General features: G+C 68.1%; 46 protein-coding genes and 2 tRNA genes (1 of these 48 running past the window's edge). 31 read left to right on the top strand and 17 right to left on the bottom strand.

The features are described 5' to 3' along the window. From AC1DMS_RS30015 to AC1DMS_RS30095, 17 genes are all read left to right on the top strand, one after another. Positions 1 to 148 (top strand): EF-Tu C-terminal domain-related protein (locus AC1DMS_RS30015; RefSeq protein WP_478182086.1); only part of this gene is annotated, 148 nt, incomplete at its 5' end. A 19-nt stretch (positions 149 to 167) separates the two neighbouring features. Continuing rightward, positions 168 to 243 (top strand) — tRNA-Trp (locus tag AC1DMS_RS30020). 170 nt (positions 244 to 413) lie between these two features. Continuing rightward, positions 414 to 797 (top strand): preprotein translocase subunit SecE, encoded by a 384-nt coding sequence (secE, locus tag AC1DMS_RS30025; protein WP_012745745.1) that lies wholly within the window; start codon positions 414 to 416, stop codon positions 795 to 797. Then, positions 798 to 1,409, top strand: a complete 612-nt coding sequence (nusG, locus tag AC1DMS_RS30030; RefSeq protein WP_012745746.1) for a transcription termination/antitermination protein NusG — start codon at positions 798 to 800, stop codon at positions 1,407 to 1,409. Positions 1,410 to 1,545: 136 nt separating this feature from the next. After that, on the top strand, positions 1,546 to 1,977 hold the full coding sequence (gene rplK, locus AC1DMS_RS30035; RefSeq protein ID WP_012745747.1) for a 50S ribosomal protein L11: 432 nt from the start codon (positions 1,546 to 1,548) through the stop codon (positions 1,975 to 1,977). Next, positions 1,978 to 2,676, top strand: coding sequence for a 50S ribosomal protein L1 (rplA, locus tag AC1DMS_RS30040; RefSeq protein ID WP_012745748.1), 699 nt, complete (start codon positions 1,978 to 1,980; stop codon positions 2,674 to 2,676). Positions 2,677 to 2,922: 246 nt separating this feature from the next. Further along, entirely contained in the window at positions 2,923 to 3,456 is a 534-nt protein-coding gene (gene rplJ, locus AC1DMS_RS30045; RefSeq protein WP_012745749.1) for a 50S ribosomal protein L10, read from the top strand. A gap of 43 nt (positions 3,457 to 3,499) precedes the next feature. After that, positions 3,500 to 3,877, top strand: coding sequence for a 50S ribosomal protein L7/L12 (gene rplL / locus AC1DMS_RS30050; RefSeq protein WP_012745750.1), 378 nt, complete (start codon positions 3,500 to 3,502; stop codon positions 3,875 to 3,877). A gap of 254 nt (positions 3,878 to 4,131) precedes the next feature. After that, the gene (gene rpoB / locus AC1DMS_RS30055) at positions 4,132 to 8,256 is read left to right on the top strand and encodes a DNA-directed RNA polymerase subunit beta (protein WP_012745751.1); all 4,125 of its coding nucleotides are present in this window, start codon (positions 4,132 to 4,134) and stop codon (positions 8,254 to 8,256) included. Positions 8,257 to 8,277: 21 nt separating this feature from the next. Further along, complete coding sequence (rpoC, locus tag AC1DMS_RS30060) at positions 8,278 to 12,507, top strand: DNA-directed RNA polymerase subunit beta' (RefSeq protein WP_012745752.1); 4,230 nt, start codon at positions 8,278 to 8,280, stop codon at positions 12,505 to 12,507. Between the two features lie 102 nt (positions 12,508 to 12,609). After that, positions 12,610 to 13,218, top strand: coding sequence for a LemA family protein (locus tag AC1DMS_RS30065; RefSeq protein ID WP_012745753.1), 609 nt, complete (start codon positions 12,610 to 12,612; stop codon positions 13,216 to 13,218). A 141-nt stretch (positions 13,219 to 13,359) separates the two neighbouring features. Beyond that, the gene (rsmB, locus tag AC1DMS_RS30070) at positions 13,360 to 14,688 is read left to right on the top strand and encodes a 16S rRNA (cytosine(967)-C(5))-methyltransferase RsmB (RefSeq protein WP_436287231.1); all 1,329 of its coding nucleotides are present in this window, start codon (positions 13,360 to 13,362) and stop codon (positions 14,686 to 14,688) included. Continuing rightward, complete coding sequence (locus AC1DMS_RS30075) at positions 14,669 to 15,316, top strand: DUF4390 domain-containing protein (RefSeq protein WP_012745755.1); 648 nt, start codon at positions 14,669 to 14,671, stop codon at positions 15,314 to 15,316. Before rsmB ends, AC1DMS_RS30075 begins: the two co-directional genes overlap by 20 nt. Next, positions 15,313 to 17,643, top strand: a complete 2,331-nt coding sequence (locus AC1DMS_RS30080; RefSeq protein ID WP_278875505.1) for a sensor histidine kinase — start codon at positions 15,313 to 15,315, stop codon at positions 17,641 to 17,643. The genes AC1DMS_RS30075 and AC1DMS_RS30080 overlap by 4 nt, the downstream gene beginning before the upstream one ends. A gap of 91 nt (positions 17,644 to 17,734) precedes the next feature. After that, positions 17,735 to 18,436: a response regulator gene (locus AC1DMS_RS30085; RefSeq protein ID WP_012745757.1), complete on the top strand. Its 702-nt coding sequence runs from the start codon at positions 17,735 to 17,737 to the stop codon at positions 18,434 to 18,436. Between the two features lie 18 nt (positions 18,437 to 18,454). Continuing rightward, positions 18,455 to 18,530 (top strand) — tRNA-Phe (locus AC1DMS_RS30090). A gap of 235 nt (positions 18,531 to 18,765) precedes the next feature. After that, the gene (locus AC1DMS_RS30095; RefSeq protein WP_436287232.1) at positions 18,766 to 20,067 is read left to right on the top strand and encodes a methyl-accepting chemotaxis protein; all 1,302 of its coding nucleotides are present in this window, start codon (positions 18,766 to 18,768) and stop codon (positions 20,065 to 20,067) included. A gap of 39 nt (positions 20,068 to 20,106) precedes the next feature. Here the strand turns inward: AC1DMS_RS30095 and AC1DMS_RS30100 are convergent, their stop codons facing one another. Continuing rightward, positions 20,107 to 20,598, bottom strand: a complete 492-nt coding sequence (locus tag AC1DMS_RS30100) for an SRPBCC family protein (protein WP_436287233.1) — start codon at positions 20,596 to 20,598, stop codon at positions 20,107 to 20,109. Between the two features lie 210 nt (positions 20,599 to 20,808). On the opposite strand from AC1DMS_RS30100, the gene AC1DMS_RS30105 reads away from it, so the two are divergent. The 3 genes from AC1DMS_RS30105 (at position 20,809) to AC1DMS_RS30115 (ending at position 23,127) form a co-directional block, all read left to right on the top strand. Next, a complete protein-coding gene (locus AC1DMS_RS30105) occupies positions 20,809 to 21,531 on the top strand; it encodes a dienelactone hydrolase family protein (RefSeq protein WP_436287234.1) in 723 nt (240 codons plus the stop codon). Then, on the top strand, positions 21,528 to 21,911 hold the full coding sequence (locus tag AC1DMS_RS30110) for a DUF427 domain-containing protein (RefSeq protein ID WP_436287235.1): 384 nt from the start codon (positions 21,528 to 21,530) through the stop codon (positions 21,909 to 21,911). The genes AC1DMS_RS30105 and AC1DMS_RS30110 overlap by 4 nt, the downstream gene beginning before the upstream one ends. Positions 21,912 to 22,011: 100 nt before the next feature. Then, a complete protein-coding gene (locus tag AC1DMS_RS30115; RefSeq protein WP_436287236.1) occupies positions 22,012 to 23,127 on the top strand; it encodes a mechanosensitive ion channel family protein in 1,116 nt (371 codons plus the stop codon). Here AC1DMS_RS30115 and AC1DMS_RS30120 read toward each other — a convergent pair. Further along, the gene (locus AC1DMS_RS30120; RefSeq protein WP_436287237.1) at positions 23,112 to 24,500 is read right to left on the bottom strand and encodes a hypothetical protein; all 1,389 of its coding nucleotides are present in this window, start codon (positions 24,498 to 24,500) and stop codon (positions 23,112 to 23,114) included. The genes AC1DMS_RS30115 and AC1DMS_RS30120 overlap by 16 nt on opposite strands. A gap of 68 nt (positions 24,501 to 24,568) precedes the next feature. Between AC1DMS_RS30120 and AC1DMS_RS30125 the strand changes: the two genes are divergently transcribed. After that, on the top strand, positions 24,569 to 24,961 hold the full coding sequence (locus AC1DMS_RS30125) for a TraR/DksA family transcriptional regulator (protein ID WP_412510321.1): 393 nt from the start codon (positions 24,569 to 24,571) through the stop codon (positions 24,959 to 24,961). 25 nt (positions 24,962 to 24,986) lie between these two features. Here the strand turns inward: AC1DMS_RS30125 and AC1DMS_RS30130 are convergent, their stop codons facing one another. From AC1DMS_RS30130 to AC1DMS_RS30165, 8 genes are all read right to left on the bottom strand, one after another. After that, a complete protein-coding gene (locus AC1DMS_RS30130; protein WP_018903814.1) occupies positions 24,987 to 25,355 on the bottom strand; it encodes a hypothetical protein in 369 nt (122 codons plus the stop codon). 18 nt (positions 25,356 to 25,373) lie between these two features. Further along, entirely contained in the window at positions 25,374 to 25,979 is a 606-nt protein-coding gene (locus tag AC1DMS_RS30135; protein WP_012745849.1) for a cytochrome c oxidase subunit 3, read from the bottom strand. Further along, positions 25,976 to 27,964, bottom strand: a complete 1,989-nt coding sequence (gene ctaD, locus AC1DMS_RS30140; protein WP_436287238.1) for a cytochrome c oxidase subunit I — start codon at positions 27,962 to 27,964, stop codon at positions 25,976 to 25,978. Before ctaD ends, AC1DMS_RS30135 begins: the two co-directional genes overlap by 4 nt. Next, on the bottom strand, positions 27,964 to 28,935 hold the full coding sequence (gene coxB, locus AC1DMS_RS30145; RefSeq protein WP_436287239.1) for a cytochrome c oxidase subunit II: 972 nt from the start codon (positions 28,933 to 28,935) through the stop codon (positions 27,964 to 27,966). The genes ctaD and coxB overlap by 1 nt, the downstream gene beginning before the upstream one ends. Beyond that, a complete protein-coding gene (locus AC1DMS_RS30150; protein WP_436287240.1) occupies positions 28,932 to 29,501 on the bottom strand; it encodes a c-type cytochrome in 570 nt (189 codons plus the stop codon). The genes coxB and AC1DMS_RS30150 overlap by 4 nt, the downstream gene beginning before the upstream one ends. Further along, positions 29,498 to 30,346 (bottom strand): substrate-binding domain-containing protein, encoded by an 849-nt coding sequence (locus AC1DMS_RS30155; protein ID WP_436287241.1) that lies wholly within the window; start codon positions 30,344 to 30,346, stop codon positions 29,498 to 29,500. The genes AC1DMS_RS30150 and AC1DMS_RS30155 overlap by 4 nt, the downstream gene beginning before the upstream one ends. Continuing rightward, positions 30,324 to 32,147: a methanol/ethanol family PQQ-dependent dehydrogenase gene (locus AC1DMS_RS30160; protein WP_278878008.1), complete on the bottom strand. Its 1,824-nt coding sequence runs from the start codon at positions 32,145 to 32,147 to the stop codon at positions 30,324 to 30,326. Before AC1DMS_RS30160 ends, AC1DMS_RS30155 begins: the two co-directional genes overlap by 23 nt. 104 nt (positions 32,148 to 32,251) lie before the next feature. Further along, positions 32,252 to 33,205, bottom strand: coding sequence for a cytochrome c oxidase assembly protein (locus tag AC1DMS_RS30165; RefSeq protein WP_478182087.1), 954 nt, complete (start codon positions 33,203 to 33,205; stop codon positions 32,252 to 32,254). Positions 33,206 to 33,392: 187 nt separating this feature from the next. Here AC1DMS_RS30165 and AC1DMS_RS30170 point away from each other — a divergent pair, with 187 nt between their 5' ends. The 3 genes from AC1DMS_RS30170 (at position 33,393) to AC1DMS_RS30180 (ending at position 38,975) form a co-directional block, all read left to right on the top strand. After that, positions 33,393 to 34,472, top strand: a complete 1,080-nt coding sequence (locus tag AC1DMS_RS30170; protein ID WP_028254060.1) for a glycosyltransferase family 4 protein — start codon at positions 33,393 to 33,395, stop codon at positions 34,470 to 34,472. Between the two features lie 2 nt (positions 34,473 to 34,474). After that, positions 34,475 to 36,625 (top strand): amylo-alpha-1,6-glucosidase, encoded by a 2,151-nt coding sequence (locus AC1DMS_RS30175; RefSeq protein ID WP_478182085.1) that lies wholly within the window; start codon positions 34,475 to 34,477, stop codon positions 36,623 to 36,625. 205 nt (positions 36,626 to 36,830) lie between these two features. Further along, a complete protein-coding gene (locus tag AC1DMS_RS30180) occupies positions 36,831 to 38,975 on the top strand; it encodes a LamG-like jellyroll fold domain-containing protein (protein ID WP_436287243.1) in 2,145 nt (714 codons plus the stop codon). A 17-nt stretch (positions 38,976 to 38,992) separates the two neighbouring features. Here AC1DMS_RS30180 and AC1DMS_RS30185 read toward each other — a convergent pair whose 3' ends face one another. Beyond that, on the bottom strand, positions 38,993 to 40,099 hold the full coding sequence (locus tag AC1DMS_RS30185) for an SMP-30/gluconolactonase/LRE family protein (protein ID WP_436287244.1): 1,107 nt from the start codon (positions 40,097 to 40,099) through the stop codon (positions 38,993 to 38,995). A gap of 196 nt (positions 40,100 to 40,295) precedes the next feature. Here AC1DMS_RS30185 and AC1DMS_RS30190 point away from each other — a divergent pair, with 196 nt between their 5' ends. Then, entirely contained in the window at positions 40,296 to 40,730 is a 435-nt protein-coding gene (locus AC1DMS_RS30190) for a CBS domain-containing protein (RefSeq protein WP_278877315.1), read from the top strand. A gap of 23 nt (positions 40,731 to 40,753) precedes the next feature. On the opposite strand, the gene AC1DMS_RS30195 is transcribed toward AC1DMS_RS30190, so the two are convergent. The 4 genes from AC1DMS_RS30195 to AC1DMS_RS30210 all read right to left on the bottom strand — a co-directional run bounded on the left by AC1DMS_RS30195 (position 40,754) and on the right by AC1DMS_RS30210 (position 45,918). Further along, positions 40,754 to 40,972 (bottom strand): hypothetical protein, encoded by a 219-nt coding sequence (locus tag AC1DMS_RS30195; protein WP_278877313.1) that lies wholly within the window; start codon positions 40,970 to 40,972, stop codon positions 40,754 to 40,756. An 84-nt stretch (positions 40,973 to 41,056) separates the two neighbouring features. After that, the gene (locus AC1DMS_RS30200) at positions 41,057 to 43,267 is read right to left on the bottom strand and encodes a copper-transporting P-type ATPase (RefSeq protein WP_436287245.1); all 2,211 of its coding nucleotides are present in this window, start codon (positions 43,265 to 43,267) and stop codon (positions 41,057 to 41,059) included. A 120-nt stretch (positions 43,268 to 43,387) separates the two neighbouring features. Beyond that, positions 43,388 to 44,911: an amidase gene (locus AC1DMS_RS30205; protein ID WP_028254054.1), complete on the bottom strand. Its 1,524-nt coding sequence runs from the start codon at positions 44,909 to 44,911 to the stop codon at positions 43,388 to 43,390. 20 nt (positions 44,912 to 44,931) lie between these two features. After that, entirely contained in the window at positions 44,932 to 45,918 is a 987-nt protein-coding gene (locus AC1DMS_RS30210) for a Bug family tripartite tricarboxylate transporter substrate binding protein (RefSeq protein WP_028254053.1), read from the bottom strand. 147 nt (positions 45,919 to 46,065) lie between these two features. Between AC1DMS_RS30210 and AC1DMS_RS30215 the strand changes: the two genes are divergently transcribed. Both AC1DMS_RS30215 and AC1DMS_RS30220 read left to right on the top strand, forming a co-directional pair. Beyond that, positions 46,066 to 46,980, top strand: coding sequence for a LysR family transcriptional regulator (locus tag AC1DMS_RS30215; protein WP_018903799.1), 915 nt, complete (start codon positions 46,066 to 46,068; stop codon positions 46,978 to 46,980). Between the two features lie 103 nt (positions 46,981 to 47,083). Further along, on the top strand, positions 47,084 to 47,461 hold the full coding sequence (locus AC1DMS_RS30220; RefSeq protein WP_012745866.1) for an HU family DNA-binding protein: 378 nt from the start codon (positions 47,084 to 47,086) through the stop codon (positions 47,459 to 47,461). Positions 47,462 to 47,521: 60 nt separating this feature from the next. Here the strand turns inward: AC1DMS_RS30220 and AC1DMS_RS30225 are convergent, their stop codons facing one another. Further along, positions 47,522 to 48,430: a LysR family transcriptional regulator gene (locus AC1DMS_RS30225; protein WP_018903797.1), complete on the bottom strand. Its 909-nt coding sequence runs from the start codon at positions 48,428 to 48,430 to the stop codon at positions 47,522 to 47,524. A 152-nt stretch (positions 48,431 to 48,582) separates the two neighbouring features. On the opposite strand from AC1DMS_RS30225, the gene AC1DMS_RS30230 reads away from it, so the two are divergent. The 4 genes from AC1DMS_RS30230 to AC1DMS_RS30245 all read left to right on the top strand — a co-directional run bounded on the left by AC1DMS_RS30230 (position 48,583) and on the right by AC1DMS_RS30245 (position 57,158). Further along, complete coding sequence (locus AC1DMS_RS30230) at positions 48,583 to 49,683, top strand: TRAP transporter substrate-binding protein (RefSeq protein ID WP_436287246.1); 1,101 nt, start codon at positions 48,583 to 48,585, stop codon at positions 49,681 to 49,683. Beyond that, entirely contained in the window at positions 49,680 to 52,649 is a 2,970-nt protein-coding gene (locus AC1DMS_RS30235; RefSeq protein WP_412510332.1) for a bifunctional diguanylate cyclase/phosphodiesterase, read from the top strand. The genes AC1DMS_RS30230 and AC1DMS_RS30235 overlap by 4 nt, the downstream gene beginning before the upstream one ends. 29 nt (positions 52,650 to 52,678) lie before the next feature. Then, on the top strand, positions 52,679 to 55,084 hold the full coding sequence (locus AC1DMS_RS30240; protein ID WP_062363479.1) for a diguanylate cyclase domain-containing protein: 2,406 nt from the start codon (positions 52,679 to 52,681) through the stop codon (positions 55,082 to 55,084). A 148-nt stretch (positions 55,085 to 55,232) separates the two neighbouring features. Further along, entirely contained in the window at positions 55,233 to 57,158 is a 1,926-nt protein-coding gene (locus tag AC1DMS_RS30245; protein WP_018903793.1) for a PAS domain-containing hybrid sensor histidine kinase/response regulator, read from the top strand. 37 nt (positions 57,159 to 57,195) lie between these two features. Here the strand turns inward: AC1DMS_RS30245 and nadE are convergent, their stop codons facing one another. Beyond that, positions 57,196 to 57,350 carry the final stretch of an ammonia-dependent NAD(+) synthetase gene (gene nadE, locus AC1DMS_RS30250; protein WP_436287247.1) on the bottom strand. Its footprint extends 694 nt past the window's final position, so the window shows 155 of its 849 coding nt (coding positions 695-849); its start codon lies beyond the right edge, outside the window; its stop codon occupies positions 57,196 to 57,198.

Raw genomic sequence — 57,350 nt, forward strand, 5'->3', positions numbered from 1 at the left:
GGAGGAAATGGTCATGCCTGGCGACAACGTCAGCATCACCGTGAAGCTGATCAACCCGATCGCGATGGAAGAAGGCCTGCGCTTCGCCATCCGCGAAGGCGGCCGCACCGTGGGTTCGGGCGTCGTGGCAAAGATCCTCGACATCTAAGCCGAGCAAAGAGTACCGGAGGGGTATAGCTCAATTGGCAGAGCGTCGGTCTCCAAAACCGAAGGTTGTAGGTTCGATTCCTACTGCCCCTGCCACTTAGGTGGCACCTCCGAAAAACCCCGTCGCTGACCCGATGGGGGGGCTAAAAAAGTCCATCGTTGACCCGATGGGAGGCTAAAAAAGCCCATCGTGACCCGATGGGCTTCGGCGTCTCAAGAAGGCGCATTGAATTGAAGGCCGAAAGGCCGCAGGAAATCAGCCGAACATGGCCACTTCTCAAATCGAAACCGTGAGCACGGGTGCCGACAAGGCCAAATTGGCCGCGTCGGTGGTGCTGGCAGTGGGCGCCATCGTGGCGTTCTACCTGCTGGCGCGCCAGGGCTCGCTGGTGCAATGGGCTGCGCTGCTGGTCGGCCTGGCCGCGGCCGTGGGTGCCTTCGGCAGTTCGGAGAATGGCCGTCAGTTGTGGGCTTTCGGCCGCGACTCGTGGCGCGAGGTCAAGAAAGTCGTCTGGCCGACCCGCAAGGAAGCCATGCAGATGACGGCTTACGTGTTTGCCTTCGTGGCCGTCATGTCCGTTTTCCTCTGGCTCACCGACAAGACGCTCGAATGGGTGTTTTTCGACCTCATTCTGGGCTGGAGAAAATAAATGACCGACGACGTAGTTGAAACCACGCCGAGCAGCCCCGAGGAAGAAAACACCTCCGTGCTGGCTCCCGCCGCCAACCCCGATCTGCGTTGGTACGTGGTGCATGCCTATTCGGGCATGGAAAAGGCCGTCGAGCGCAACATCATCGAGCGCATCAACCGCGCCGGCATGCAGGACAAGTTCGGCCGCATCCTGGTGCCGACCGAGGAAGTGGTCGAGATCAAGAACGGCCAGAAGCGCACCACCGAGCGCCGCTTCTTCCCGGGCTACGTGCTGGTCGAAATGATCATGGACGACGAGAGCTGGCACCTGGTGAAGCACACCAACAAGGTGACGGGCTTCGTTGGCGGCGCCAAGAACCGTCCGGCCCCGATCTCGCAGAAAGAGGTCGAAGGCATCGTCAGCCAGATGCAGCAGGGCACCGAGAAGCCGCGCCACAAGGTCGAGTTCACCGTCGGCGAATTCGTGCGCGTCAAGGAAGGCCCGTTCACCGACTTCAACGGCACCGTCGAGGAAGTCAACTACGAAAAGAGCAAGGTCAGCGTGTCGGTCATGATCTTCGGCCGCGCGACACCCGTGGAGCTCGAGTTCAGCCAGGTCGAGAAGACCTGAGCCCCGCCGGTCCCCGGACCGGAACCATTCCCGGCTGCGCGTTGTCCGACTCGGCGCGCGGCCTTGATCGAAGAGTCGTTCAACCCCGGGGAGCCGCGGCGAAAGCCAAGGCGATATCACCCGCAAGGAGCAAAGCATGGCGAAAAAAATCGTCGGCTTCATCAAGCTGCAAGTGCCAGCTGGTAAGGCCAACCCGTCACCACCCATCGGTCCCGCACTGGGCCAGCGTGGTTTGAACATCATGGAGTTCTGCAAGGCGTTCAACGCGCAGACCCAGAGCGTCGAGCCTGGTCTGCCGCTGCCGGTGGTCATCACCGCGTTCGCTGACAAGAGCTTCACCTTCATCATCAAGACGCCGCCGGCGATCACCTTGATCAAGAAGGCCATCAAGCTGGACAAGGGCTCGGCCCGTCCGCACACCGACAAGGTCGGCAAGATCACGCGCGCACAGCTCGAAGAGATCGCCAAGACCAAGATGAAGGACCTGACTGCCGCCGACCTGGACGCAGCAGTTCGCACCATCGCCGGCTCTGCCCGTTCGATGGGCGTGAATGTGGAGGGCGTGTAAATGGCCAAGATCACCAAGAAGCAAAAAGCGCTCGCAGGCAAGGTCGACAGCAACAAGCTGTACCCGCTGGCTGACGCAATCGGCATCGTGAAGGAAGCCGCCACCGCCAAGTTCGACGAATCGATCGACGTGGCCGTGCAGCTGGGCATCGACGCGAAGAAGTCGGACCAGGTCGTGCGTGGCGCCGTCGTGCTGCCCAACGGCACCGGCAAGACCAAGCGCGTGGCTGTGTTCGCCCAGGGCGCCAAGGCTGAAGAAGCCAAGGCCGCCGGCGCCGACATCGTCGGCATGGACGACCTGGCTGCCATGGTCAAGGCTGGCGACATGCCTTTCGACGTCGTGATTGCCGCTCCTGACGCGATGCGCGTGGTCGGTACGCTCGGCCAGATCCTCGGCCCGCGCGGCCTGATGCCCAATCCCAAGGTTGGCACGGTGACCCCGGACGTCGCCACGGCCGTGAAGAACGCCAAGGCTGGCCAGGTCCAGTTCCGCGTCGACAAGGCCGGCATCGTGCACGGCACGATCGGCCGCCGCTCGTTCGACAACGACAAGCTGCAGGGCAACCTCGCCGCGCTGATCGACGCTCTGGTCAAGGCCAAGCCGGCGACCAGCAAGGGCGTGTACCTGCGCAAGGTGGCTGTGTCGTCGACCATGGGCCTGGGTGTCCGCGTGGACACGCAGACCATCGCGGCGAGCTAAAGAAAGATTTGCCCGATCCGCAAGGAGAGGGCAGATGTGGTGGGTCGCGGCAGCTCCGGTTGCTGCGAGCCATCCAAGACCGCTGGTGTGCAGGGCGCTGCACTTAATCGCCGGATCGATCCTTCCGGTATCCAGCGCAGATGGCGACCCCACTGCAAGGAATTTGATTTTTGTTCCTGACAGTTGGTCGCTGCATGAAGCGCGATCCGAGGCCCCGGCCGAAGGTCGCATTAAAAGGAGTAGACCTTGAGTCTGAATCGCAGTGAGAAAGAAGCGGTCATCAGTGATGTGACCAGCCTCGCCGCTAAAGCTCAAACGCTCGTGATGGCGGAATACCGTGGCATCACGGTGGCCGATATGACCAAACTGCGCAGCGAAGCTCGCAGCAAGGGTGTGACCCTCAGCGTGTTGAAGAACACGCTGGCACGCCGTGCTGTGGCTGGTAGCGCATTTGAGATCGTTGGCGACCAGATGACCGGCCCGCTGATCTATGGCTTTTCCGAAGACGCAGTGGCCGCCGCCAAGGTGGTGGCCGATTTCGCGAAGACCAACGACAAGTTGGTGATTCGCGGCGGCGCATTCGGTGGCAAGGCCCTGGACGTGAACGGCGTGAAGCAGCTGGCCAACATCCCTTCCAAGGAAGTGCTGCTGGCGCAATTGCTGGGCTTGATGCAGTCCCCGATCTCTCGTACCGCCCGCGTGCTCGCGGCGCTGGCCGAGAAGCGCGGTGGTGGCGAAGCTGCACCCGCCGATGCACCGGCAGAAGCGCAGGCTGCTTGAGCCTTGCGTTTGAAATATTCAACCCAATTGTTAGGAAACAAAAATGGCATTCGATAAAGACGCATTTCTGACCGCGCTCGACAGCATGACGGTCCTGGAACTCAACGACCTGGTGAAAGCCATCGAAGAGAAGTTCGGCGTGAGCGCCGCTGCAATGGCTGCCCCCGCCGGCGCTGGTGGTGGTGCTGCCGCTGCCGTGGCCGAAGAGCAGACCGAGTTCAACGTCATGCTGATGGATGCAGGCGCGAACAAGGTTTCGGCGATCAAGGCCGTGCGCGAAATCACCGGCCTGGGCCTCAAGGAAGCCAAGGACCTGGTGGAAGCCGCTCCCAAGGCTGTCAAGGAAGGCCTGTCGAAGGCTGACGCTGAAGCCGCCAAGAAGAAGCTGGAAGACGCCGGCGCCAAGGTGGAACTGAAGTAATTCAGACCCGCCAGAGGGCTGGAGGTGCCTGAAAAGGCCCTCCAGCCTTTGCCGCTTTCAGAGCGCACCCGAAAACCGGAAAAAAGACGGTTTTCGAGTGTCTTCTGACCCCGACTGCAGAAGACCCCTTGGTTCGGGCGATGTGCAACGCATCGCTGTCCGCCAACGGCTGGTAGTGGCCAGCCGCCAAGCAGTGGTGCCGTTCGCCCGGCACCGCTGACAAGTCGCTGAAGATCTCAAGCTCCGGAGCTCTCATGGCCCAATCGTCCGCGTACAGTTACACCGAACGCAAGCGCATCCGAAAAAGTTTCGGCAATCGCGACAGCGTCGTAGAAATCCCCTACCTGCTGCAGATGCAGAAAGACGCGTACACCGCGTTCCTGCAAGCCGGCATTCCTCCCAAACAGCGCACCGTCGAAGGCCTGCAGGCCGCGTTCGACGCTGCCTTCCCGATCGTCTCGCACAACGGTTTTGTCGAGATGAAGTTCCTCGAGTACAACCTCGCGAAGCCGGCTTTCGACGTGCGCGAGTGCCAGACCCGCGGCCTGACCTTCGCGTCGGCCGTGCGCGCCAAGGTCCAGCTCATCATCTATGACCGCGAATCGTCGACCTCGCAGTCGAAGGTGGTCAAGGAAGTGAAGGAACAAGAGGTCTACATGGGCGAAGTGCCGCTCATGACCGACAAGGGTTCGTTCATCATCAACGGCACCGAGCGCGTGATCGTCTCGCAGCTGCACCGTTCGCCGGGCGTGTTCTTCGAACACGACAAGGGCAAGACGCACAGCTCGGGCAAGCTGCTGTTCTCGGCCCGCGTGATTCCCTACCGCGGTTCGTGGCTCGACTTCGAGTTCGACCCGAAGGACATGCTGTACTTCCGCGTCGACCGCCGCCGCAAGATGCCGGTCACGATCCTGCTGAAGGCCATCGGCCTGAACCCGGAATCGATCCTCGCGAACTTCTTCGTGAACGACAACTTCCGCCTGATGGACAGCGGCGCGCAGATGGAATTCGTTCCCGAGCGCCTGCGCGGCGAAGTCGCGCGCTTCGACATCACCGACAAGTCGGGCAAGGTCGTGGTCGCCAAGGACAAGCGAGTGACCGCACGCCACACGCGTGAGCTCGAGCAATCGGGCACCACGCACATCAGCGTGCCGGAAGACTTCCTGGTCGGCCGCGTCATTGCCCGCAACATCGTCGATGCCGACTCCGGCGAGATCCTGGCCAAGGCCAACGACGAGCTGACCGAAGCACTGCTCAAGAAGCTGCGCACGGCCGGCGTGCAGGACATCCAGGTGATCTACACCAACGAACTCGACCAGGGCGCGTACATCTCGCAGACCCTGCGCATCGACGAGACGGTGGACGAGTTCGCCGCGCGCGTGGCCATCTACCGCATGATGCGCCCCGGCGAGCCGCCGACGGAAGACGCGGTGCAGGCCCTGTTCCAGCGCCTGTTCTACAACCCGGACACCTACGACCTGTCGCGCGTGGGCCGCATGAAGTTCAACGCCAAGGTCGGCCGCGACGAATCGACCGGCCCGATGGTGCTGACCAACGAAGACATCCTGGCCGTGGTCAAGATCCTCGTGGACCTGCGCAACGGCAACGGCGAAGTCGACGACATCGACCACCTGGGCAACCGCCGCGTGCGTTGCGTGGGCGAACTGGCCGAGAACCAGTACCGCACCGGCCTCGCCCGCATCGAGAAGGCCGTGAAGGAACGTCTGGGCCAGGCCGAGCAAGAGCCGCTGATGCCGCACGACCTGATCAACAGCAAGCCGATCTCGGCCGCGCTGAAGGAGTTCTTCGGTGCCTCGCAGCTGTCGCAGTTCATGGACCAGACGAATCCGCTGTCCGAAATCACCCACAAGCGCCGCGTGTCGGCCCTTGGCCCGGGCGGTCTGACGCGCGAGCGTGCCGGCTTCGAAGTGCGCGACGTGCACGTCACCCACTACGGCCGCGTGTGCCCGATCGAAACGCCTGAAGGCCCGAACATCGGCCTGATCAACTCGCTGGCCCTGTACGCCCGCCTGAACGAATACGGCTTCATCGAGACGCCGTACCGCCGCGTGGTCGACAGCAAGGTCACCAACGAGATCGACTACCTGTCGGCCATCGAGGAAGGCAAGTACGTCATCGCCCAGGCCAATGCGGTCCTGGACAAGGAAGGCAAGCTGACCGGCGACCTGGTTTCCGCGCGTGAAGCCGGCGAATCGATCCTGGTGGGTGCCGAGCGCATCCAGTACATGGACGTGTCGCCCGCACAGATCGTGTCGGTGGCTGCCTCGCTCGTGCCCTTCCTCGAGCACGACGACGCGAACCGCGCGCTGATGGGCGCCAACATGCAGCGCCAGGCGGTGCCCGTGCTGCGCCCCGAGAAGCCGATGGTCGGCACCGGTATCGAGCGCGTCTCCGCGGTCGACTCCGGCACCGTGGTCACGGCCACCCGCGGCGGTATCGTCGATTACGTCGACGCGACCCGCATCGTGGTGCGCGTGAACGACGCCGAAGCGGCAGCCGGTGAAGTCGGTGTGGACATCTACAACCTGATCAAGTATCAGCGTTCGAACCAGAACACCAACATCCACCAGCGCCCGATCGTCAAGCGCGGCGACAAGATCGCCAAGGGCGACGTGGTGGCCGACGGTGCATCGACCGACCTCGGCGAACTGGCCCTCGGCCAGAACATGCTGATCGCGTTCATGCCCTGGAACGGCTACAACTTCGAAGACTCGATCCTGATCTCGGAACGCGTCGTCGCGGAAGACCGCTACACCTCGATCCACATCGAGGAACTGGTGGTGATGGCCCGCGACACCAAGCTCGGTGCCGAGGAAATCACGCGCGACATCCCGAACCTGGCCGAGCAGCAGCTCAACCGCCTGGACGAGTCCGGCATCATCTACGTGGGTGCCGAAGTGCAGCCGGGCGACACGCTGGTGGGCAAGGTCACGCCGAAGGGCGAGACCACGCTGACGCCAGAAGAGAAGCTGCTTCGCGCCATCTTCGGCGAGAAGGCTTCCGACGTGAAGGACACCTCGCTGCGCGTGGACCAGGGCTCGCAAGGCACCGTGATCGACGTGCAGGTGTTCACCCGCGAAGGCATCACGCGCGACAAGCGCGCCCAGCAGATCATCGACGACGAGCTCAAGCGCTTCCGCCTCGACCTGAACGACCAGCTTCGCATCGTCGAAGCCGACGCGTTCGACCGTATCGAGAAGCTCCTGACCGGCAAGGTTGCCAACGGCGGCCCGAACAAGCTGGCCAAGGGCACCAAGCTCGACAAGGCCTACCTGTCGTCGGTCGAGAAGTTCCACTGGTTCGACATCCGCCCGGCGGACGACGAAGTGGCCACGCAGCTCGAGTCGATCAAGAACTCGCTGGAGCAGACGCGCCATAGCTTCGACCTCGCGTTCGAGGAAAAGCGCAAGAAGCTCACGCAGGGCGACGAGCTGCCCGCGGGCGTGCTCAAGATGGTCAAGGTCTACCTGGCCGTCAAGCGCCGCCTGCAACCCGGCGACAAGATGGCCGGCCGCCACGGCAACAAGGGTGTGGTGTCGAAGATCGTTCCGGTCGAAGACATGCCCCACATGGCCGACGGCACGCCGTGCGACATCTGCCTGAATCCGCTGGGCGTGCCTTCGCGGATGAACGTGGGCCAGGTGCTCGAAGTGCACCTGGGCTGGGCCGGCAAGGGCATCGGCCACCGCATCGGCGACCTGCTGCAGCAGGAGGCCAAGGTGGCCGAGCTGCGCAAGTTCATGGAGCAGCTGTACAACGGCTCGGGCCGTCCGGAAGACCTCAGCCAGCTGAGCGACTCCGACGTGCTCGCCATGGCAGCCAACCTGCAGAGCGGTGCGACCTTCGCCACGCCGGTGTTCGACGGCGCCTCGGAAGAGGAAATCCGCGGCATGCTGAAGCTCGCCTATCCGGACGACATCGCCAAGCTCAAGGGCCTGACCGAGACGCGCACGCAGGCCTACCTGTACGACGGCCGCACCGGCGACCAGTTCGAGCGTCCCGTCACCGTCGGCTACATGCACTTCCTGAAGCTGCACCACCTGGTGGACGACAAGATGCACGCCCGTTCGACCGGACCGTACTCGCTCGTCACCCAGCAGCCGCTGGGCGGCAAGGCGCAGTTCGGCGGCCAGCGTTTCGGCGAAATGGAAGTGTGGGCGCTGGAAGCCTACGGCGCCGCCTACGTGCTGCAGGAAATGCTGACGGTGAAGTCCGACGACGTGCAAGGCCGTACCAAGGTGTACGAGAGCATCGTCAAGGGCGAACACTCCATCGAAGCCGGCATGCCGGAATCGTTCAATGTGCTGGTCAAGGAAATTCGTTCGCTGGGGCTCGACATCGAGCTCGAGCGTTCTTAATTTGAAAAGGGAAAGAGTCTTATGAAATCGCTACTCGACCTGTTCAAGCAATTCACCCCTGATGAGCATTTCGATGCCATCAAGATCGGCATGGCTTCGCCCGAGAAGATCCGTTCGTGGTCTTTCGGCGAGGTGAAGAAGCCCGAGACGATCAACTACCGCACCTTCAAGCCCGAGCGCGACGGCCTCTTCTGCGCCAAGATCTTCGGCCCCATCAAGGACTACGAGTGCCTGTGCGGCAAGTACAAGCGCCTGAAGCACCGCGGCGTGATCTGCGAGAAGTGCGGCGTCGAAGTCACGCAGACCAAGGTGCGCCGCGAGCGCATGGGCCACATCGACCTGGCCGCGCCCTGCGCGCACATCTGGTTCCTGAAGTCGCTGCCGTCGCGCCTGGGCCTGGTGCTCGACATGACGCTGCGCGACATCGAACGCGTGCTGTACTTCGAAGCCTACGTGATCACCGACCCCGGCATGACCCCGCTGAAGAAGTTCGGCATCATGTCCGAGGACGACTATGACGCGAAGCGCAAGGAATACGGCGACGAGTTCGTCGCCAAGATGGGCGCCGAAGGCATCAAGGACCTGCTCGAAGGCATCGAACTCGACAGCGAGATCGAACGCCTGCGCGGCGACCTGACCGGCTCCGAAGTCAAGGTCAAGAAGAACTCCAAGCGCCTGAAGGTGCTGGAAGCCTTCCGCAAGTCGGGCATCAAGCCCGAGTGGATGGTGCTCGACGTGCTGCCCGTGCTGCCGCCGGACCTGCGTCCGCTGGTGCCGCTGGACGGCGGCCGCTTCGCGACCTCCGACCTGAACGACCTGTACAGGCGTGTGATCAACCGCAATTCGCGCCTGCGCCGCCTGCTGGAACTCAAGGCTCCGGAAATCATTGCTCGCAATGAAAAGCGGATGCTGCAAGAAGCAGTCGACTCGCTGCTGGACAACGGCCGCCGCGGCAAGGCCATGACGGGCGCCAACAAGCGCGCGCTCAAGTCGCTCGCCGACATGATCAAGGGCAAGAGCGGCCGCTTCCGCCAGAATCTGCTGGGCAAGCGCGTCGACTACTCGGGCCGTTCGGTCATCGTGGTGGGCCCGACGCTCAAGCTGCACCAGTGCGGCCTGCCCAAGCTGATGGCGCTCGAGCTGTTCAAGCCCTTCATCTTCTCGCGCCTGGAAGCCATGGGCATCGCGACCACGATCAAGGCTGCCAAGAAGGAAGTCGAATCGGGCACGCCGGTGGTCTGGGACATCCTGGAAGAAGTGATCAAGGAACACCCGGTCATGCTGAACCGTGCGCCTACGCTGCACCGTTTGGGCATCCAGGCGTTCGAGCCGATCCTGATCGAAGGCAAGGCGATCCAGCTGCACCCGCTGGTCTGCGCGGCCTTCAACGCCGACTTCGACGGCGACCAGATGGCCGTCCACGTGCCGCTGTCGGTGGAAGCGCAGATGGAAGCCCGCACGCTGATGCTGGCCTCCAACAACGTGCTGTTCCCGGCTTCGGGCGAACCGTCGATCGTTCCTTCGCAGGACGTGGTGCTGGGTCTGTACTACACGACCCGCGACCGCATCAACGGCAAGGGCGAGGGCCTGATCTTCTCCGACATCGGTGAAGTGCAGCGCGCGCTCGACGCCAACGAAGTCGAACTCACCGCCAAGGTGGCAGTGCGCATCACGGAATACACCAAGGACAAGGAAACCGGCGAATTCACGCCGTCGACCTCGCTGGTGGACACCACCGTGGGCCGTGCGCTGCTGTCCGAGATCCTGCCCAAGGGCCTGCCGTTCTCGAACATCAACAAGGCGCTGAAGAAGAAGGAAATCTCCAAGCTCATCAACGTCTCGTTCCGCAAGTGCGGCCTCAAGGAGACCGTGGTGTTCGCCGACAAGCTGCTGCAGAACGGCTTCCGCCTGGCCACCAAGGCCGGCATCTCGATCGCCATCGACGACATGCTGGTGCCCGCTGAAAAGCACGGCATCATCGAGCGCTCGGCCAAGGAAGTGAAGGAGATCGAGCAGCAGTACGTCTCCGGTCTCGTGACTTCCGGCGAACGCTACAACAAGGTGGTGGACATCTGGGGCAAGGCCGGCGACGAAGTGTCGAAGGTCATGATGGCCAAGCTCTCGAAGCAGAAGGTCATCGACCGCCACGGCAAGGAAGTGGAGCAGGAGTCGTTCAACTCCATCTACATGATGGCCGACTCCGGCGCCCGCGGTTCCGCAGCGCAGATCCGCCAGGTGGCCGGCATGCGCGGCCTGATGGCCAAGCCGGACGGCTCGATCATCGAGACGCCCATCACCGCGAACTTCCGCGAAGGCCTGAACGTGCTGGAGTACTTCATCTCCACCCACGGTGCCCGAAAGGGCCTGGCCGACACGGCGCTGAAGACGGCGAACTCGGGCTACCTGACCCGCCGCCTGGTCGACGTGACGCAAGACCTGGTCGTGACCGAGCAGGACTGCGGCACGCACGGCGGCTACCTGATGCGCGCCATCGTCGAAGGCGGTGAAGTCATCGAATCGCTGCGCGACCGTATCCTCGGCCGCTCGGCGGCCGACGACGTGCTGCACCCGGAAAACCGCTCGGTGCTGCTGAAGGCCGGCGAGATGTTCGACGAGGACAACATCGAAGAGCTCGAGGCGCAAGGCGTCGACGAGGTCAAGGTGCGTACCGCGCTGACCTGCGAAACCCGCTTCGGCATCTGCGCGACCTGCTACGGCCGCGACCTGGGCCGCGGCGGCCTGATCAACATCGGCGAAGCCGTCGGTGTGATCGCTGCGCAGTCCATCGGCGAACCCGGCACGCAGCTCACGATGCGTACCTTCCACATCGGTGGTGCGGCATCGCGTGCGGCGGTGGCCTCGAGCGTCGAAGCCAAGTCCAACGGCGTGATCGGCTTCAACGCCACGATGCGCTACGTGACCAACAGCAAGAACGAGCTGGTGGTGATTGCACGTTCGGGCGAGATCGTCATCCATGACGAACACGGCCGTGAGCGCGAACGCCACAAGGTGCCGTACGGCGCGATCCTGGCGGTCAAGGCCGACCAGCAGATCAAGGCCGGCCACGTGCTCGCCAACTGGGATCCGCTGACGCGCCCGATCATCACGGAATTCGCCGGCAAGACGCAGTTCGAGAACGTGGAAGAAGGCCTCACCGTCGCCAAGCAGGTGGACGAAGTGACCGGCCTGTCGACCCTGGTCGTGATCGATCCGAAGCGCCGCGGCGCTGCCAAGGTCGTGCGCCCGCAGGTGAAGCTCATCGACGCCTCCGGCGCCGAAGTGAAGATCCCGGGCACCGACCACTCGGTGACGATCGGCTTCCCGATCGGCGCCCTGGTGCAGATCCGCGACGGCCAGGACGTGGGCCCGGGCGAAGTGCTGGCGCGTATTCCGGTCGAAGGCCAGAAGACCCGCGACATCACCGGCGGTCTGCCGCGCGTTGCCGAGCTGTTCGAAGCCCGTTCGCCGAAGGACAAGGGCATGCTGGCCGAAATGACCGGTACCGTGTCGTTCGGCAAGGAAACCAAGGGCAAGATCCGCCTGCAGATCACCGATCCCGAAGGCACCGTCTGGGAAGACCTCGTGCCGAAGGAAAAGAACATCCTGGTGCACGAAGGCCAGGTGGTGAACAAGGGCGAAAGCGTGGTCGACGGCCCGGCGGACCCGCAGGACATCCTGCGCCTGCTGGGTTCGGAAGAACTCGCGCGCTACATCGTGGACGAAGTTCAGGACGTGTACCGCCTGCAGGGTGTGAAGATCAACGACAAGCACATCGAGGTGATCGTTCGCCAGATGCTGCGCCGCGTCGTGGTCGACAACATCGGCGAGACCGGCTACATCTCCGGCGAACAGGTCGAACGCAGCGAAATGCTCAACACCAACGACGCCCTGCGCGCCGAAGGCAAGATCCCCGCGACGTTCACCAACCTGCTGCTGGGTATCACGAAGGCGTCGCTGTCGACCGACTCGTTCATCTCTGCCGCTTCGTTCCAGGAAACGACGCGCGTGCTGACCGAAGCCGCGATCATGGGCAAGCGCGACGAGCTGCGCGGCCTGAAGGAAAACGTCATCGTCGGCCGCCTGATCCCCGCGGGCACCGGCATGGCCTACCACCAGGCGCGCAAGGCCAAGGATCAGATGGACGAGGCCGAGCGCCGCGCCATCGCCGAATCCGAAGCCGCCGAACTGGCCGGTTCGACCAGCGATGTTTCCACCACGGCCGACGCCAGCGAAGGCGCCGCGTCCGAATAACTGGTTAGCATCACCGGCCATGACCGGTATCCGACGCCCCCCGACCGCCCCCGGTTGGGGGGCGTTTTTCTTTGAGTTGTCCATTGCGAGGCGTTTTTGCCGATGAGCGTGTTGCCCGATTCGATGGTCGGCTGGATCGTCATTGCCGTGCTGCTGTTCTGGTTCGTGGGCGCGTACAACCGGCTCGTGCGGCTGCGCGCGGCCGTGCTCCAGGCCTATGCGACGCTCGACGCGGCCCTGCGGAAGCAGCTGGACTTCGTCCAGGCCAGCATCACGGCCGCCCTGCCGGAAAAGGACGCGTCCAGCCATTCGTCGGCCGTGGCGCCGCTGCAGGCCGCCACCAACCAGCTTGCGACCCTGCTTGGCGCCACCCGCCTGCATCCGCTCGACCCCGGCGGCATGGCCGCGCTGGCCACGGCGCTGCAGGTGCTGATCACGGCCTGGCAGCGCCAGCATCCGGACGCGGTGACGGTCTTCGAGGCGGACGGAACGCTCTCGCGGCCGGCGCCGCTGCTGCCGGCCGGCGCCGGTGCCGGTTCGGCCTCCGGCACACTGGAACCCATGGCCTGGCCCGAGCCTTCGGCCGCCGCGGAAATCGCACGCAGCCAGTTCAACCTGGCGGTGGGGCAGTACAACGCCGCCATCGTCCAGTTTCCGGCGTTGCTGGTGGCATGGATGGTGCGTTTGCGTCCGGCCGCGCCGCTGCTTTGAAGCCGTCCGGACGCCGGCGTTGCATTTTTTCTCCGTACGCTCGCGGGGCGCCGCGTCAGCCGCGCGCCCGTTGACGCCCATTACCATCGCCCCAACTTGTCAGAACTAACTTCCGATCATTCCGCCGGCACCGCGCCGCCGATGCAACCTCCGCTGTGGCGCCAGCTGCAGCTGACCGCAGCGGCGCTCGCGTCGATTCGCGCCGGCAGCTCGGGCACCGTCGCGTTCGAAGCCGTCGAGCCCGCCATGCGCCCCGGCGTGCAGGCGCTCGGCTTCCAGGTGCTGCGCTGGCTCGGCCGCGCCGAGGCCCTGCGCCGCCACCTGGCCAAGCGCACGCCGCCGCCGTTGCCCGACGCGCTCCTGTGCACCGCATTGGCGCTGGCCTGGGATGCGCAGCACGCGCCCTACGAGCCCTTCACGCTGGTCGACCAGGCCGTCGAGGCGGCAAAGCGCAACCCCGCCACGCGCGCGCAGGCGAGCTTCATCAACGCCTGCCTGCGCCGCTTCCTGCGCGAGCGCGACGAGCTCGTGGCCGCCACCGACCATGAGCCGGTCGCACAGTGGAACCATCCGCGCTGGTGGATCGAGCGGCTCAAGCGCGACCATCCGCGCGACTGGCAGCGGGTGCTTGCCGCCGACAACGCGCAGCCGCCGATGACGCTGCGCGTCAACCTGCGCAAGACCACCGTGGCTTCCTATCAGCTGGCGCTCCAGGCGGTGGGCCTCGAGGCCCACCGGGTGGGGGAGGCGGGCCTGCAGCTGGCGCGCGCCCGCCCGGTGCAGCAGCTGCCCGGTTTTGCCGACGGCGAATGCTCGGTGCAGGACGCCGCCGCGCAGCTGGCGGCGCCGCTGCTGCTCGAAGGCCTGCTGCCCGCGGCCGGCGCGGCCCCCCTGCGCGTGCTCGATGCCTGCGCCGCCCCCGGCGGCAAGACCGCGCACCTGCTGGAATTTGCCGGCCCGGCGCCCATCGAGGTGACGGCGCTCGAGGTCGATGCCGCCCGCAGCCGCCGCATCGACGAAACCCTGGGCCGGCTCGGCCTGTCCGCCAGGGTGGTGGTGGCCGACGCCGCGCGGCCGGCCGCCTGGTGGGACGGCACGCCCTTCGACGCCATCCTGCTCGATGCGCCGTGCACCGCCTCGGGCATCGTCCGGCGCCATCCCGACGTGCGCTGGCTGCGCCGCGAGAGCGACACCGCCCAGCTGGCGGTCCAGCAGGCGGCGCTGCTCGCGGCCCTCTGGCCCCTGGTCCGGCCCGGCGGCCGACTGCTCTACTGCACCTGTTCCGTCTTCCGGGAAGAAGGCTCGCAACAAATAGATGCGTTCCTTGCGCACAACACCGACGCCCGATTGGGGGCGTCGCCGGGCCATTTGCTTCCCCAAAGCGGGGCGAATGCCCGCGCCGTCCCGGACAATCCCTCAGGTGACCACGACGGCTTCTTCTACGCCCTGCTTGAAAAACGTCCGCGCTGAGGCCCGCAGGCGGCGCATCCTGGCGCCGCTGGCCGGGCTCGTGCTGGCCTGGGCATTGCTGCTGACCTGCCTGCTTCCGATTGCGGTGGCGCAGGGGCGCGTCGTGCCATCGGTCACCCAGATGCGGCTGGAACAGGCCGACGACGGCGTCTACCTCACCGCGGCCGTGCAGTTCGAGCTGCCCTCGCTGGTCGAGGAAGTGCTCGACAAGGGCATTGCCATCTATTTCGTGGCCGAGGCCGAGGTCTTCCAGGAGCGCTGGTACTGGACCGACCGCAAGGTGGCCCAGGTCACGCGCCACATGCGGCTGGCCTACCAGCCGCTCACGCGCCGCTGGCGGCTCAACGTGTCGCCGGTGCCCATCACCGGCACCGCGGGCTTCGGCGTTTCGCTGAACCAGAACTTCGACAGCCTCGCCGACGCCATGGATGCCGTCAAGCGCGTCGGCCGGCTGCGGCTGGGCGATGCGGCCGAGGTCGGCGACGAGGCGCAGCACCAGGTCGTGTTCCGCTTCCGGCTCGACACCTCGCAGCTGCCGCGTCCGTTCCAGATCGGCGTGGTCGGCCAGGCCGACTGGAACATCGTGGCCGAGCGCAGCGCCAAGCTCGCGCTGGAGAAACAGCGGTGAGCAGCAAGCCGCGCAGCGGCGCAGCGGCCACGCCCGCCGCCCGCCGCGCGCGCGCGCTGCGCTGGGCCGTCGGCGTGGGCGCCGCGCTGGTCACGGCCATCGGCCTGGTGCTGATGTTCCTGCTGGCCCAGGCCACCAACAACCGCGCGCTGTACGAGCGCTACTACGTGCGGCTGTTCGGCATCAACGTGGTGGTGGCGGTGCTGCTGGTGCTGGTGATCGGCTGGGTCGCCTTCCGGCTGCTGCGGCGGCTGCGCCAGGGCAAGTTCGGCAGCCGCCTGCTCATCAAGCTCGCGGCCATCTTCGCGCTCGTGGGCGTGGTGCCGGGCGCGCTGGTCTACGTGGTGTCCTACCAGTTCGTGGCGCGTTCGATCGAAAGCTGGTTCGACGTCAAGGTGGAGGGCGCGCTCGACGCCGGCCTGAACCTCGGCCGCGCCACGCTCGATTCGCTCGCGGATGACCTGGCCGCCAAGACGCGCGTGGCCAGCGCCCAGCTGGTGCAGGTGCCCGACGCGAGCGCCGGCCTCGTCCTCGAGCGCATCCGCGACCAGCTCCAGGCCAGCGACGTGGTGCTCTGGACCGGCGCCGGCCAGCTGGTGGCCGGCGCCGGCGCCTCGCGCTTCCAGCTCAACCCCGAGCGGCCGACCACCCAGCAGCTGCGGCAGGTGCGCGCCGACCGCGCCATCGCCCACATCGAGGGCTTGGACGAAACCGCGGCGCCGGGCGCCAACGTGCCGCCTGCCAGCGTGCGCGCCCTCGCGATGGTGCAGCGGCCGGGCTTCGACTTCGACACGGCGCCGCGCTTCCTGCAGGTCACGCAGCCGCTGCCGCCCGCGGTGGTGGCCAACGCACTCGCCGTGCAGGAGGCCAACCGTGAATACCAGGAGCGGGCCCTGGCCCGCGAGGGCCTGCGGCGCATGTACATCGGCACCCTCACGCTGAGCCTTTTCCTGGCCGTGTTCGGCGCCGTGCTGCTGGCCGTGCTGTTCGGCAACCAGCTCGCGCGGCCGCTGCTCGTGCTGGCGGACGGCGTGCGCCAGGTGGCCGGCGGCGACCTGCGGCCGACCGCCGTGCTGCAGGGCAAGGACGAGCTGGGCGGCCTCACGCGCTCCTTCGCCGTCATGACCCAGCAACTGGCCGATGCCCGCGGCGCCGTCGAAAAGACCATGGGCCAGCTCGACGCCGCCCGCGCCAACCTGCAGACCATCCTGGACAACCTGACCTCCGGCGTGATCGTGCTCGACGCCAAGGGCACCATCCTTTCCACCAACCCCGGCGCCACCCGCGTGCTGCGCGCGCCGCTGGCGGCCTACGAGGGCATGCCGCTCGCCCAAGTGCCCGGGCTCGCGGACTTCGGCAACAGCGTGCAGCAGCAGTTCGACGAATTCCAGGTCGAGCGCCTGCAGCACGGCCTGGACCACTGGCAGCACGCCTTCGAGCTGCATGCCAGCGGCACCGACCTGCCGCAGCAGGACAGCGCCATCAACATCGTGGCGCGCGGCGCCGAGCTGCCGGGGGCCGCGCGGCTGCTGGTGTTCGACGACATCTCCGAAATCGTCTCCGCCCAGCGTGCCCAGGCCTGGGGCGAAGTGGCGCGCCGCCTCGCCCACGAGATCAAGAACCCGCTCACGCCCATCCAGCTCTCGGCCGAGCGGCTCGAAATGAAGCTCTCGGGCAAGGTCGCGCCGCCCGAGCAGGCCGTGCTCGTCAAGTCGGTCAAGACCATCGTCGACCAGGTCGACGCCATGAAGCGGCTGGTCAACGAATTCCGCGACTACGCCCGCCTGCCCGCGGCCGACCTGAAGCCGGTCGACCTCAACGCGCTGCTGGCCGACGTGCTCCAGCTCTACAGCGCCGAGAACGCGCCGATCGCGCTGCGCTCCGAACTCGACGAGCGCTGCCCGCCCATTCGCGGCGACGCCCAGCAGATCCGCCAGGTCATCCACAACCTGCTGCAGAACGCCCAGGACGCTGCCGAGGCCGCCGCCAGCACCACCGGCCGCGCCGGCGAGGTCGTCATCCGCACCCGCCTGGGCGATTCGGGCCAGCGCGTGCGCCTCACCGTGCAGGACAGCGGACCGGGCTTTGCCGAGAACATCCTCAAGCGCGCCTTCGAGCCCTACGTCACCACGAAAACAAAAGGTACAGGTTTGGGACTGGCCGTGGTCAAGAAGATCGCGGACGAGCACGGCGCGCGCATCGAGCTTTCCAACCGCGTTGTCGATGGGGCTGTAGCAGGGGCGCAAGTCTCGCTATCATTCGCGCTGGCAGGCGAGCCGCAAACAGCGGTCGCTCACACCGAAGATCCGAAGTCTTCCGCCGCCTGAGCGTGAAACCAACCCGTCGCGCGCAGACGATGGGGCGGCTGGCGGACCCTACACACATTGCAGATACCGGCGCATACAACAAGCAGCACTCATGGCAAACATTCTCGTGGTCGATGACGAGCTGGGCATTAGGGACCTGCTCTTCGAAATTCTCAATGACGAAGGCCACAACGTGGAGTTGGCGGAAAACGCGGCCGAGGCACGCGCAGCGCGGCAGCGCGCACGGCCCGACCTCGTGCTGCTCGACATCTGGATGCCCGACACCGACGGCGTCACGCTGCTCAAGGAATGGTCCACCGCCGGACTGCTGAGCATGCCCGTCATCATGATGAGCGGCCACGCCACCATCGACACCGCCGTCGACGCCACCCGCATCGGCGCCTTCGCGTTCCTCGAAAAACCCATCACGCTGCAGAAGCTCCTGAAGGCCGTCGAGCAGGGTCTCGCGCGCGAGAACGCCAGGCGCGCGGCAGCGGGCGTGGTGCCTCCGGCCCCGGGCATCAACCCCTCGGCCGCCATCACCACCACCGGCGACAGCCTGCTGCTGGCCTCGCTCGCCTCCGTGCCGGTGCCCGACGCCGGCCCGCAGTCGACCCAGAGCTTCGACCTCGACCGCCCGCTGCGCGATGCACGCGACGGCTTCGAGAAGGCCTACTTCGAATTCCACCTGGCCATGGAGAACGGCTCGATGACCCGCGTGGCCGAGAAGACCGGCCTGGAACGCACGCATCTGTACCGCAAGCTCAAACAACTTGGCGTCGATCTTTCGAGAGGGCGCAGAAGCGCTGTATAATTTAAGGCTGCACACCAAGGCCCGGTAGCTCAGTTGGTAGAGCAGCGGATTGAAAATCCGCGTGTCGGTGGTTCGATTCCGCCCCAGGCCACCATTCATCATTTTGAGGTCGTCCGCAGGCGACCATCAAAATCAAAAAAGCCCTAAGTAGATCAACTGCTTGGGGCTTTTTTCATTCCAGGGCGGCCCGCAGCGTTCTGCGCCAGGCCGGGCGCTCGTAGGGCGAATCCCGGGTTTACGCCTAGACCCGCACCCTCAAGTTCCGCCGCAGCACTGCCGATATCCCTGGCAACCTGGCCCCGCATCGGCGGCCGTCACGGAAAAAGCACATGCGCAATTGGAAGATCAGTGCCCAGCTGGGCGCGGCGTTCGGGATCGTGTTGCTGTTGATGGCGACGGGGCTCGCGATCGGCATCTCGGGCCTTCAGGAGGTCGCCGGCAGCGGCGTCGCCCCGGAGCTCGCACGGCATATCGCGTCGACGCGCAACCTCATGGCGGGCTTCGGGGTTGCCGCGCTGCTGGCGGGCGTGGGCTGCAGCATCTGGCTCGCACGCAGCATCATGCAGCCGCTTGGCGAGGCGATCTTCATCGCGGAGACCGTAGCCTCGGGCGACCTCAGCAAGGAATTCGAGACCGAGCGCGGCGGTGATTTCGGGCGGCTGCTGCGCGGCATGGGCGAGATGGAGGACACGCTGACGGACGTGGTGACGCGCATCAAGGCGTCGACCGATTCGATCGTGGTGGCGTCCGGGCAGATCGCGGCCGGCAACCAGGAGCTGTCCTCGCGCACAGAAGAGCAGGCCAGCTCGCTCGAACAGACCGCGGCCTCGATGGAAGAGCTCACGAGCACCGTCAAGCAGAACGCCGACAACGCACGGCAGGCCAACCAGCTCGCGCTCTCGGCCTCCGAAGTGGCCGTGAAGGGCGGCAGCGTCGTGGGGCAGGTGGTCGACACCATGGCGTCGATCAATGCTTCTTCCCGGAAGATCGTCGACATCATCGGCGTGATCGACGGCATCGCGTTCCAGACCAACATCCTGGCGCTCAATGCGGCTGTCGAAGCCGCGCGCGCGGGCGAGCAGGGCCGCGGCTTCGCGGTGGTCGCGTCGGAAGTGAGAAGCCTCGCGCAGCGCTCGGCCGCGGCGGCCAAGGAGATCAAGGGCCTGATCGACGATTCGGTGGGCAAGGTCGACGTGGGCAGTGCACTCGTCGGCGAGGCCGGCAGGACGATGGAAGAGATCGTGAGCGGCGTCAAGCGCGTGACGGACATCATCGGCGAGATCACCGCGGCCAGCCACGAGCAGGCGCAGGGCATCGAGCAGGTGAACCAGGCGATCGCGCAGATGGACCAGGTGACGCAGCAGAACGCGGCGCTGGTCGAGGAGGCGGCGGCCGCGGCCCAGTCGCTGCAGGAACAGGCCGACAGCCTCTCGCAGGTGGTGGCCACCTTCAAGCTCGACGACGACGAAGAGGAACCCGCCGCGGCGCCGCCCAGGCCCGCACCCGTCCAGGCGCGTGTCGAGCAGCCGGTCCAGCCGGCTCGGCGTGCACTTGCCGCTGCACCGCCGCGCAAGCCAGTGGCGGCCATCGCGGGCACGTCCGCCGCCAGCGGAGACTGGGAGACTTTCTAAGCCAGTGCGTGCGCGCCGGCCGCAAGAGGCAATGAACGGTCAGGCCCGCTGCCAGCCTGCCTTGAGCGCATCGGGGTTCTTGTCCGCGACAAGATTCAGCTTGATGCCATGCTCGAGAAACGCCTTGAGTCCTGCAAGCGTCCAGGTGAAGCCTTGGGTCGACTCGGCAACGTACTTGAAGAGTTCGTCTCCATCACCCGTCCAGCCAGACTCCGTGATGACGACATGGGTCGTTCCATCCTCGCGTGCGGAGAACTTCCATTCGACCGTCGTGCGGCCGCTGTATCCGTCCCACTCGATCACGATGCGCTGGTCGGGTTCGATGTCTTTCACGAGCACCGATGTGGATGCGCCATACATCTCCCAGTCCCATCTGACTTCACGGCCGGCCTCGAGCCGGCCGCTGCTTTTGGTGAACCAGAAGTTGGTTGTCGCACGGGGATCGATGAACGCTTCGAACACCTCTGCGACGGGCTTGCGAACCAGCATCTCCGTTTGTGCGACGGGTGCTTGCGTGATCTCGACTTTCATGGTGGCCTCCTTTTGCGGGACGCGATGCGGCGCCTGCCAATCAATCCTGGCACGGAGCGCGTCGCACCATGAGCACGGGGCGCCATGGACCCACCTGCAGCGCAGTTTTCTTTCAATATGCAACGCTCCACTGCACCTACGCGAATGTGAGCGTCGCCCTACAGAAGAACCGCTGCAAAAAAATAAGGTGACCGATGGCGAGGCCGGGCAATGTGTGAAGTGCCTCGCGCAAAGGAAGCCAAATTGGACCCCCCATCCAGAACCTTCGAGCGCCGCGCGCTCCGAATTCCGCTGCGCTCTTCCGTCACGCTGGAGGCCGATCTGTGCCTGCCTGCGGCCTCGCGCGGGATCGTGCTGTTTGCGCATGGCAGCGGCAGCAGCCGCTTCAGCCCGCGCAACCGACAGGTCGCGGAGAGCCTCAACGAGGCGAAGCTGGCCACGCTGCTCGTCGACCTCCTGACCGCCGACGAAGAGGCCGTCGACGAGCGCACGCGCGAGCTGCGCTTCGACATCGACATGCTGGCCGACCGGCTCGTCGGCCTGACCGACTGGCTGTGCGACTACGAGCCCGCCGCGGGCCTGAGGATCGGCTACTTCGGCGCGAGCACCGGTGCGGGTGCCGCGCTGGTGGCCGCGGCGCAGCGGCCCGACGCGGTGCACGCCGTGGTCTCGCGCGGCGGGCGGCCCGACCTGGCCGGGCCCGCGCTCGAGCGCGTGCGCGCGCCCACGCTGCTGATCGTCGGCGGCAATGACGGGCCGGTGATCGACATGAATTGGCAAGCCCTTGCGGTGCTGCGCGGCGAGAAGCGGCTTTCGCTCGTGCCCGGCGCAACGCATCTTTTCGAGGAACCCGAAGCGCTGGGCGCGGTGTCCAAGCTGGCGCGCGACTGGTTTCGGGACCATCTCGATCCCTCCAGGAGTACCAAGAAATGAGCAAATCACCAGGACACCAGAAATGGCCCGACCACCAGGTGCGCGAGGAGCCGCTTCGCCAGCCGATGGAGGTCGAGGTCGAAGGCATGGTCGTCGCGAGCTCGGCGGACGTGATCAGGGTGGTCGAGGACAAGTCGCCGGTGCGCTACTACTTTCCGCGCACCGACGTCCGCACGGACAAGCTCGAGCGTTCGCAGACCACGACCGAATGCCCGTTCAAGGGCACCGCGAGCTACTACAGCCTGAACGTGGGCGAGCGGCAGCTCGACGACGCGATCTGGTCGTATGAAGATCCGTACGACGAGCACCAGGCGCTGAAGGGCCGCATGGCTTTCTACGACGAGAAGTTTCCGGAGATCCATGTCCGTCCGAAGAGCTGAGCGAGCCGCCGGGTAGCGCTCTCGCATGTGCGGCAATATTTGCCGCACAACCCGCAGCGATGACCTTCCTTCACTCCAAGCCCGGAAAGGCCGTTCTCCGATGAACGAAGCGCTCGACACGCTGGCCGATGCAACGCTGCTGGGGCTGCCGGTGCCCGATCTGGCGCTGGCGGTGGCCGCCGCGCTTGCCGCCTACCTGGCGATGCGGCTGGTGCTGCGCTACATGATCGGGCGCATGCGCGACATCGCGCAGCACACGAGCAATCGCATCGACGACACGGTGGTCGAAGTGCTGGCCGGCACCAACCGCGCTTTCCTGGTGCTGGCCGCGCTGCTCGTCGGCGTGGGCATGCTCGAGCTGCCCGAGCGCTGGAACCAGCGCGTCGGGCAGCTGTGGTTCATTGCCATTGCGCTGCAGGCCGGCCTGCGGTTCACCCGGGCCATCGGCTTCGGGCTGCGCCGCTACGAGCAGCGCCACGCCTCCGCGAGCATGACGCAGGTCAGCGCATCGGCCACGCTGATGTCGTGGTCGATGCGCACCGTGCTGTGGGCGGTGATCCTGCTGGCGGTGCTGTCGAACCTGGGCGTCAACATCACCGCCTTCGTCGCCAGCCTGGGCGTGGGCGGCATTGCGATTGCGCTTGCGATGCAGAACATCCTGGGCGACCTGTTCGCCTCGCTGTCCATCGCGGTCGACAAGCCGTTCGAGGTGGGCGATGCGATCGGTGTCGGCGGTCTCTCGGGCACGGTGCAGCACGTGGGCCTCAAGACCACGCGGCTGCGCAGCCTGAGCGGCGAGCAGATCGTGATCGGCAACACCGACCTGCTCAAGCAGACCGTGAAGAACTATCGCCGCATGGACGAGCGCCGCATTGCCTTCAAGTTTGGCGTGAGCTACCGCAGCACGCCCGAACAGCTGGAGGCCATACCGGGCATCGTGAAGCGGTTGATCGAGTCGCGGCCGTCGCTGCGGCTGGACCGCGTGCACTTCCAGGCCTTCGGCGAGAGCTCGCTCGACTTCGAGGTCGTGTACTTCGTGACCACGCCGGACTACGGGCTCTACATGGACGAGCAGCAGCGCCTCAACCTGCAGATGATGCGTGAGTTCGCGCGGCTGGGCGTGGAGTTTGCGATTCCGGCGCGATCCCTGCACGTGCTGTCGCCCGAGGGCCGGCGCGCGGTGGCGAAGGAACTGGCCACTCAGGAAGAAGAGTAGGAACGCTGAAGGCCGTGCGCCACCGACGCCAGCAGGTCGTCCGGATGCAGCATGGCCGCGCGTGCCTTCTGTGCGGTTTCGTACTGGTGCAATGCGGCCTGCAGCCGCGGTGCCGTGGCCAGCGCGTGCCAGACCGGGGCCAGTGCGGCATGCGATGGCGCCTCGCCGCGTGCGAGCTGCTGCGCGAAGGCCAGGCTCGCGGGCTCGGCAAGCAGCACGGCCCTGGTTGCGGCGCCCAGCGGCTGCGGCAGGGCCTCGGGCGGTGCCGAGCAGCAATAGATCACGTGGGGCGGCAACAGGCGTCGGACCGGGCGCAGGCCCTGCAGCGAGGCGCCGGCGATGCGCTGCTCGCCGTCGGCCGATGCAAAGGCGTAGACCGCGTCGGCGTCGGCCTTCGCAAGGCGCCGCAGGCCGCGCAGCAGGCGCGGAAAGTCGGAGGTGGCCGCGGCGGGCGAGGCCTTGGTTTCGGCAAGGAGAACGAGGCTGGCGCCACCCGCATCGCCTCCGCGCACGATGGCGGCGTCCCACTCCTCCTTGGCCTTGCTCGCTTCTCCCGGAAAGCCGCGCGGCGTGCGAAGACCGCGTGCGACGCGGTAGGTGGCGGCTCCCTTCCAATGGCGGTTCAGCATGCCGGCGATCTCGCGGAAGGCCTCGACCGCGGCGTGTTCGGCGATCCGGCCCTGCTGCGCCGATGCGCGCCCTTCGGCGGCCGCGGCATCGCTGCCCGCGAGCGGTCCGCGCCGTTCGCACAGCGCCTGGTAGCGCTGCACGCTCTCACGCCGGAGCAGCTCGCTGCCGCGCACCAGCCGCCGCAGCGCGGGGCTTGCGTGGATCGCTTCCAGCGGCGCGCGGAAATTTCCGGGGCCGGGGAGTTCCTGCGCGAGCAGCTGCCCGATGGCCTCTGCCAGTTCCGCCCATGCGCCCGCGGCCGCAAGGCCGTGCAGCCGGGCCAGCGCGTCGCGCAGGGCGCCGGCCGCCTCGCGCCGCAGCTTGCCGGGATGCGCGATGGCATCGATAGCCATCCTGAGGGTGCGCCGATCGGCCGCGCGCTGCCGGGACAGCTGCACATGCTCATGCACCTGCGCGTCCTGCGCCTGCAGCATGGCGGCCTGGAACGCCGGGTCGCCGCGTTCGGGCGCGAGCGCCTCGCGGATCAACTGCGCCAGCGCGCGGGTGAAAAGCGCCTGGATGCCTGGTGCGGGCCCGGTGCGCGCGGCCTCGATCGCAAAGGCGAGCGTGGCCTGCGTGCCGCCCGCCACGGCCGTCTCGGCATCGGCCGGCAGAGGAGGCAGGCGATACCGGCGCGGTGCCGCGCGCAAGGCGGCCAGGAGAACGGCGTCGAGGTGCTGTTGTTGCGGTTGCTGCAAATCCATTCGAATCCTGCGGCTGGATGTTCCGATGGCGGCCCGCGGCGGGCATGCCGATTGCCTGCCACTCTGCCATGGACAACACTGAAAAAGCGCAATGGAACCGCAAGCTCGACGAGCGGGCGGCCGAACTCGAAAGCGAACTGAGAGCCGCCAAGGCCGACGAGGACGAGGCGCCCACCCGCACCCCGCACATCCAGGTGCCGGACACGGTGGACGCGGCCGAGGAGCGGCTGCGCGGCGCGCTCCGGGGCGCGGAAGTGGAGCGCGACGTGTCCGAGCTGCGGGACATCGAGGCCGCGCGCGAGCGCCTGCGCACCGGCGAGTTCGGAACCTGCATCGATTGCGGCGTGCAGATTCCGCTCGATCGACTCGAGGCCATGCCGGCCTCGGCGCGCTGCCTCGAATGCCAGCAGCGCCATGAGCGCACGCATCCGATCGAAATCCGCATTCCCCCCGCCCTGTGAGCGCGGGCACTCAGAGCCGCCCTGTTCATTGCAGGCAGGGTGACAGCACCCAGGCCGCGAACCATTGCGCCGCCACCAGCAGCGTGAAAAGTGCGCCCATGCCGGTGGCCAGCGCCGCGAGAAAGCGCTGGCGCACGGCGGGCGCCGCCGCGTCGCTGTCCAGCGTACCGCCGGCCTGTACGCCGCTGCCCAGGCGCCGCCATTCGCCGCCCGCGAGCAGCGTGGGCGCGAGGCAGCCCAGCAGCGCGCCGATGCTCAGCGCATGCAGCAGCAGCGTCGTCTGCAGGGTGCAGGCCTGGGGAACCGCGGCATACGCGAGCGTCTGGCAGAGCAGCGCGAAGGCGGGCACCACGAGCAGCGCGAGCCATGTCTTCGAGGCGTGCAGCTTGGTCATGTCCCGTTCTCCCTCGATTCAATGAAGGCGCGGCACGCCATAGATCACCGCGTAGATCGGCAGCCAGGAGAACACGACGAAGTACCAGTACAGCGCGTTCTCGCTCACGTCGACGAAGCGCTGGCCTTCCATCGGGCCGGTGAACAGCAGCACGTCCAGCACGGCCGTGTCGTAGGTGTCGGTGAGCAGGTGCACCGTGTGCAGCCCGAGCAGCGTCCACACGACCGAGCCGTAGGCGTTGTGGTCCCAGCGCGTGTGCAGCGCCGCAAACTCGAAGCCCCGCAGCACCAGGAAGGCCAGCGCGAACAGCAGGCACACCAGCAGCCAGCCGCGCGTGCGCACCAGGTCGCGGGCTTCGGCCGCGCGCTTGGCCTTCTGGTTCGGCCAGATGCTTGCGAGCAGGATCAGCGTGTTGGCCGACCCCCACAGCAGGTCGGGCGGCGGTGCGCCGAGGGGCCAGCTGTCCGCCTGGCTGCGCAGGTACAGGTAGGCGCCGATGGCGATTGCGAAGATCGTGCCCTCGATCGCGATCAGGCCGAAGGTGCCCCACCACATCAGGCTGCGGTGGCCGAAGGCATAGCTCGGCAGGGCCGAGACGTCGAGCTCGCGCCGTGGCGCCGTCATGGCCCCTGCTCCAGGCGAAGGTGCACCGCGGTTTCCGCGCGCCGGGGCCAGAACCAGGCCGTGAGCGCGATCGCGATCGGGATGCCGCCCCACACCACGGCCCACGGCGTGAAGATGGAGCCGATGAACAGCACCGTGACGGCCAGTGCGCTGACCAGCGGCCAGATGGTCGGGTCGGGGAAGTTGACGCGCAGGTCGGGCCGCGCATCGAGCACGGTGGTGGCGAGCAGCTCGCGCGTATGGGCCGCGAGACCGCCCACGTGCGTGAAGGGCGGTGGCCTGCCGTCGGCCGCGGCGCGCGGCGGCTCCCAGAGCGGATCGCGGCCGTGCACCACCGGAATCGCGTGGAAGTTGCATGGCGGCGGCGGCGACTCGGTGGCCCATTCGAGCGTACCGGCGCCCCAGGGGTTGGGGCCCGCGGGCGCGCCGCGGCGCAGGCTGCGCAGCGCGTTCACCACGAACAGCAGCGCCGACAGCGCGATGATCCAGGAACCGAGGGTCGCGACCAGGTTCAGCGTGTCCCAGCCCAGGCCCGCCTGGTAGGTGTAGACCCGGCGCGGCATGCCCCGGAGGCCGAGCAGGTGCATCGGGAAGAAGGTCACGTTGAAGCCGACGAAGAAGAGCCAGAAGTTCCAGCGCCCGAGGCGCTCGCTCATGAGCCGGCCGGTGATCTTGGGATACCAGTAGTAGAAGGCGCCGAACAGCGGGAACACCGCGCCGCCGATCAGCACGTAATGCAGGTGCGCCACCACGAAGTAGCTGTCGTGCACCTGCAGGTCCAGCGGCACCGAGGCCAGCATGATGCCGGTCAGGCCGCCCAGCACGAGGATGAAGAAGAAACCGAGCGCGAAGAGCAGCGGCGTCTTGAAGTCGAGCCGGCCGCTGCACAGCGTGGCGATCCAGCAGAAGATCTGCACGGCCGAGGGAACGGCGATCAGCATGCTCGCCGCGGTGAAGAAGCTCTTGCCGAGCTCCGGCAGGTTGACCGCGAACATGTGGTGCACCCACAGCCCGAAGGCCAGGAAGGCGGTGGCGATCAGCGCCAGCACCATGGCGGTGTAGCCGAAGATCGGCCGCCGCGCGAAGGTCGGGATGATGGCCGAGAGAAAGCCCAGGCCGGGCAGGAAGATCAGGTAGACCTCGGGGTGGCCGAAGAACCAGAACAGGTGCTGCCAGAGCACCGCGTCGCCGCCCTCGGCCGGGTTGTAGAAGTGCGTGCCGACCAGCCGGTCCGTGATCAGCGTGGTGCTCGCCAGCATCACCGCAGGCATCGCGAACAGCACCATGAAGGCCGTCACCAGCATGGCCCAGGCGAACAGCGGAATGCGGTTGAGCGCCATGCCCGGCGCGCGCAGCTTGAACACGGTGGTGATCACCACGATGGCCTCCAGCAGCGCCGACAGCTCGGTGAAGGTGATCATCTGGGCCCAGAAGTCGGTGCGCTTGCCGGGCGAATAGTCGGGCCCCGCGAGCGGCACGTACGAGAACCAGCCCACGTCGGGCGCGGCGCCCAGCGCGAACACCGCGTAGAGCATCAGCCCGCCGAACAGGAAGATCCAGTAGGCGAAGGCGTTCAGGCGCGGAAAGGCGACGCTGCGCGTGCCCAGCATCAGGGGCAGCAGGTACACGGCCACGGCCTGCATCACCGGCACGGCGAAGAGGAACATCATGGTCGAGCCGTGCATCGTGAACAGCTGGTTGTAGAGGTCGGGCCCGACCAGCCGCGCGCCGGGCCGCGCGAGCTGCAGCCGCATCACGAACGCGAGCAGCCCGCCCGCCACGAAGAAGCAGAAGGTGGTGACGATGAAGCGGCGCGCGATCGCCTTGTGGTTGACGGCGGCCAGCCAGCCGAGCAGCCCGGGCGGATCGCGCCAGGTGGCGTCCAGCGCGGCGGCTTCGGGCGAGCCGGGGCCGGGGCCGTCCTTCAGGTGCGGCGGGGCGGGGGTGCGGCCGGGTTGCTGCTGCATGGCGCGTTCGTCGTTCATCAGCGCAGGGTCTGCAGGTAGCCGACCAGCGCGTCCATGTCTTCGGACGAGAGCCGGGTGGCGGGCATGTAGGTGCCGGGCTTGACCTGCTGCGGATCGGCGATCCAGCGCCGCAGGTCTTCCGGCGTGTTGGCCAGGCTGCCCGCGGCCAGCGTGCTGCGGCTTGCCAGGTGCGTGAGGTTCGGCCCGCGCACGGCCTGCGCCGAGGTGCCGTCGATGGCGTGGCACATCGCGCAGCTCGAACGCATGAAAATTTCGCGGCCGCGCAGCAGCTGGCCTTCTGCGGGTTCGCCGGCCGTGCGGCGCTGCGCCGCGGCCCAGGCCGCATAGCGCTCGGGCGGCTCGGCCAGCACGAAGAAGGCCATCAGCGCATGCTGCGAGCCGCAGAACTCGGCGCACTGGCCGCGGTAGATGCCGTCGCGGTCGGCGCGGAAATTCAGGGTGGCGGTGCGGCCCGGGATCAGGTCCTTCTTGCCCGCGAGGCTCGGCACCCAGAAGCTGTGGATCACGTCGTCGGCCTTGAGCGTGACGATCACGGGCCGGCCGGTCGGCACATGGATCTCGTTGGCGGTCATGAAGCTGTCGGCCACCTGCGGCTCCACGTAGCGCACCTCCCACCACCACTGGTGGGCCGTCACCTCGAGCCGCAGCGCGCCGTCGGTGGACAGCCGCGCGAGCGCGCGGTCGGTGAAGATGCTGGCCGCGATGAGCGCGAGCAGCAGCAGCGTGGAGGCCGCCACGGCCGCGATCACGCTGCGCCGGCGGCCGGGCTCGGGCCGGCCCAGGGACGACAGGTCCGGCGCGCTTTCCGCACCCGCGCGCTGCGCGCGCAGCAGCGCGACGAGCAGCGCCGCCAGCACGGCTGCGAAGACCACCGTGCACACCGCCAGCGTCAGCGTCCACAGCGCATGCACATGGCCCGCCTGCGGGCCGAAAGGGGCGAGCACGTCGTGCAGTGCGTCCATCATCATTTCGCTCCCGGGCGCGCGGGTTCGCGGTCGCGCGCGGCTTCCGGTTCGTTGGCCTGCAGGGCATCGGCGCGGCCGGGGGCCGTGTCCTTGTGCAGTTGGCCGCTCATCGAGCGCACATAGGCGGTGAGCTGCCACACCTGGTCCTCGCTCAGGTGCCCGCCGAACGAAGGCATGCCGTTGGGCCGCCCCTGCATGATGGTGCTGAAGACCTGCGCCGGCTCGCTGCCGTAGCGCCACTGGTCGTCGATGAGCGCGGGCCCCATGCCGCCGCCGCCCTGCGCGTGGCAGCCGGCGCAGTTGTACCAGCGGTACAGGCGCTTGCCCTGCGCCACGTTGTAGGCGTTGTCTTCGTAGCCTTCGCCGTTGCCCACCGGCAGGCGCACCGGATCGCTGCGCGCCTCGGCCGGCTGCAGCGCGCTGGTCCTCGGTGCTTCGGGGCGCGGCGCCGCGCGGTTGTCGGGCGGCGTCTCGAAGCGGCGCATCTCGCGCTCGCAGGCGCACAGCGCCAGGCTCGATGCGAGCGCGAGCACCGCGGTGCCGGCCATCCGCAGCGGCGGCGTTCTCATGGCGGCTCCCCGTTCGAGACGGGAAGGCGCGGCACCGCATAGGCATCGAGGATGCGGCCGATGTCGGCGCCGCGCCGCAGCAGGAAATCGTCGAGCCGCGCCTTCATCGCGCGATCGTCCTTGCGCACGCCCATCGCAATCGAGAAGCTGAAAGGCAGGTCCGGATCGCCGGGCGCCGCGGCCGGCGTGAGCCGCAGCGCCGGTGTGGCGCGGGCCGCGAAGTAGCCCGCCTGCGGCCCCCAGACCACGGCCGCATCGAGCTCGCCCTGCGCCACCGCCTCCACCATGCGCTGCGCGGGCGGCCCGTCGCCGGACACGGTGAAGCCGACCACGTTGCGCACCGCGTCGTGCCGCGCCAGCACATGGCCCGGCGGCGTCGCGGCCAGGTCGTTGCCCACCAGCTGCACGCCGATGCGCAGCGCGGGCAGGCGGGCATCGTCGAAGGAGCGCAGCGCATCGGCCATCTCGGCCCGCGCCCCGGGCTGCACGAACACATAGCTCGAGCGGTAGTAGGGCCTCGTGGCCAGCACGCGCTCGTCGCCCGCGGGCACGCCGATGATCACGTCGCAGGCATGGGCGCCGAGCGTCTTGCGCACGAAGCCGCGCCGGTCGGGCAGCCATGCGTACTGCAGCGGCAGACCCAGGTCGTCGGCCAGCAGGCGTGCGATGCGGTTCTCGAAGCCGCTCTGATCCTCGCGCGAGTAGGGCAGGTTGTCGGGCTCCGCGCAGACGCGCAATGCGGCGGCTGGCTCCTGCGCGCCGGCACGGGGCAGCGCACCCGCCAGCGCGAGCAGGAGGGCAGCGCAGGCGGCGCGCGCGAAGTCAGTCCGGCAGCTTGAAGGCATACAGCTTGCCGCCCTTGCGCGTGGCCGCGGGCAGGTCCCTCATGGCGTTGGCGAAACCCAGCGCAGCGGTGCCGTCGCGCGCGTCCAGGTCGCCCGAAACCACCGCGCCCGCCCAGCCGCCGACGCCCGACAGCACGGCCACGTACTGCCTGCCGTCGGGTCCGCGGTAGGACACCGGCTGGCCGATGATCCCGGAGTCGGTCCGGTACTGCCACAGCAGTGCGCCCGTATGTGCATCGAGGGCCTTGAACCAGCCGTCCATCGTGCCGTAGAAGACCACGTCGCCCGCGGTCGCGAGCGCGCCGCTCCAGACCGGGAAATTCTCTTCCTTCGTCCACGCGGCCTTGCCGGCGGCCGGGTCCCATGCGGTGAAGCGGCCGCGCTGGCCGCCGGGCCCCGCGTACATGCGCGCATCGGTGCCCACATACGGCGTGCCCGCGATGTAGCTGACCTGGGAGGACTGGCTGTCCTGGCACAGGTTCTGGTGCGGGATGTAGACCAGCCGCGTGCGCGGCGAGTACGCCGAAGGCTGCCAGTCCTTGCCGCCGGGCGAGGCCGGGCAGATCCCGCGGATGGTCTTGCCGACCTTCGGCTCCCTGGCCGGGTCCTGGCGCAGGCGGCCGGTCTGCAGGTCCACGCCCAGGGAGGTCGTCACCTTCACGAAGGGCCGGGCCGACAGCACCTCGCCGCTCGCGCGGTCGAGCAGGTAGACGTGGCCGTTGCGGTCGGGGTGGACCAGCACCTTGCGCGGCTTGCCGCCCACTTCGGCGTCGACCAGGATGTTCTCGTTCACGCCGTCGTAGTCGTGCAGGTCGTGCGGGCTGAACTGGTAGAACCAGACCGCCTCGCCGGTGTCCGGGCGGCGCGCGAAGATCCCGGCGGTCCAGCGGTTGTCGCCCGGCCGCTGCTCGGGATTCCATGGCCCCGGGTTCCCGGTGCCGTAGTAGACGAGGTCGAGCTCGGGGTCGTAGGAGATCCAGCCCCATGCGTTGCCGCCGCCGATCTTCCAGGCCTCGGGCGGCCAGGAACTCACGCCCAGGTCCTTGCCGCGGTCCTGCGCATAGAAGGGCTTGAACTGCGGGCCGATCAGCACGTCGCTGTCCGGCCCCGTGCTCCATGCGCGCCACACGGTCTTGCCGGTGGCGGCGTCGAGAGCGGCAAGCCAGCCGCGCACGCCGAACTCGCCGCCGCTGTTGCCCACCAGCACCTTGTTCCTGACCACCAGCGGCGCCATCGTCATGGTCTCGCCGCTGCGGATGTCGCCGAGCTTCGCGCGCCAGAGCTCGGCGCCGCTTGCCGCGTCGACCGCGAGGGTCTGGTTGTCCAGCGTGTTGAAGAAGATGCGGCCGTCCGCATAGGCGGCGCCGCGGTTGACCTGGTCGCAGCAGGCCACGCCCTGTGAGCCGGCCTCGGGCCTGGGCTCGAACTTCCACTTGAGCGGCGCGCCGGGCTTGGCGAGGTCGAGCGCGAAGAGCGTGTTGGGGTAGGGGCCCACGATGTACATCGTGCCGCCCACCACCAGCGGCGCGGCCTCGTGCCCGCGCACCACGCCGGTGGAAAAGGTGAAGGCCGGCTGCAGCTTCGCGGCGTTGGCGCTCGTGATCTCGGCCAGCGGGCTGAAGCGCGTGCCCGCATGGTCGCGCGCGGCCATGGTCCATTCGCCGTCACCGCCGCCGTGCGGCATGCCGTCGGCCGGCGCGGGCTGCGCGAGCGCGAGCGAGGCCGGCAAGAGGCTGCTCAGCAGCAGCAGGCCGGCCCATCCGGCGCGGCGCTTCTTCTTGGTGTGTTTCTGGCTTCGCATCGACCGTGAGTCCGGCATGAGGGCCTCAGCAAATTAGCAAGGCAAGGACCGCCAGTTGTAGGGCGGCAAGCCGACTTCGCCGTCGGCAACGGCTGATGCACTGGCTACCTCGGCGGCATGGCGCCCGGTGCCGTGCGCGCGGGGCCGCCCTGCAGCAGCCGCGCCGCCGCGACCAGCGCCACCACCAGGTAGGCCAGGCCGGCCGGCACCCACATGATGAGTCCGCCCAGGCGCTGGTCCTCGAGCAGGTCGAAGCCCAGCGCGGGCGTGGCGGTGCCGTAGGCCGGATACCAGGGCACGGTCGAGAAGGTCAGCAGCGCGCCGAGGGCGCCGGTGTGCACCATGGTCGTGAAGAGATACAGCATCGAGCCGCCGTGCCCGGCGCGCGAAGCGCCGGCGAGCGGCGGCCACCAGAACAGCAGCGCCGTCGCAAGAAAGCTCGCATGCTGCAGGCTGTGCACGGCCTGGCTGCGCAGCGCCGCCTCGAAGAACAGCGGCAGGTGCCAGGCCCAGAGCGCGAGGCCGTGCAGGGCCCAGGCGACCGGCGCACAGGTCAGCACTTCCCAGGCGGCGGCCAGCGCGGGCTGCCGCACCAGGCGCGTGGTTCGCATGCGCCACGGCGCCGGCAGTGCCCAGGTCCAGACCGCCAACGGCCGGCCGATCACCAGCAGCGGCGCGGCCAGGATCATGAGCACCTCGTGCTGCACCATGTGCGCGGAAAACAGATAGCCCCCGAGCGCATCGAGCGGCGAGACCAGCGCCAGCACCAGCGCGAGCCAGCCCGCGCCGAACGAAGCCGCGCGCCGCATGCCGACCCCGCGGCCCGCGCCGGCCTTGCGCCACAGGCGCAGCAGGCCGGCCAGGTAGAGCAGCAGGCTCGCGCCCAGGCAGGCCAGCACCCAGGGCTCCAGGCTCCAGCCGAGGGCCGGCACGGCGGTTGCCGGCTCGGGCGCGTGCGCGCTGGCCAGCGGCGCCGCCAGCAGCAGCAACAGCAGCAATGCAGCACGGGCGCGGCATGCGCGCCGTGTGGAAGGCCGGGAGCCGGCCGGCGGCGTCATGGCTTGCATGGCCTCAGTCTGAGCCAACTGCGCCAAGGCTGCTTGCTCGACGCGGGACACGAGGGGTAAAAAAAGGGGCTTGAAACCGGTCGGGCCAACCCTCAGATGTGCGCCGGAGGCTGTGCCGCCTCCATTCTTCGCCTTGTTCCTTGTTCATTCATTCCCTTTCGAGGAGATTGTCTTGACGATGAAGATCGCGCAGATCGCGCCCCTGTACGAAGCCGTTCCGCCGCGGCTCTATGGCGGCACCGAACGGGTCGTTGCCCACCTGGCCAATGCGCTGGTGGACCAGGGCCACGAGGTCACGCTGTTCGCCTCCGCGGACACGCAGACCCGGGCCCGCCTGGCGCCCATGCGGGCCCAGGCCCTGCGGCTGGACCCGGCGCCGCTGAAGTCCGACCTGGCCAGCCACCTCTGCATGCTCCACGAAGTGCGACGACGAGCGCACGAGTTCGACGTGCTGCATTTCCACGTCGACCTGCTGCACTTTCCCTTCTTCGAGGACATGGCCGGCCGCACCCTCACCACGCTGCACGGGCGCCTGGACATCGCGGACCTGCCCGGCGCGTACATGCGCTGGAACCAGTTTCCGCTGGTCTCCATCTCGCGCCACCAGCGCAAGCCGCTGCCCTTTGCCAACTGGCTCGCGACCATTCCGCATGGACTCGAAGAGACGCCCTACGCCTTCGAGCCGAACCCCGGCGGCTACCTGGCCTTCCTTGGCCGCATCTCGCCCGAGAAGCGGCCCGACCGCGCCATCGAGATCGCCAGGCGCGCGGGGCTGCCGCTGAAGATCGCGGCCAAGGTCGACGCGGCGGACGCGACCTACTTCGCGCAGAAGATCCGGCCGCTGCTGGACGATCCGCTGGTCGAGTTCATCGGCGAGATCGGCGACGCCGACAAGGCCGCGTTCCTGGGCGGCGCGCGCGCGCTGCTGTTCCCGATCGACTGGCCCGAGCCCTTCGGCCTGGTGATGATCGAGGCCATGGCCTGCGGCACGCCGGTGATCGGCTGGCGCTGCGGCTCGGTGCCCGAGGTGATCGAGCATGGCGTGAGCGGGCTCATCGTCGAGGACGAGGCGCAGGCCGTCGAGGCGGTGCACGCCATCGGCGCGCTCGACCGCCGCCGCGTGCGGCAGGCCTTCGAGCGGCGCTACTCGGCCCAGGCCATGGCCAGCGCCTATGTCGAGCAGTACGCGCGCCTGGCCGGCGGCGGCGCGCTCCTGCCGCAGGAGCCGCACGAGCCCCTCTACCGCGAGGCCGCCTGAACATGAACATGAGCACCGAAGTACCTGCCACCGAGCAGGCCGAGCCAGCGCCCGAGCGCGCGGTGCAGCATGCCTTCGTGCTCAAGGAGGGCGACACCTACTTCGTGATGGACGGCCACGGCGACGTGGGCGGCGGCGTGGACGGGCTCTTCCACGACGACACGCGCATGCTGTCGACCTTCGTGCTCCGGCTGGGCGGCGCGCGGCCACCGCTTTTGTCCAGCGGCGTGAGCCACGACAACGTCTTCTTCATTGCGAACCTCACCAACCGTCCGCTGCCGGTGCTCGGATCGACGTCGATGCCGCAGGGCGTGATCCATCTGGAGCGCAAGCGCTTTCTCTGGGGTGCGCGGCTGTTCGAGCGCATCCGGCTGGTCAACTACGGCGACCAGCCCGCGCAGGCGCCGCTCACGTTGCAGTTCGGCGCCGACTTCCGCGACATGTTCGAGGTGCGCGGCCAGCGGCGCGCGCGGCGCGGCGAGATCGGCCCGCCCGAGGTCGGTGCGCAGGGCGTGGTGCTGCGCTACCAGGGACTGGACACCGTCACGCGGCTGGCCTGCATCGATTTTTCCGAGGCGCCGCAGCGCCTGGACGCGGGCACCGCCGCATTCGCCGTGCCGCTGGCCGCGCGCGGCCACTGGACGCTCTACCTGGAGGTGGGCACGGCACCCGCGCGGCCCGGCGCCCAGCGCTTCCGCGAGGCCAGCGTGCTCGCGCGCTGGCGCATGCGCCAGCGGCAACGGCGCGGCTCGCGGCTGCACGCCTCGGGGCGCCTGTTCCAGGCCTGGCTCGACCGCTCGCGCGCCGACCTCGCGCTGCTCACCACCGACCTGCCCACCGGCCCCTATCCCTATGCGGGCATCCCGTGGTTCTCGACGCCGTTCGGGCGCGACGCCATCGTCACGGCCTTCCAGACGCTGTGGATCGACCCGAGGCTGGCGCAGGGCGTGCTCGAATTCCTGGCGGCGCGGCAGGCGCACCAGACCTCGAGCTTCCGCGATGCGGAGCCCGGAAAGATCATGCACGAGACCCGCAAGGGCGAGATGGCCGCCGTCGACGAACTGCCCTTCGGCCAGTACTACGGCGGCGTCGACACCACGCCGCTGTTCGTGGCGCTGGCCGGCGCCTATGCACGGCGCACCGGCGACCGCGCCACCATCGACCGCATCTGGCCCGCGCTCGGCGCGGCCTGCGAATGGATGGAGCGGAACATGGCGCGCCACCCCGACGGCCTGCTCGCCTACCAGCGCGGCGAAGCCAGCGGCCTGGTCAACCAGGGCTGGAAGGACAGCCACGATTCCATCTTCCACGCCGACGGCCGCACGCCCGAGGGGCCGATCGCGCTGGTGGAGGTCCAGGGCTATGCCTATGCGGCCTTCCTTGCGATGTCGGCCATGGCCGAGTGGCGCGGCGACGCCGGCGCGAGCCGCTGGCGCCAGCGTGCGGCGGCCATGCGCCTCTCGGTCGAGAGCCGGTTCTGGCTCGACGACCTGGGCTTCTATGCGCTGGCCATCGACGGTGCCAACCAGCCTTGCCGCGTGCGCGCTTCCAATGCGGGCCACCTGCTGTTCGCCGGCCTGCCGAGCGCGGAGCGGGCCCAGGCCGTGGGCCGCCAGCTGCTGTCGTCGGCCTTCGCATCGGGCTGGGGCGTCCGCACCCTGCCGGCGGAGGCGGTGCGCTTCAATCCGATGTCCTATCACAACGGATCGGTGTGGCCGCACGACGCGGCCCTGTGCGCGGCCGGCCTCGCGCGCTACGGCGAGCGCGAGGGCGTGGTGCGCATCCTGGACAACCTGTTCGAGTCGGCCACGCACTTCGGCATGCGGCTGCCGGAACTGTTCTGCGGCTTCGACCGCGAGCCGGGCCAGTCGCCCGTGGCCTATCCGGTGGCATGCCTGCCGCAGGCCTGGGCCGCGGGCTCGGTGTTCATGCTGCTGCAGGCCTGCCTGGGCCTGCAGGTGGACGGCATCCGGCGCGAGGTGAAGATCGTGCAGCCGCGGCTGCCGGCCGACATCGACCAGCTGCACGTGCAGCGGCTGCAGGTGGGCCACGCGCGGGTGGACCTGCATTTCCAGCGGCTCGAGGAGCGCATCGTCGTGGTCGCGCAAACGGCGCCCGGCACGCCCGGCGTCCAGGTCAACCTGCAGCTCTAGCGCGGCGGCCCGCGGCGGGCTGGCATGACATTTCTGAGCGCATCGGCGCCGCGGGTTGACACTGAATGTCATCCGCGGCGCGGCCTGCCGCACCTTCGCGGTGCCGCCCGTGTCCTGCGCTGCGATTCGGTGAATAGGAAAGAATGCATCCGCCGATTGGGCATGCATGTTGCGGTAACGAGGTTTAACAAAACTCGATCCCGACATGCATCAGTCACAAAGCGAAAACAACGACAGCCATCCCCTGGACCGCCGCGCATTCTGCGTGGGCGCCGTGAGCCTCGCGGCCCTCGGCACCGCCGCGTGCGGAGGAGGGGGAGGTGGTGGCGGCGGCGTGGCGGGCGGCTTCGGCGCGCTGGGCGGCGGTGCGCCGCAGGCGGATGCATCGGCACCGGCGGCGGCCCCGCCCGCCGCGCCCGATGCACCCGCGGCGCCCGACGCGGCGCCCCCCGCACCGCAGGCGCGCAAGTTCGTGCACCCCGGCCTGCTGCACACCGAGGCCGACTTCGAGCGCATGCGCCAGAAGGTCGCGGCCAATGCGCAGCCCTGGGTCGCCGGCTGGAACGCGCTCACGTCCAATGGCCGTTCGCAGCTCGGCGCCAAGCCGCGGCCGCTGGCCACGGTGATTCGGGGGGACGTCCCGGGCCAGAACTTCGCGCAGTTCTACATCGACGTCGCGCGCGCCTACCAGCTCGCGCTGCGCTGGAAGGTTTCTCAGGACACGCGCTATGCCGACCTTGCCGTGGTCTTCCTGAACGAGTGGTCCTCCACGCTGAAAGAGGTCACGGGCAATGCCGACCGCTTCCTTGCGGCAGGCATCTACGGCCAGCAGTTCGCGAATGCGGCCGAGATCATGCGCTCCTATCCGGGATGGGCGGCCAGCGATTTCGCGCGCTTCCAGAACATGATGCTCACGGTGTTCTATCCGCTCAACCACGACTTCCTCGACAGGCACAACGGTGCGGTGATCACCAACTACTGGGCCAACTGGGACCAGTGCGCAATGGGCTCGATCCTGGCCATCGGCGTGCTGTGCGACCGGCCAGACCTCTACGACGAGGCGATCAGCTACTACAAGGCGGGCCAGGGCAATGGCGCCGGCCTGCAGGCGGTCTACCACGTGCATCCCGGCTACCTCGGCCAGTGGCAGGAGAGCGGCCGCGACCAAGGGCACTGCACGCTGGGCATCGGCCTGGCGGGCGCCTTCTGCGAGATGGCGTGGAACCAGGGCGACGACATCTACGGCTACGAGAACAACCGCTTCCTTGCCGGCGCCGAGTACGTGGCCAAGTCCAATCTGCAGGACGGCGCCGGCAACTTCTACACCGTGCCCTTTCTCACCAGCACCAACCGGCAGGGAACGAAGACCGTGCTGGGGGACGGCCTCGGCCACCGGCGCGGCATCTGGGAAAGCGTCTACAACCACTATGCGAACCGGCTGGGCATCGCCACGCCCTACACCGCGCTGCAGGCCGAGCAGATGCGGCCCGAGCTGGACGGCAGCAACGGCGACCAGCTCGGCTTCGGCACGCTCACCTACACGCGCGATCCGATCGCGACGCCGCTGCGGCCGAGCGGGCTCACCGCGCGCGTGCATGGACCGCAGGTCGAGCTCTCATGGTGGGGCTGCACCGGCGCGCTGAGCTATTCGGTCAAGCGCGCCACCATGGCGGGCGGCCCCTATGCCACGGTGGCCACGGGCATCAGCGATACGCTGACTTTCACCGACAGCACCGTCGCGCCCGGCGTGGTGTACCACTACGCGGTGGTGGCGCTGACCGCGGCCGGAGAAAGCAAGCCCTCCGACGAGGCCCGCGCCGCCATCAAGGCCGAGCTGCTGTTGCAGCGCGACTTCAGCGAGACGCAGGCGGCCGCCGACTATGCCGAGCTCCCCGTGGGCGTGGTCAAGGACGTGGCCGACTTCACCGTCGCATGCCGCGTGTTCCTGGACGAGATCTCGACCTGGGCGCGCGTCTTCGACTTCGGCTCCGGCGAGCGCCGCTACATGATGCTCACGCCGCGCAGCGACACCGGCAAGGTGCGCTACGCCATCTCGCCGGTCCACGGCTACAACATGCAGATGATCGAAGGCGCGTCGCCGCTGCCGACCGGCCGCTGGGTGCATGTGGCGGTGACCCTGTCCGGCACGCTCGGCACGCTGTACATCGACGGCGCGGTGGCCGGCAGCAATGCGCAGATGAGCTTCGCACCCTGCGAGCTCGGCGAGACCACGCGGAACCTGCTCGGGCGTTCGCAGTATCCCAACGACCCGCCGCTGCGCGGTCGCCTCGGCGATTTCCGCATCTACCAGGGCGCGCTGGGCGCCGCGGAGATTGCGGCGCTGGTCTAGGGCCGAACGCTGGAGCGCTACACCGCGCCGTGCGCCTCCACGTAGAGCGCATAGAGCGAATGGCTGCTCGCCATGTAGAGGCGGTTGCGCTTGGGCCCGCCGAACTCCAGGTTGGCGCAGCGCTCGGGAAGGCGGATGAAGCCGATCGGCTTGCCGTCGCGGTTGAAGACCTTCACGCCGTCCATCTCTTCGGATTTCCCGAGCGGCAGGTGGGCCTTCAGGCCGCCGCCCACGTCGGTGGGCTCGGGCGCGAACGCGCCGTTGAAGCCCCATCCGCACCAGAGGTTGCCGTCGCGGTCGACACGGAATCCGTCGAGCGCGCCGGGGCCGTCCGCATCGATGAGCTTGGTCTTGTTCGACACGCTGGCGCCATCGGCGGCAACGTCGTAGCTCCAGATGCTGCGGTTGGGCGTGCCCTTCCACTCGACCACGTAGAGCTTCTTCTCGTCCGGCGAGAACGCGAGCCCGTTCGGGTTCACCAGGTCTGTGATGACGGCGCTGAGCTTGCCATCGCTCGCGATGCGGTAGACATTAGTGGTGGCCTGCTCCGGCGTGGCCTTCGATCCTTCCCACTCGCCGTTGATGCCGAAGGTCGGGTCGGTGAACCACACGCTGTCGTCCGACTTCACGACCACGTCGTTGGGCGCGTTGAGCTTCTTGCCCTCGTAGCTGTCGGCCAGCACGGTGATGCGGCCGTTCTTCTCGGTGCGCACCACGCGGCGCGTGACCGAATGCTCGCAGGTGACGAGGCGGCCCTGGCGGTCGCGCGTGTTGCCGTTGGCATAGTTGGCGTTCTGCTTGTGCACCGTGAACTTGCCGGTCTTCTCGTCGTACTTCATGAGCCGGTTGTTCGGAATGTCGCTGCACAGCAGGTAGCCGCCCTCCGGAAAGTACACCGGCCCCTCGGCCCAGCGCATGCCGGTGCCCAGCTGCTCGACGGTGCTGCTGTAGATGCGGTACTTGGCAAAGCTCGGGTCCAGGATCAGCACCGAAGGGTCCGGGTAGCGCTGGTGGGGCTTGAAGTCGAAGGACTGCGCATTGGCCAGCCCGGCGAAGGCGGCCAGTCCGGAGCCCGCGGCATTCTTCAGGAAGCGGCGGCGAGGCTCGAGGGCTTTGTTCTGCATCTGTAGATCTCCTTTGTCGTCGTTGCGGAAAACCGGCGGACGCCGATCTTACGTACCCGCCGCGCGCGGCCGGGCCCTTCGCAGCGGCGAAGTGCGACATGGCTTACTTGTGGTCCCCGAGACTGCCGACACGGCCCGCCCGCCGCCCGCCTAAGCTGGAACCTGCAGCGGGCCTTCGCTGCAGAAGGGACATGCGATGACTCAGGTTCATGAAGTGATGACGCGCGGCGTGCGCACGGTGGCGCCGGGCGACACCATCGTGCAGGCCGCCAAGGCCCTGGAAGAACTCGAAGTGGGCGTGCTGCCGGTGTGCGACGGCAGCCGGCTGGTCGGCGTGGTGACCGACCGCGACATTGCCGTGCGCGGCGTGGCCCGCGAGATCGACCTTGGCGCATCGCCGGTCAAGCAGATCATGACCGCCGACGCGTACTGGTGCTATGCCGACGACACGGTCGACGAGGCGCTCAGCCAGATGAGCGCGGTGCAGATCCGCAGGCTTCCGGTGGTCGACCGCGACAAGCGCCTCGTGGGCATCCTGTCGCTGGGCGACGTGGCGGCCAAGGGCGAGGCCGGCGCGGCGGCCGATCCGCTCGGAAAGATATCGGAGCCCGCGCGGCCCAGGCACCTGTAGCACGGGCCAACAGGCAGCTTCGCTCAGGCGCTCTGCGCCTGCGGCTGGCCGGAGGCGCGCCGACGGATTTCGCTGTGCAGCGCGCGCTGTCCCGCGGCCAGCGCGGCTTCGTAGGTGTCCGCCGGATCGAAGGCGTCGCGGAGCACCTTGGGGTTCGCTCCGTTCGCATCCGTTTCGAGCAGGCGCCAGACAAATGATCCGAGGGCTGGCTCCTCGATGATGAGTTCGATGGGCTGTGTCATCCGGCCAACTTGCATGAACCCGCGCCAAATGTATGTAGGCGGAGTTCGAATGCTGCCGGCCCGGTGCCCCATGGGACTGGCGCCTCAGCCCGGCCTGCCGCCCGCGCCCTCGGCTCTCAGCCGCAATGCATTGGTGATGACCGACGCCGAGCTCAGGCTCATCGCCAGCGCCGCGATCATCGGCGACAGCAGCCAGCCCGTGAACGGGAACAGCACGCCCGCGGCCAGCGGCACACCGAGCGCGTTGTAGACGAACGCGAAGCCCAGGTTCTGCTTCATGTTGGCGATGGTCTTCTCGGAGACGATGCGCGCCTCGGCAATACCGCGCAGGTCGCCCTTGACCAGCGTCACCTGGGCGCTGTTCATCGCCACGTCGGTGCCGGTGCCCATGGCCACGCCGACATCGGCCTTGGCGAGCGCGGGCGCATCGTTGATGCCGTCGCCGGCCATCGCGACGATGCGGCCTTCGCGCTGCAGCTTCTCGACCAGCGCCAGCTTGTCGGCCGGCTTGACTTCGCCGTGCACCTCGTCGATGCCCAGCCTGGCGGCCACGGCGCGCGCGGTGGTCAGGCCGTCGCCCGTGGCCATGATCACGCGCATGCCCGATGCCTTGAGCGCCGCGAGCGCTTCCGCCGTGGTGGCCTTGACCGGGTCGGACACGGCCAGCAGGCCGGCGGGCTGGCCGTCGACCGCGAGGAACATCACGCTGGCTCCCTCGGCGCGCAGCGCCTCGGCCTGCGGCCGGAGCGCATCGACCGGCACGCCCAGCTGGTCCATCAGCGCGGTGTTGCCGAGCGCCAGCCGGCGGCCGCCGGCGCTGCCGTTCACGCCGATGCCGCTGGCGGACTCGAACTCGTCGGCCGCGGCCAGCGCAAGCCCGCGCTCGCGCGCCGCACGCACGATGGCATGCGCGAGCGGATGCTCGCTGCCCTGGTCGAGGCTTGCCGCGAGGCGCAGCACCTCGTCCTCGCTGAAGCCGGGCAGCGCCACCGCACGTTCGAAGCCCGGCTTGCCTTCGGTCAGCGTGCCGGTCTTGTCGACGATGAGCGCGTCGACCTTGCGGAAGTTCTCGATCGCGGCCGCATCGCGGAACAGCACGCCCTGCGTGGCCGCCTTGCCCGTGGCCACCATGATCGACATCGGCGTGGCCAGGCCGAGCGCGCAGGGACAGGCAATGATGAGCACCGCCACCGCATTGATGAGCCCGTGGGTCCAGCTCGGCGCCGGCCCGAAGAAGCCCCACGCAAAGAAGGTCAGCACCGCGATGCCGATCACGGCCATCACGAAGTAGCCGGCCACGTGGTCGGCCATGCGCTGCATCGGCGCGCGGGAGCGCTGGGCCTGCGCCACCATCTGCACGATGCTTGCGAGCACGGTCTGCGAGCCGACCTTTTCCGACTGCATCACCAGCGCGCCGCTGGTGTTGAGCGTGGCGCCGATGAGCTTGTCGCCGGCCCGCTTGGTCACGGGCAGCGGCTCGCCGGTGAGCATCGACTCGTCGACCGCGCTCGCGCCCTCGACCACCACGCCGTCCACCGGCACCTTCTCGCCGGGCCGCACGCGCAGCCTATCGCCGACGTGCACGTGGGCGATCGGCACGTCTTCTTCCGTGCCGTCGGCGCCGATGCGCCGCGCCGTCTTGGGCGCGAGGCCGAGCAGCGACTTGATGGCCGCCGAGGTCTGCGAGCGCGCCTTGAGTTCGAGGATCTGGCCCAGCAGCGTGAGCGAGATGATCACCGCGGCCGCCTCGAAGTACACCGCCACGCGGCCCATCGACATGAACGATTCGGGAAACACGCGCGGCGCCACCGTGGCCACCACGCTGTAGGCGAAGGCGGCCGCGGTGCCCAAGCCGATGAGCGTCCACATGTTGGGGCTGCGGTTGGCGACCGATTGCACGGCACGCCTGAAGAAGGGCCAGCCCGCCCACAGCACGATGGGCAGCGAAAGAACCAGCTCGATCCAGCTCTGCGTGGCCATCTCGAACCACTGCAGCCGGTGCCCCGCCATCGCGAGCACGGCCACCGCGAGCGTGAGCGGCAGCGTCCAAAGGAAGCGGCGCTTGAAGTCGCGCAGCTCGGGGTCTTCGCCCTCGTCGAGCGTCGGCATCTCGGGCTCCAGCGTCATGCCGCACTTGGGGCAGTTGCCCGGATGGTCCTGCCGGATCTCCGGATGCATCGGGCAGGTGTAGATGGTGCCGGCGGGCGCAGGCACAGGCACGGGCGTGTGGTCATGCGGCGCGTGGTGGCCTTCGTGATGCGGGTGCTGCGGCGCTCCGGAATGCGCGTGGTTCATCGAGTGCTCCAACGAGAAAGCAGGAAGATGCTGCTGCGCACCACGCGCAGCGCATCGCCAGTTTCCAGGCTGACACCGTGTCAAGGTCAAGGCTGGCGCGCTGGCCGGCCGCGGGCTTTCTCAGACCGCGGAGGTGGCGGCTGCGGGCGCGCTGCGGCCCGCACCGGGCGGCGCCGTGACGATCGACCTGAGCGCAGGTTCGGCCGCGCGCAGCGACGCGATGTCGGGCCGCGGGCGGCGCAATTGCGCGTCGGCCGCGAAGGCCTTTTCCATGGCGTGCGCCGCGCCCAGCACCTGGTGGTCGGCCCTGAACGCGCCCACGATCTGCAGCCCGAAGGGCATGCCCGCATGGTCGAGGCCGCAGGGCAGCGCCAGCGCCGGATGCGTCGTCAGCGTGACCACGTAGGTCAGCGCGAGCCAGCGGTAGTAGTTGGCCTGCTTCTCGCCGTTGATGGTGTCGGCATAGAGCTGCGTCCACGGAAAGGGCGACACCGGCGTGGTGGGCGAAAGGATCAGGTCGTAGTCGGCGAAGGCGGCCTGGAAGCGCTTGATGAGCCGGGTCTGCTCGGCCTGGGCCCAGGCGCTGTCGAGCAGGCTCATCTGCGCGCCCATCTCGTAGTTGGCGCGGGAGTTGGGGCCCAGGCTGGCGGGGTCGCGCTGGTAGGCGGCATGCATGCCGGCCACGAAGGCCTCGGCGCGCAGCACGTCGAAGCAGCGGTGCGCTTCGCCGAGGTCGAGTTCGATCCTGTCGCAGCGCTTGAAGAGGTGCTGCATCGCGCCGATCTTGCTGCGCATCGTGGCGCGGATGCCTTCGTCCACCGCGCAGGTGCCGAAGTCTTCGGTCCACGCCACGCGCAGGTTGCTGAGGTCGATGCCGGCCGGCTTCAGGAAGCCGAGCGGATCGAGCGGATAGCTCAGCGGATCGCCCGCGTGCATGCCGGCGGACGCGGCCATCTGCAGGCAGGCGTCTTCCACCGTGCGGCCCATCGGGCCCACGACCGAGATCGGCGTCCAGCCCAGCAGCTTGCGCACGCTCGGCACGATGCCCGGCGAAGGCCGGAAGCCCACCACGCCGCACTTGGCGGCCGGAATGCGCAGCGAGCCGCCGGTGTCGGAGCCGGTGCACACGGGCAGCATGTCGCAGGCCAGCGCGGCGGCCGAGCCGCCGGAGGAACCGCCGGCATTGAGGTTCGGGTTGAAGGGGTTGCCGGTGGCGCCCCACACCTCGTTGCGCGAGTTGGCACCGGCGCCCATTTCGGGAACGTTGGTCTTGCCCGCGACGATGGCGCCGGCCCTGCGAAGGCGGGCCACCAGCTCGATGTCCTCCTGCGGCACGTGGTCGCGGAAGATCGCGGAGCCCCAGGTGGTGAGCAGGCCTTCGGTCGGCTCCAGGTCCTTCACGCCGAGCGGCAGGCCGTGCAGCAGCCCCAGCGCATCGCCGCGCATCACGGCGCTCTCGGCCGCCCGGGCCTCGGCCCGCGCGCGCTCGAAGCAGGTGGCGGTCACGGCGTTGATGAAGGGGTTCACGCGCTCGATGCGCGCGATGCAGGCCTCGAGCAGCTCGACCGGCGAAACCGCCTTGCTGCCGATGAGCCGGCGCAGTTCGACGGCGGAGTGTTCGATCAATTCGGTGTGGGTGCTCATGTCGCTTGGGGGGCGTTCATTTAATCTGCTGTGATGTTGGCGCGGGCGGCAATCGCGCGCATCAGCGGCAATTCCTTGGCGATCAGCTCGCTCACGGCGGCCGAATTGCTGTAGCCCGGCTCCAGGCCCTGCGCACTGAGCTTGGCGCGCGTGTCGGGATCGGCCATGGTCGCGGCCAGCGCCTTCTCGAGCTTGGCCTTCACCTCGGGCGGCAGGCCCTTCGGCGCCACCAGCACCAGCCAGGTGTCGGTGTTGACTTCGGGGTAGCCGCTCTCGGCCATGGTGGGCACGTCGGGCAGCAGCGTCGAGCGCTTGGCCGTGGTCACGGCAATGGCCTTGATCTTGCCGCTCTTGAGCTGGGGAATGGCCGCGCTCACGGTGTCGATGCTGAACGGAACCTGCCCGCCCATCAGGTCGGTCATGGCCGGGGCGCTGCCCTTGTAGGGCACGTGCGTCATCTTGAGGCCGGCGGCATGCAGGATGGTCTCGCCGGCAAACTGCGAGGTGGTGCCGGTGCCGAAGGACGCGTACGAGTACTTTCCGGGCGAGGCCTTCACGTAGTCGACGAACTGCTTGACCGTTTGCACCGGCACTTCGCTGTTCGCCAGCAGGATGAGGCCCACGCGCCCGGCCAGGCCGATCGGCTCGAAGCCCTTGACCGGGTCGTAGGGCAGGTTGGGGCGGATCGCGGGATTCACCGTGAAGGTGGTGCCCGAGCTGATCAGCAGCGTGTAGCCGTCGGGCGCCGCCTTAGAAACGTAGCTCGCGCCAATCACCGTGCCGGCGCCGCCGCGGTTCTCGATGACCACGGGCTGGCCGAGCTCCTTGCCCAGGCGCTGCGCGATCACGCGGCCGTTCACGTCGGTGGCGCCGCCGGGCGGAAAGGGAATCACGAGCGTGACCGGGCGCGACGGAAACCCGGTGTCGGCAGCCAGCGCCGCGAAGGGCGCGAGGCCGAGGCAGGACAGCAGCAGCACCATGCAGGCCAGTGCGGGGAGGCGTTTCATGAAGGACTCCTGGAGGAACGACAGAGCGGGGATGCAGGTTCATCCTAGGAGCCGCAACGCGCTGCCACAAGAGCAATGTTTAGAATTGTCGATTGCCGATTCGGCAATCGACAAACGCGCGTCGCCACGCGGCCACAAGGAAGAAACATGTCGCTTCACACGCTGCAGGAAACCGCGGTCCGCTACTTCCTGGAGGTGGTCAGGACCGGGTCGGTGAAGGAGGCGGCGCTCAAGCTCAACGTGGCGCCTTCCGCCGTGAGCCGGCAGGTGGCGCGCCTGGAGCGCGAGCTCGACACGCTGCTGTTCGACCGGCACGCGCGCGGCATGGTGCCCAATGCGGCTGGCGAACTGCTGGCCGCGCATGCCAAGCGGGTGCAGCAGGACATCGAGCGCGTGGCTGGCGAGATCCAGGGCCTGCGCGGCCTGCGCAGCGGGCGCGTGCGCGTGGCGAGCACCGAGGGCTTCGCGTTCGACTTTCTTCCCACGCTGATCTCGCGCTTTCGCGCGAAGCATGAAGGCATCCGCTTTCACCTGGAGGTCTGCCCGCCCCACGAGATTCCCGGCCGCATCCGCGACGGCGAAGCGGACGTGGGCATCACGCTGAGTGCGGTGCCCGAGCCCGGCATCCGGATCGAGCTGCGCCACCCGAGCCCGATCCTCGCCGTGATGGCGAGCGACCATCCGCTGGCGGGGCAGCGGCAGCTCTCGCTGCGCCAGGTGGCGGCCTATCCGCTGGGCCTGCCGCCGCGGGACAGCTCGATCCGGCAGCTGCTGGACATCAGCTGCAGCAGGCAGGGGCTGCAGTACGTGCAGGCCATGTCGAGCAACCATGCGAATGCGCTGGTGAGTTTTGCGGCCGCGGGCGGCGGCACCATCGCCTTCTATGGCGAGCTGTCGATCCGCACGCAGCTCAAGTCGAAGGCGCTGGTGGCCATTCCGCTGAAGGACCGGGAGATGAACGAGCGCCACCTCGAAGTCGAGACGCTCGCGGGCCGTTCATTGCCCGATGCAGGCAAGGCTTTCGTGCGGTTTTTGACGGATGCCATCAAGGCCTCGGCCTGAGGGCATCCGCGCGTGCGCTACACTCCGCGCCGCTTGCAGCCGGCCTCAGCCGCTGCGCCGTCATTGGCAACATGACGAGAACAAACCAAAGGAAATTTTTCAAGTGAACCGTATCGAACTGGTCGAGAAGATCGCCACCGCCCACAACGTCAGCAAGGCCGAAGCCGCCCGCATCCTGGAAACCGTCACGGGCTCCATCGTCGCCGCAGTGAAGAAGGGCGACCCCGTGCAGCTCATCGGCTTCGGAACCTTCAAGCAAGTGGCGCGCGCCGCACGCACCGGCTTCAACCCGCAAGCCGGCGCCAAGATCAAGATTGCCGCGCAGAAGGTGCCCAAGTTCGTGCCGGGCGCTGCGTTCAAGGCCGCCATCGACCCCAAGGCTGCAAAGCGCAAGGCCGACAAGGCCGCGGCAGCCAAGCCCGCCAAGAAGGCAGCACCGGCCAAGAAGGCCGCACCCGCCAAGAAGGCTGCCAAGAAGTAAGGAATGGATCGCAGCCGCAAGGCTGCCTTCATGCAAGCAAACGGCCTTCGGGCCGTTTTTTCATGCCGGCGTGCCCAGCCGTTCGAGGATCAGGTCGTGCAGCGTCTGCGCCGCCACCGAGAGGCTGCCCTCCCGGCGCTGCACCAGGTAGATGGTGCGCGTGAGGCCGGGCAGCGGCAGCGGCCGCGTCACCAGCGTCTCGCGCTGGAAGTGGAAGAGCGTGAGTTCCGGCACCACGCTGATGCCGATGCCGGCCTCGACCAGCCCCATCACCGTGGCCAGGTGCTCGACCTCGAACACCGCATTGAGTCGCAGCGGATGCAGCGCCGCGTCGAGCGACTGGCGCACGCTGCTGTTGCGCGCCATCTGGATGAAGGGCCATGGCGCGAGCTGCCGTGCCGTGAGCCTGGCGGCGCCGGCGAGCGGATGGTCCTTGCGGCAGACCAGGTGGAAGCGGTCGCCGCAGAGCTTGCGGCCGCGCAGGTCGCTGGCCGCAGCGGCGCCGGCACCCGTTGCCGCGAGCGCGAAATCCGCCTGGTGGCTGCGCAGCTGGGCAATGCAGGCGTCCGACAGCGCATCGTGCAGCTCGACCGTGATGCCGGGCCATGCCTGCATGAACTCCGCCAATATGGCCGGCAGCCGGCCCGCCGCCAGGGAGGGCAGGGCCGCCACGCTCACGCGGCCCTTGCGCCGCTGGGCATGGTCGGCCAGGTCGCCGATGGCGCCCTGCATGTCGTCCAGCAGCCGCCGCGCCGAGGGTTCGAACAGCCGGCCCTCGGGCGTGAGCTGCACGCTGCGCGTGTCGCGGTCGAACAGCCGCGCGCCCAGCGTTTCCTCGAGCGTACGGATCAGTGCACTGAACGCGGGCTGCGACAAGTGGCAGGTCTGCGCGGCGCGCGTGAAGTTGCGCTGCTCGGCCAAGGCCGTGAACGCGCGCAGTTGGCGGCTGGAAAGCTCGGGCGCTGGCATCGGTCTGGAATCTGGGTGGATGGGCCGGGAATCGGGGCTTGTGGATGGTATTCCTGTGCCCTGTACGCAACGTGCCTTGGCGATTCGGGCCAACGGGCGCCAGAATCGGCGTTTTTGTAAAAAAATTGTGACTTAAGGCCCAATTCGGCATCATGATCCGGGCCATGAGGTCCGGCGAAGTTTCTTCCGCTTGGCGACGCGTGCTCTGGACGCATGTTGCCGTTCTTTTTCTTGCTTTCGCTGCAACGAACAGCAAGGCTCAGCAGCCGGCGCCTGCGCAAGGGCTTCGGATCGTGGGCGGGCTGGCGAGCGTGAGCCAGTACACGCTGCATGAAGAGCGCTTCTGGAGCCAGGACCTGCGCCGCCTGAGCGGCGGAAAGTACAGCGCGAGCATCGTGCCGTTCAACCAGGCCGGCGTTCCGGGGCAGGAAATGCTCAACCTCATACGGCTGGGCGTCATTCCGTTCGGCACCGCGCTGCTCAGCCAGGTCAGCAACGAGTACCCCGAACTGGGCACGCCCGACATCGCCGGGCTGAACCCCGACATGCCCACGATGCGGCGGGTGGTCGCAGCCTTTCGGCCTTACCTGGAGAAGACGCTGCGCGAACGCCATGGCGTCGAGCTTCTCGCGGTGTATGTCTACCCTGCCCAGGTGATCTTCTGCAAGCGGGCCGTGACGCGGCTTTCGGACCTGGCGGGGCGGCGCGTCCGCGTGTCGGGCAGCAGCCAGGCCGACTTCATCCGCGCGCTCAACGGCGTGCCCGTCTTCACCGAATTTTCAGAGATCATGGCGAACATGAATTCGGAGAACACCGAATGCGCCATCACCGGTGCGATGTCCGGCAACACGCTGGGCCTGCACAAGATGACGAATTCGCTCTACACCATGCCCATCAACTGGGGCCTGGCCGTCTTCGGCGCCAACACGGATGCCTGGAACGCGCTGCCTGCGGACCTGAAGGCCCTGTTGAAAGCCGAACTGCCGAAACTCGAGGCCGCGGTCTGGAATGAGTCGGAGCGCGACACCGGCAACGGCATTGCATGCAACACGGGCGCTGCGACCTGCATGAAGGGCACCAAGGGCACGATGGTCGAGGCGCGCCCTTCTGCGGATGACGAGCGGCGCCGGCGCGAGATCTTCGCCACCAGCGTGCTGAGCCGGTGGGTGCAGCGCTGCGGGGCCGTGTGCGCGGAGGTGTGGGACCAGACCGTCGGTCCCATTGCTGGAATCAAGGCTCCTGTCGGGCAGTGAACAAGCCTGTGCCCAGCCGCATCACCGGCTTCGTCTATGGCGTTGCGGCGCTGTTTCTCGCGGCCGTGCTCGCCATTGCCGGGCTGATGGCATGGCAGATGTACCAGAAGGAGATTGCCGACAGCGAGGCCCAGGCCGTGCGGTTCATCGGCACCTCGGAGGCTGCGCTCAACCGCAGCCTGCTCGGGGCGAACACGCTGCTGGCGGGCCTGGGGCAGTTCCTGCGCAAATCCAGCGGAAGCACCATTGCAGGCGACATTGCGCAAGCCGAGACCGTCCAACTGGTCGAAACCAGCGTTCGCCAGAGCCTGCTGGCGCGCTACGTCGCCTTCCTGACGCCCGAGGGGCAGGTGGTCGGGTCTTCCGACCGGCGCGGAGCGAAGCTGGCGGTCCAGCTGCCCGACGGATTCCTGCAAGAGGTCCTGGGCCGTCCGGGATCGGTGATGTCGATCAGCACGCCCTCGGTCAGCCCGGTGACTTCCCAGCAGGTGCTGCATCTTGCGCGCGTCCTCACGCTGGCGGACGGCAGCAAGCTGGTCGCGGTGGCCGAAGTGCAGGTCTCGGTGCTCACCACCATCCTTGCGCAAGGGGCCAACATCAGGGGGCTCGAGGTCACGCTGGAGCGCGAAGGCGGGCTGCTGCTGGCCAGCATGCCGCCGCGCGACGACCTTGCGGGGCGCACCATCAGTCCCGCGTTGACCGACCAGGCGGACGGGCGTCCCCGGCACATGCATTCCCGGCTCAGCGGCGCTCCGGCCATCGTGGTGGCCCGGCCCACGCTGCATCGAGGCCTGCTGATCGTCGCGAGCATTCCGCTCGAGTCCGCGCTCGAGGATTGGCGCAGGGACCGCAACGTGGTTGCGGCCGCGGCCCTGGCCTTCGCGCTGATGATCCTGGCCGTCACTTACTTCGCGCTCGCGCAACTGCGGCGGCAGTGGCGCGCGCGCGCGGAGCTGCTGCGCTCCAAGGCCACGCTGGACCAGGCGCTCGAATCCATGGTGGACGGCTTCGTGCTGCTCGATCCCAATGACCGCGTCGTCACCTGGAACCGCCGCTTCGTGGACTTCTTTCCCTGGACGCAGCCGCTGCTCGCGCCGCTGGTGCCGTTCCAGCAGATCGTGGAGCAGAACGCGCGCCACCTGCTGACGCAGAACGACCAGGAGATCACGCTGCTGAACGGGCAGGTGATCGTTGCGGTGAACAGCCCCACGCCCGACGGCGGCCTGGTGTGCGTCTACCGCGACGTGACCGAGAAGAAGCGCCACGTCGCGGACATCCTCGAAGGCAAGGCTCAGCTGCAGGCCACGCTGGATGCCTTGCCCGACGTGCTGATGGACGCCGGCATCGACGGCCGCTGCTACAGCTTCCATTCGCCGCGCCGCCCCCGGCCCGCGTTCAAGGTGCGGGAGCCCGTGGGCAAGCTGATGTCGGACCTGCTGCCGGCGAATGCCGCGGCCGAGGTGATGGTGGCGCTGCGCGATGCCTTCGAAACCGGCTTTTCCACCGGCCGGCAGTTCGAGATCCGGACGGCGCGGGGCGTCACGTGGTTCGAGATTTCGGTCTCGCGCAAGGTCATCGGCGAAGGCGCCGCCGCGCGCTTCATCGTCATCCTGCGCGACATCACCGAGAGCAAGCTGGCCGCCCGCGAGATCGAGCACCTGGCCTTCTACGACATCCTCACGGGCCTGCCCAACCGCCGGCTGCTGCTGCACCGCCTGCAGGCCACCATCGACGCGAACGTGCGGCGCTCGCGCCACGGCGCGCTGCTGTTCCTGGACCTGGACGCCTTCAAGACGCTCAACGATGCGCTCGGGAACGCCACGGGCGACGAGCTGCTCAAGCAGGTGGCCGCGCGGCTGCAGGACAGCCTGAAGGAGGGCGGCACGGTCGCGCGGCTCGGAGGCGACGAATTCGTGGTGCTGCTGGACAACCTCAGCGAAGACGCCGGCGTGGCCGCGATGCAGGCCAATGCCGCCGGCGAGGCCATCCTCGCGGCGCTGAACGGCACTTTCCAGCTCGCGGACCACCAGTACCACAGCACCGGCAGCATCGGCGCCGTGGTGTTCAGCGCCACGCAGCAGTCGCTGGAGGATCTGCTGAAGCAGGCGGACATCGCGATGTACTACGCCAAGTCCGCGGGCGGCAACGCGCTGCGTTTCTTCGAGGCCTCGATGCAGACCGCCATCACGGCCCGCGCAACGCTGGAGAGCGAGCTCCACGCGGCGCTGGCGGGCGAGCAGTTCGTGCTGCACTACCAATCGCAGGTGGCCTCCAATGGCCACGTGGTGGCCGCCGAGGTGCTGATCCGCTGGCAGCATCCGGTGCGAGGCATGGTGCAGCCCGGAGGCTTCATCGAGCTGGCGGAGGAAACCGGGCTGATCGTGCCGATCGGCATGTGGGTGCTGGAGACGGCCTGCGTCCAGCTCGAGCGCTGGAGCCACGATGCGAGGCGCCGGCACCTGCGGCTGGCGGTGAACGTCAGCGCGCGCCAGTTCCGCACCGACGACTTCGTGGACCGCGTGCGCGACGTGCTGCGGCGCACCGGCGCCGACCCGACGCGGCTGGAGCTCGAGCTCACCGAAAGCCTGCTGCAGGACAAGGTGAGCGAAACGATCTGCAAGATGCAGGCGCTCGCGGCACTGGGCGTGCGCTTTTCCATGGACGACTTCGGCACCGGCTTCTCGTCGCTCTCCTACATGACCCAGCTGCCGCTGAACCAGATCAAGGTCGACAAGTTCTTCGTGCAGAGCATCGGCCTCGATCCGAAGGTCGAGCTGATCATCCAGGCCATCATCGGCATGGCCCGCAACCTCGACCTGGAGATCGTGGCGGAGGGCGTCGAGACGCAGCAGCAGTTCGAGTTTCTCCAGGCGCACGGCGCGATGCTGTGCCAGGGCTACCTGTTCAGCAGGCCGGTGCCGCTGGACCAGTTCGATGCCCAGCTGGACGTCGAGATGGCGAGCTGAACGCAGGCTGCGCTCACCAGGCCACTGCGATGCGCCTTCCATTCCCCGCCGTCCCCCGCCTGAGCCTGCGCGCCCGCCTGTCCGCGGGCGTGCTGGCGATCGTCTTCCTGACGACGATGGGCGTCACCGCCGCGGCGCTTTATTTCCTCAAGCGCAGCATGGAGGCGGCCATTGCGAGCGAGGAATTCGAACGCATCTCCGCCATCGCCGGCGCGGTGGACCAGAAGTTCCTGAGCCGGCGCACCCTGCTCAAGACCTTCGGCGACGGCGTCGAGAGCCGCAACCTGGCCGGCCCCGGGGAACTGCAGGAGCTGGTCATGCAGCACGGCGCGCTGAGGGAGGCGTTCGACAACGTGGCCCTCACCGGCATGGACGGCGAACTGGTGGCCAACCTCAACGGCACGCAGCCGATCGGCAAGGTCAACATCAAGGACCGCGAGTATTTCCAGCGCACGGTCGCTGCCCGCGCGGGCGTCATCTCCAAGCCCTTCCGCAACCGCGTGAGCGGCCTGGCGCAGATCGCCATGACCGAGCCCGTGCTCGACCGCAGCGGCAAGGTCGCCTACGTGATCTCGGCCTTCGTCAACCTCAAGGAGAAGAACTTCCTGGGCGAGCTTGCCAATGTGAAGTTCGGCAAGAGCGGGTACATGTTCATCACGAACGCCGATGGCATCGTCATCGACCATCCCGACAAGTCGAAGCTGCTTCAGCGCGTGGACGCCGGCGGCGCGCGCAACCCCGCGATCGAGCGCGCCATCGCGGGCTTCGAGGGCGCCATCGAAGCGGCCGATTCCCAGGGCGTGCACGGGCTCTACGCCTTCAAGCGCATCGGCCAGACCAACTGGGTGCTGGGTGCGGTGTATCCGCGCGACGAGGCCTTTGCGCGCATTGCGCGGGTCGAGCGCTACGCCTGGGCCGGCGCGCTGCTGCTGACGCTGCTGGCCGGCGGGCTGGCCTTCATGACCGCGCGGGCGCAGCTCGCACCGCTGTCGCGCCTGCGCGAGCACATGCAGGTCTCGCGCGCCGCCAGCGCCTATGCGCCCATGCGGGAGGCACCGCCGGACGACGAGGTCGGCGATCTCTCGCGGACCTTCGACCTGCTGATGACGGAGCGGCAGGCCGCCAACGAGAAGCTGGCCGCCAGCGAGAGATTCCTGCGCGACGTGACCGACAACCTGCCGGCCGTGGTTGCCTACTTCGACAGCAGCCAGCGCTGCCTGTTCGCGAACAAGGCCGGCCTCGGCATGCGCGGCAGGACCGTGGCCGACATCGGGCGCATGACCATGCAGGAGTCGCTGCCCGACCACGTCTACCGGCAACTCGTGCCGGGCATCGCCAAGGTGCTCGCCGGAACGCCGACGCGCACCGAAGGCACCTACGAGCGCAACGGCAAGCCGGGCTTCTTCGAATGCCACCTGGCGCCCGACATCCGCGAGGACGGCACATTGGCCGGCTACTACGTGATGACCTTCGACGTGAGCAAGCGCAAGCAGGCCGAGATGCACAGCGCCGAAAGCGAGCGGCGCCTGCGCGGGCTGACCGACAACGTGCCGGCGCTCCTTGCCGAGCTGGATCTCGAGGAACGCGTGGTCTTCTGCAACGGCAAGTACCAGGCCTGGCTCGGCGTCTCGCCGGAGGCGATGGCGAACCGCCCCGTCCACGAGGCCATCGGCGAGGCGCACTACGAAATCCGCAGGCCGCTGCTGGCGCGGGCATTCGCGGGCGAGGTGGTGTCCTTCGAGCAGACCGCCCGCCTGCTGATCGGCGAGCGGACCTTGCAGACCACCTATCTGCCCCAGCGCACCGCGCAAGGCGCGGTCACCGGGCTGTACATCCTGTCGAACGACGTCACCGAGCTCAAGCAAAAGCAGATGAAGCTCGATGCCCTGGCGCGCGAGGACGCGCTCACCGGCCTGCCCAACCGCCGATCGTTCGAGGAGCATGCGCGCGACGCCATGGCCAGGTCCCGGCGCGCCGGCCTGCCGGTCTGCCTGCTGTTCCTGGACATCGACTACTTCAAGACGATCAACGATTCGCTGGGCCATGCGGCGGGCGATGCGGTGCTGCGGGAATTCGGCCGCCGGCTCAGGGAGAGCGTGCGCGAGACCGACATGGCGGCGCGCTACGCGGGCGACGAGTTCGTGATCCTTCTCGAAGGTGCCAGCGGCGCCGCCGAGGCGCAGGTGGTGGCCGGCAAGGTGCTGGCCGCCATGCGGCCGGCTTTCCACCTGCCCGGCCGCACGCTGCAGGCCACCACCAGCATCGGCGTCGCGGTCTCGGAGGACGACGAGGACTTCGCGTCCTTGTTCGTGCGTGCCGACACCGCGCTCTATGCGGCCAAGAAAGAAGGAAAGAACCGCTTCATGATGGCGCCGCCCCGGTCTGCAAAACCCGGCGGCGCGTCGTGGCCGCGCGAAGAGCCTTCGAGCGCCTGAGGCCCGCAGGGCCGCGCCTCCAGCGTGCAATCTGGACCTTGTCCTACGCGAAAAGTAACCATTGCTGGCCTAAATTGGCACCACCGTTTCATGGCGGACACCGCGCGCCGTGGCATCGATCGCGCGGCCACTGAAGGGAAAAAGAGCAATGGCAGATCACGGCGCTGGGAGTGCACCCCTGAACCAACGCACTCTGACCGACGCCGATTTCAGGCTGATGGTCGACTCGGTCACCGACTACGCCATCATCGTCCTCGATCCTGGCGGCATCGTCATCAGCTGGAACGAGGGCGCCCGCCAGCTCAAGGGATACGACGCCCCCGACGTCCTGGGGCGGCACTTCTCGCTTTTCTATCCGACCGAGCTGATCGAGCAGAACCGGCCGGAGCAGGCACTCGAAACGGCGCGCCGCGATGGCCGCCTGGAGGAAGAAGGCTGGCGCCTGCGCAGCGACGGCACGCGCTTCTGGGCCAGCGTGGTCATCACGCGGATCCCCGGCGCGGGCGGAGAAGTCCGCGGCTTCTCGCTGATCACCCGGGACCGCAGCGAGATCCGCCGCCAGGACGAGATGCTGCGCATGAGCGAGGAGCGCTTCCGGCTCTTGGTCGAGGGCGTGAAGGACTATGCGATCTTCATGCTCGACCCGGGCGGCCACGTCGTGAGCTGGAATCTCGGCGCGCAGAAGAACAAGGGCTACGAGGCCTCGGAGATCATCGGGCAGCACTTCTCCAGGTTCTATCCGCCGGAGGTCGCCGCCAGCGGCTGGCCCCAGCAGGCGCTGCGCAACGCGCTGCGCGACGGCCGCTTCGAGGACGAGGGCTGGCGCATCCGCAAGGACGGCAGCCGGTTCTGGGCCAGCGTGGTGATCACCGCGCTGCACGATGCCACCGGCAGGCACCGCGGCTTTGCCAAGGTCACGCGCGACCTCACGGAGCGCCGCCGCGTGACCGCGCTCGAGGACGAAGGGCGCCGCGTGACGAACTTCCTTGCGATGCTCGGGCACGAACTGCGCAATCCGCTGGCGCCGATCTCCAACGCGCTCGAGCTCCTCAAGCGGGAGAAGGCGGAGTCGGCCGCGCTCGTGCACACCCGCGACATCATCGGCCGGCAGCTGCGCCAGATCACCCGGCTGGTGGACGACCTGCTCGACGTCGGCCGTATCACCAGCGGCAAGATCCAGCTCGAGAACAAGCCGGTTCGCCTGCGCGATGCCATCGCCGAGGCCATCGAGGCGGTGCGCCCGCTGATCGACGGCAAGTCGCAGACCCTGCACCTGCAGACGCAGGACGCGGACCCCTGGATCGCCGGAGACAGTGCGCGCGTCATCCAGATCGTCAGCAACCTGGTCCACAACGCCGCCAAGTTCACCGGGAACGGCGGCAACATCCACGTGTCGCTCTCGCGGACCGCAGCGGATGCGGACATCAGCGTGCGCGACGACGGGCCCGGCATACCGCCGCAGGACCTGCAGCGGATCTTCGACCTGTTCGTGCAGGGCGAGCAGAACCTGGCCAGGACGCAGGGCGGCCTCGGCCTGGGGCTCAGCCTGGTGCAGCAGCTCACCACGCTGCACGGCGGGCGCGTCAGCGCGTTCAGCACCGGCCGGCCGGGCGAGGGCAGCGAATTCGTGGTGCAGTTCCCGACCACCCAGGCGCCGGTCGCCATGCTCGAGGCGCAGCCGCGGCCGGTGGGCGAGCAGCGCGTGCTGGTGGTGGACGACAACGTGGACGCGGCCGAGACCATGGCGATGCTGCTGGAGGCGCTGGGCTACAAATCCAGCGTCGTGCATGGCGGACTGGCTGCCATCGAGGCGGTGAAGGCGCAGGACCCGGACGTGGTGCTGCTGGACATCGGCCTGCCCGACCTGAGCGGCCATGAAGTCGCCCGCCGCGTGCGCGCCGAGATGGTCAACCCGCCGCCGCTGATTGCCGTCACCGGCTACGGTCAGGCCAGCGACCGGGAGACCAGCCTGGAGGCCGGCTTCCGGGCCCACCTGACGAAGCCGGTCGATGTCGACAAGCTCTCGGCGCTGCTCGAACGGCTGCTGGAGCCGCCTCGGTTCAAGGCCGCGTAGAACCCGCGTGGGGCCCCCGCAGAGCCGGCCTGGAAAGCTAGGCCGGATGCGGCGGCTCCACCGGCAGCGCGCGCTTGTGGGCGCTCTTGCGATGCGTGGCAAGAATGATCTCGCGCGCCGCGGCGGCCACCGGCTTGCCTTCGAGGAAATCGTCGATCTGCTCGTAGCTCACGCCGAAGGCGTCTTCGTCGG

The sequence above is a fragment of the Variovorax sp. 05T418 genome (assembly GCF_056396385.1).

Bases quoted from the DNA above. Each gene is read 5' to 3' on its own strand.
- AC1DMS_RS30120 (WP_436287237.1), bottom strand. From the start codon at position 24,500: ATGGATTTGCAGCAACCGCAACAACAGCACCTCGACGCCGTTCTCCTG.
- rpoB (WP_012745751.1), top strand. From the start codon at position 4,132: ATGGCCCAATCGTCCGCGTACAGTTACACCGAACGCAAGCGCATCCGA.
- AC1DMS_RS30155 (WP_436287241.1), bottom strand. From the start codon at position 30,346: ATGCCTTCAAGCTGCCGGACTGACTTCGCGCGCGCCGCCTGCGCTGCC.
- AC1DMS_RS30165 (WP_478182087.1), bottom strand. From the start codon at position 33,205: ATGACGCCGCCGGCCGGCTCCCGGCCTTCCACACGGCGCGCATGCCGC.
- AC1DMS_RS30100 (WP_436287233.1), bottom strand. From the start codon at position 20,598: ATGAAAGTCGAGATCACGCAAGCACCCGTCGCACAAACGGAGATGCTG.
- AC1DMS_RS30205 (WP_028254054.1), bottom strand. From the start codon at position 44,911: ATGAGCACCCACACCGAATTGATCGAACACTCCGCCGTCGAACTGCGC.
- AC1DMS_RS30115 (WP_436287236.1), top strand. From the start codon at position 22,012: ATGAACGAAGCGCTCGACACGCTGGCCGATGCAACGCTGCTGGGGCTG.
- AC1DMS_RS30200 (WP_436287245.1), bottom strand. From the start codon at position 43,267: ATGAACCACGCGCATTCCGGAGCGCCGCAGCACCCGCATCACGAAGGC.
- AC1DMS_RS30180 (WP_436287243.1), top strand. From the start codon at position 36,831: ATGCATCAGTCACAAAGCGAAAACAACGACAGCCATCCCCTGGACCGC.
- AC1DMS_RS30225 (WP_018903797.1), bottom strand. From the start codon at position 48,430: ATGCCAGCGCCCGAGCTTTCCAGCCGCCAACTGCGCGCGTTCACGGCC.
- rplK (WP_012745747.1), top strand. From the start codon at position 1,546: ATGGCGAAAAAAATCGTCGGCTTCATCAAGCTGCAAGTGCCAGCTGGT.
- AC1DMS_RS30185 (WP_436287244.1), bottom strand. From the start codon at position 40,099: ATGCAGAACAAAGCCCTCGAGCCTCGCCGCCGCTTCCTGAAGAATGCC.
- AC1DMS_RS30095 (WP_436287232.1), top strand. From the start codon at position 18,766: ATGCGCAATTGGAAGATCAGTGCCCAGCTGGGCGCGGCGTTCGGGATC.
- AC1DMS_RS30105 (WP_436287234.1), top strand. From the start codon at position 20,809: ATGTGTGAAGTGCCTCGCGCAAAGGAAGCCAAATTGGACCCCCCATCC.
- AC1DMS_RS30110 (WP_436287235.1), top strand. From the start codon at position 21,528: ATGAGCAAATCACCAGGACACCAGAAATGGCCCGACCACCAGGTGCGC.
- AC1DMS_RS30085 (WP_012745757.1), top strand. From the start codon at position 17,735: ATGGCAAACATTCTCGTGGTCGATGACGAGCTGGGCATTAGGGACCTG.
- rplL (WP_012745750.1), top strand. From the start codon at position 3,500: ATGGCATTCGATAAAGACGCATTTCTGACCGCGCTCGACAGCATGACG.
- ctaD (WP_436287238.1), bottom strand. From the start codon at position 27,964: ATGAACGACGAACGCGCCATGCAGCAGCAACCCGGCCGCACCCCCGCC.
- AC1DMS_RS30135 (WP_012745849.1), bottom strand. From the start codon at position 25,979: ATGACGGCGCCACGGCGCGAGCTCGACGTCTCGGCCCTGCCGAGCTAT.
- AC1DMS_RS30215 (WP_018903799.1), top strand. From the start codon at position 46,066: ATGTCGCTTCACACGCTGCAGGAAACCGCGGTCCGCTACTTCCTGGAG.
- AC1DMS_RS30175 (WP_478182085.1), top strand. From the start codon at position 34,475: ATGAACATGAGCACCGAAGTACCTGCCACCGAGCAGGCCGAGCCAGCG.
- AC1DMS_RS30170 (WP_028254060.1), top strand. From the start codon at position 33,393: ATGAAGATCGCGCAGATCGCGCCCCTGTACGAAGCCGTTCCGCCGCGG.
- AC1DMS_RS30245 (WP_018903793.1), top strand. From the start codon at position 55,233: ATGGCAGATCACGGCGCTGGGAGTGCACCCCTGAACCAACGCACTCTG.
- AC1DMS_RS30160 (WP_278878008.1), bottom strand. From the start codon at position 32,147: ATGCGAAGCCAGAAACACACCAAGAAGAAGCGCCGCGCCGGATGGGCC.
- AC1DMS_RS30195 (WP_278877313.1), bottom strand. From the start codon at position 40,972: ATGACACAGCCCATCGAACTCATCATCGAGGAGCCAGCCCTCGGATCA.
- rsmB (WP_436287231.1), top strand. From the start codon at position 13,360: ATGCAACCTCCGCTGTGGCGCCAGCTGCAGCTGACCGCAGCGGCGCTC.
- nusG (WP_012745746.1), top strand. From the start codon at position 798: ATGACCGACGACGTAGTTGAAACCACGCCGAGCAGCCCCGAGGAAGAA.
- rplA (WP_012745748.1), top strand. From the start codon at position 1,978: ATGGCCAAGATCACCAAGAAGCAAAAAGCGCTCGCAGGCAAGGTCGAC.
- rpoC (WP_012745752.1), top strand. From the start codon at position 8,278: ATGAAATCGCTACTCGACCTGTTCAAGCAATTCACCCCTGATGAGCAT.
- AC1DMS_RS30230 (WP_436287246.1), top strand. From the start codon at position 48,583: ATGATCCGGGCCATGAGGTCCGGCGAAGTTTCTTCCGCTTGGCGACGC.
- secE (WP_012745745.1), top strand. From the start codon at position 414: ATGGCCACTTCTCAAATCGAAACCGTGAGCACGGGTGCCGACAAGGCC.
- AC1DMS_RS30240 (WP_062363479.1), top strand. From the start codon at position 52,679: ATGCGCCTTCCATTCCCCGCCGTCCCCCGCCTGAGCCTGCGCGCCCGC.
- coxB (WP_436287239.1), bottom strand. From the start codon at position 28,935: ATGATGATGGACGCACTGCACGACGTGCTCGCCCCTTTCGGCCCGCAG.
- AC1DMS_RS30130 (WP_018903814.1), bottom strand. From the start codon at position 25,355: ATGACCAAGCTGCACGCCTCGAAGACATGGCTCGCGCTGCTCGTGGTG.
- AC1DMS_RS30065 (WP_012745753.1), top strand. From the start codon at position 12,610: ATGAGCGTGTTGCCCGATTCGATGGTCGGCTGGATCGTCATTGCCGTG.
- AC1DMS_RS30210 (WP_028254053.1), bottom strand. From the start codon at position 45,918: ATGAAACGCCTCCCCGCACTGGCCTGCATGGTGCTGCTGCTGTCCTGC.
- AC1DMS_RS30190 (WP_278877315.1), top strand. From the start codon at position 40,296: ATGACTCAGGTTCATGAAGTGATGACGCGCGGCGTGCGCACGGTGGCG.
- AC1DMS_RS30150 (WP_436287240.1), bottom strand. From the start codon at position 29,501: ATGAGAACGCCGCCGCTGCGGATGGCCGGCACCGCGGTGCTCGCGCTC.
- AC1DMS_RS30125 (WP_412510321.1), top strand. From the start codon at position 24,569: ATGGACAACACTGAAAAAGCGCAATGGAACCGCAAGCTCGACGAGCGG.